Source organism: Corallococcus sp. AB018, assembly GCF_003986945.1.
Taxonomy (GTDB): domain Bacteria; phylum Myxococcota; class Myxococcia; order Myxococcales; family Myxococcaceae; genus Corallococcus; species Corallococcus exiguus.
On the sequence record NZ_RAWR01000067.1, the window covers coordinates 1 to 43,526 of the forward strand.

The following is a 43,526-nucleotide window of genomic DNA, read 5'->3' on the forward strand; positions in this document are numbered from 1 at the left end:
TGCGGGGACGGCGGGTGGCGGCGCGGCGGCCTCGGTCACCGTGGGTGCCTTGGGCTCGTCCTGCGTGGGCTCGAGCTCGACTTCGACGGAGAGGACCACCTCGGTGTCATCCGCGACGGGCGCGTTCGACAGGGCCAGCTCGGGCGGGAGCGCATCCGACAGGTCCACCGGGGCCCCGCCGGCCTCCAGCGGCTCCGGGGGCACGGGCCTGGGGCTGGTGGTTTCGGGCGAAACCTCTCGAGGGGTGATGAGGCTCGCCGGGGTGGATGGGGGCGCGGCGTCCTTCGGCTTCGCCCTGGAGGTGGCCGGCGTGCCCCTTCGCGCGTACAGGTCCGCGAGCATCTGCTGCACGCCCTGGTGGGACGGATCCAGTTCGAGGATCAGCTTGCTCGCGGCGATGGCGCGCGGGAGGAAGCCCTCCTTCGCGAAGCCCTCCGCCGCGGACTGGTACGCGGAGACGGCGCGGTCACGCTGACCGGCCTTGGACCACGCATCCCCCATGCGCAAGCGGCTCTGGTGATCCTTCGGCTCCGCCTGGCAGTAGTCCTCGTACAGCTCAGCGGCCTTGGCGAAGCGGCCCTTGCCGAAGGCCTCCGTCGCCTTGTCCTTGAGCGCGCGCGACTCCATTCACCGCGCCCCGCCAGCCGCCGTGCCTTCCTTCGTCATCGAGGCCCCCGCCGCGACGCGGACCTCGCGGAAGTAGTCGCCCTTCAGCGCGTCCAGCGGCTCGGCCTGCGCGCCGGTGTTCATCTTGCGCAGCGCAGTGGCCGCCGCGGCCCGGATCTCCGGCAGGTCGTGGTACAGGTCCCGCCCCACCACCTCCGCGGACTTCGCGTCGCCCATGACTCCCAGCGCCAGCAGCACGTCGCGCCGGGCCACGCTGTTGGAGTCGTCCAGCGCCTTGAGCAGCGTGGGCACCGCGTCCTTCGCGCCCATCCGCCCCAGGAGCTGCGCCGCGAGCGCCGCCTCCGCCCCACCCTCCTTCACCACGCCCTGCAACGCCTCAGACGCGGACGCCGGCGGCGGTCCCACGCGCGTCAGCGCATCCAGGACCACCAGCTTCTCGCTGCCCATCTTCGGCAGCGACGCCACCAGGGCGAGCTGCCCGGCCTCACCCTGCTCCGCCAGCGCCAGCGCCAGCGTCTTCTGCAGCTCGCGGTCGGGCTCCAGCAGCGCCGTGCGGGTCACCTCGATGCCTTCCGGCCCCACGGACGCGAGTCCTACCAGCGCCGCCGCGCGCAGCACCGGGCTCGCGTCGTCCGTGTAGCCCTTGAGGATCTCCAGCGCTCCGGGCGCCTTGAGCGCACCCAGCGCGGTGAGCAGCGTGGCCAGCGGCTGCAGCTTCGCGGGCTCCACGTCGTCGCTCAGCTCCGAGGGGACTCGCGGAGGCACCACCACGCGCCCGGCCTCCTTGGCGCGGGCCGCGTTGAGCGCCTGGAGCCGCTCGAAGAGCTGCGCGTGCTTGGACGACCGGTTGTCTTCCTTCGCCTTCGCCACCTCCGCACGCGGGGCCGACGGATCCAGGTCCGCGGCGTACTTCCGTGGCAGCGCCTGCGGGATCCAGTCCGCGCGCAGCGCCGCGAGCCCGGCGACCTCCTGCTCGTAGAGTTTCTGGATGACGGGCACCACGGAGGCATCGCCCACGTGCGTCACCGCCTCCACCGCGAGCGTGCGCAGCCCGACGTCCGGCTGGTTGAGCCACGGCGTCACCTTGGGCAGCAGCGCCTGCGCCGCCGGGCCCAGGCCCGTCACCGCCTGGAGCCCTGAAGCCGCGGAGGCGGGGCGCGACAGCCGGTCCGCGATGGGGTCCGCCGGGCAGCCGCCTCGCGAACGCATGGCGCGGGCGGCGTCGAGGGCTTCGTCCCGGGCGCCGTCGAGCGCGATGGCGCACAGCGCGGCGTCCGTCGCGGGCGTGCGCGGGAAGGTCAGGATGGCGTCGGTGGCCAGCGGGCTCACCGCGCTCTTCTCCACCGCCACCGCCTGGAGCTTCGTCGCGGCCGTGGGATCCTGAAGCTTCATCAGCGCGCTGATGGCGGACTCACGAAGCTCCGGGAAGCTCTCGTCGAGGAGCAGCGCGATGGGGGCCACCGCGCGGGTGTCGCCCGCGTCACCCAGCCCGCGCACGGCGGCGGCGGCGAGGATGACCTGGCTGTCACGCACCATGGGGAGCAGCCGGTTCACCGCCTCCGGGCGGCCGCTCTTGCCCAGCTCCTCCGCGGCGCCCACGCGTTCCGGGAGCACGCCTTCGGTCAGGGCCAGGAGGTTGCGGTCCCAGAGGCCCTTGGATTCGGCGGCGACGACGGAGGCCATGGCGCCAGGGACGTTGGTGCTCTTGAGGGCCTGGACGATGACCTGGCGCGTGGCGCGACCCCGCCGTCCGTACTGGAGCGTGAGGTACGCCTTGGCCTTGTCGTTCTTCACCTTGGCGAGCGCCAGGGCGGCCTGGCCCTGCACGGCCTCGTCCGGATCCTCCAGGAGCTCTCCGAGCAGATCCACGACGCGCGGGTCCTGGCTCTCCCCGAGCGCGCTGGCGGCTTCACCGCGGACGAAGGCGGAGAGGTCCTTGGCGGCCCGGGTGAAGAGGACCAGGTCGTCCGCGTTGTTCTGCTCGGCCAGCTTCCTTACGGCGGCAGCGCGGGTTTCGGGACGGGGGTCCTGGATCTCCGCGAGGAGCTGATCCCGGTTGCCGTTGCACCCGACGAGGAGGGTCAGGGCGAGGAAGAGGGGTCGCACGCGGATTCGCATCGTTCTCCCGGAGCGGCGGACGCTGGAGGTAGGCGGCGGTTATATCAACGCCCTCCCGGGCCGCCCACCGACGGAGCGACCCAGGAGGAGGGGTGTTCTAGCGGGAGCGGCCACCACGAGGGGGCGGACGGCCTGCCCCTCCACGCTCGCCCGGGGGGGCCTTCCTCACGCCCGCGCGGACGATGCGCTCGCCAGTGCCGCTGGACGAGGACTCACCGCCGCCGCGAGACCGGCTGCCGGAGTCTTCACCCCGGGGCTTCCACTCGCGACGCTCGGGACGGTCTCCGCGAGCAGCACCGCCTGCACCGGCGGGCTTGCCGAAGCGGGCACCACCGCGAGGAGCACCGCCCTCCGCGCCGAAGCGGCCGGCGGGCTTGCCGAAGCTGCGGCCACGAGGAGCACCGCCCTCGGAACGACCCGCACCGGCGGGCTTGCCGAAGCTGCGGCCACGAGGAGCGCCGCCCTCTTCACGACCGAAACGACCCGCACCGGCGGGCTTGCCGAAGCTGCGGCCACGAGGAGCGCCGCCCTCTTCACGACCGAAACGGCCACCACCGGCCGGCTTGCCGAAGCTGCGGCCACGAGGAGCGCCGCCCTCGTCTCCGAAGGAGCGACCCCGCGGGGCGCGCTCGTCACCGCCACGGCCCGCACCGGCAGGCTTGCCGAAGCTGCGGCCGCGAGGAGCACCGCCCTCTGCACCGAAGCGGCCGGCGGGCTTGCCGAAGCTGCGGCCACGAGGAGCGCCGCCCTCGTCACCGAAGCTACGACCGCGAGGGGCACCGCCCTCGGAACGACCCGCACCGGCAGGCTTGCCGAAGCTGCGACCACGAGGAGCGCCGCCCTCTGCACCGAAGCGGCCGGCGGGCTTGCCGAAGCTGCGACCACGAGGAGCTTCGTCACCACCCCGACCCGCACCGGCCGGCTTGCCGAAGCTGCGGCCGCGAGGCGCGCCGCCCTCGTCACCGAAACGGCCAGCAGGCTTGCCGAAGCTGCGGCCACGAGGAGCACCACCCTCGTCACCGAAGCGGCCCGCGGGCTTGCCGAAGCTGCGACCGCGAGGAGCTCCACCCTCGTCACCGAAACGGCCAGCAGGCTTGCCGAAGCTGCGGCCACGAGGAGCACCACCCTCGTCACCGAAGCGGCCCGCGGGCTTGCCGAAGCTGCGACCGCGAGGAGCTTCGTCACCGCCACGACCCGCACCGGCGGGCTTGCCGAAGCTGCGACCGCGAGGCGCGCCGCCCTCGTCACCGAAGCGACCCGCGGGCTTGCCGAAGCTGCGACCGCGAGGAGCTCCACCCTCGTCACCGAAGCTGCGACCGCGAGGGGCACCGCCCTCGGAACGGCCCGCACCGGCGGGCTTGCCGAAGCTGCGACCGCGCGGAGCACCGCCCTCATCACTGCCACGGCCCGCACCGGCCGGCTTGCCGAAGCTGCGACCGCGCGGAGCACCGCCCTCGTCACCACCGCGCGCCGGCTTGCCGAACCGGCTACCACCGCGCGGCGCATCACCCTCGGAACGACCCGCACCGGCCGGCTTGCCGAACCGCGCGGCGCCACGGGGGGCACGCTCACCCTCGGGCTTGCCGGTACGGCCCGCGCCTCGCGCGGCCTTGCCGTAGGTGGCTCCCTCGGCGACGTCCGACTCCGCCTCGTCACCGTCGTCGTCGAACGTCGGCACGTCATCCAGATCCGCGTCGTTGTCCGTCTCCAGCGTCGCCCCGCGCTTCGCGAACTTCGGCGGACGCGTGCCTCCGTCCTGCACGCCCTTCCACTCCTTGCGCTCCGGACGCGCCTCGCGAGTCTTGGGCCCCGTCGGAGCCTTCTTCGCCGCACGCTCCGTCTTGCGCGGCGCGGCCGGTGCGTCGTCGTCCATCGACAGCTCGATGTCGTCGTCCTCCGCCCCGCCGAAGCCCGGCGCCGAACGCCCGTGACGGCGCGGCGGCAGCTTCAGGTCCGAGGACGCCGGCTGCGCACGGCCTTCCGCCACCTCCGTGAGCTGCAGCACTTCCGCGACCTTCAGCGGCCGCAGCTCGCCAGGGCGCAGCCCTTCCACGCCCACGCCCGCGTAGTTCGGACGGAACAGGCGCACCACCGGGTGCCCCACCGCCGCGCACAGGCGCTTGATGAGGTGCGGACGACCTTCCGCCACGACGATCTTCAGCCAGGTGTTGCGCTCGGCCTTCTCGAAGATGTCCACGGACACCGGCGTGGCCATGCCGTCTTCCAGCCGCACGCCACCGCGCAGCTTCTCCAGCGTGGGGAAGTCCGGCACGCCCTTCACCTTCGCCAGGTACGTGCGCGGCACCTGGAAGCTCGGGTGCGTGAGCTTGTGCGCCAGCGCGCCGTCATCCGTGAAGAGCAGCGCCCCTTCGGCGTCGTAGTCCAGACGTCCCACGGGGAACAGGCGGCGGCCCGTCTCCTCCACATAGCTGGCCACCGTGGGCCGGCCCTGCGGATCCGACAGCGTCGTCACGACGCCCACGGGCTTGTACAGCAGGTAGTAGGACGACTCTTCCGGCGGCGTGACGAGCTTCCCATCCACGGTCACCAGGTCCACTCCGGGCTCCACCCGGCTGCCCAGCTCCGTCACCGTCTCGTTGTTCACTCCGACGCGACCGGAGGTGATGAGTTCTTCCGCGTGCCGGCGCGAAGCAACTCCCGCGCGAGCCAGGTACTTCTGCAAACGTTCCGCCGCCATTCCGTGCCTTCTTCCAGTTGCCGCCCATCACTCGGGCTTGGGGCCCTCGCTATCACCCTTCTCGGGCGAAGGGGGGCTTTCCAGGATGCTGGCGCTGACCTTCTGGCTCCGCTCCGCGGCCGCCATGGCCTCCTCCAGCTCCTCCAAGGCTGCCTCGCTGGCCGCCTCGTTCTTCTCCATCCGCTTCGTGAACCCCGGGTCCGACAGCGCCGCCACCGTCCCCGACGCCACCGGTACCGGCGGAGCCGCCTCCTTCTCCACGATTTCCCGGTGCTCCTGGGTCAACTCATGGAATTCCCGGAGCGTGGGCAGCGCGGAGAGGTCCTTCAGCGCGAAGAACTCCAGGAACTCGCGCGTGGTTCCATAAAGAATGGGGCGGCCGACTTCTTCCCGCTTGCCCAGGATTTTCACCAGCTTGCGGTCCATCAGCGCCTTGAGCACCGCGCCGCAGTCCACGCCGCGGATGTCCTCCAGCTCCGGCCGGGTGACGGGCTGGCGGTACGCGATGATGGCCAGCGTCTCCACCGCCGCGCGGGTGAGCCGCTGCGGTTTCACCCGGAGGTAGCGCCGGACGTACTCCGCGGAGTGGGGGTCCGTGCGGAACTGCCACCCGCCCGCCACCTCGTAGAGGACGACGCCGCTGATGCCCTCGCGGTGGATGCCGGAGAGCTGATCCAGCGCCTGGAGGATGGGATCCCTCGGGATGCCGGTGGCCTGGTAGAGCTCGTCCACGGACAGGGGGCGCTCGGCGACGAAGAGCACGCTCTCCAGCACCGTGCGGATGCGGTCCGGTGAGAGGTTGCGGCTCTTGGCGAGCAGCTTCTCGAAGGAGGACTGGAGGTCCGGGACGTTCTCGGTGTCGTCCGAGTCCTCCTCGATGGCGGCCGCCTCCACCCCGTCCAGCTCCGCGTCGTCCGGGCCAGGGCCGGTGACCGCGGCGATCTCCTCCTCGGAGAACTGTCCGGGGCCGCCGGGCGTGCCGGGGGCGGGCGTCTCGTCACCGTCGTCGGGACCGTTACCGGTAGTCACTCTCGTCGACCTCCGTGGGGATGAGCTTTTCCAGCGCGTCCCCGTTGGGCGTCACCTGGATGGGGCCCAGGGGCTCCTCCTGGAAGACCTTGATGAGGCGGCGCTTCACCATCTCCAGCATGGCGATGAAGGTGATGACCACCTCCTGGCGCGTGGCCGCCTCCGTGAACAGCGCCTCGAACACCACCTGCCCGTCCTTCTTCACGCGCTCCGCCAACCGGAGGATGGCCTCGGACAGGCTGACGCGCTCCAGCACCACCTCGTGCTGCACCTTGGGCGTCAGCCGCTCGAGCACCCGGTCGAGCGCCTCCACCAGCTTCAGGACGGAGATCTCCTGGAGCCCCACCTCGTCCTCGGGGATGGGGACCGCCTCCACGGGCACCTTCCGGGCGAACACGTCCCGGTCCAGGATGTCCTGCTTGGCCAGGTGCTCCGCGGCGTCCTTGTACTTCTGGTACTCCAACAGCCGGCGCACCAGCTCCGCGCGAGGGTCCTGCGCCTCCTCCACCGCCGCGAGCGCGTCCGCCCCTTCCGGCACCTGGGCCGCGTCCTGCCGGGGCAGGAGCATGCGGCTCTTGAGGTGGGCGAGCGTGGAGGCCATCACCAGGAACTCCCCGGCGATGTCCAGGTTCAGCTCCCGCATCCGCTCCAGGTACTCGAGGTACTTGCCGGTGATCAGCGCCAGCGGGATGTCGAAGATGTCAACCCGGTGCTCCTTGATGAGATGGAGCAGCAGGTCCAGGGGACCTTCGAAGTTGGGCAGAGCCACCCGGAAGGCGTCTCCGGGCGTGCGCGGCAATCCCTCCCCGTCGGGGTCCGGCGGGAGGTCGTCCGGCGGTGGGGGCTTGCGACCTTCGCTCACCGGCCGGCGTCCTTCTGGGGGGATGGGAACTTCGTCATGCGTAAGGGTCCGAATTTCCGGCCTTTACGCGCGCCGGGGGGACAGACCTCCTTAGCAATGCCTCCCAGGGGGGTCAAACATTTGAACAGGAACGGGCGTTCAGGGGATTCCCACTGCCCGCCTCACCTGGTCCATCAGGCGGGTGGCTTCCGCCCGGGCGCGGTTGGCGCCGTCCGCGAGGATGCGCTCCAGTTCCCCGGGGTCGTTGAGCAGCTCCTGCCGGCGCTGGCGGGCGGGGCCGAAGGTGACGTGGAAGGCCTCCAGGAGCTTCTTCTTGAAGTCGCCGTAGCCCTTGCCGCCGGCCTTCCAGGACGCGTCCACGTCGGAGAACTCGCCGGGCGGGAGCATCAGCTTGAGGAGGTCATACAGCGGCGCGTCCACGGTGGGCTTGGGCGCGTCCACGGGCGTGGAGTCCGTCTTGATGGACATGATGCGCTTCTTGATGTCCTTCTCCTCGCCGAACAGCTCCAGCGTGTTGCCGTAGGACTTGGACATCTTCTGTCCATCGATGCCGGGCACGGTGGCGGCGTTCTCCTGCACGAAGGCGGCAGGAAGCTTGAGGATGCCGGGCGCGTGGCCCCGCTCCTTCCCTTCCGGATCCGCCGGGTCGTAGCCGGGGACGTACTGGGTGTTGAACTTCACGGCCCAGTCGCGTGCGAACTCGATGTGTTGGATCTGATCCTTGCCCACCGGCACCTGATCCGCGCTGTAGAGCAGGATGTCCGCGGACATGAGGACGGGGTACGCGTAGAGGCCGAAGTCCGCGCTGATGCCGCGGGCGACCTTGTCCTTGTAGCTGTGGGCGCGCTCCAGGTGGGCCTGGGGCACCACGGTGCCGAGGATCCAGTTGAGCTCCAGGACCTCCTTCACGTCGCTCTGGCGGAAGAGGATGGCCTTCTTCGGATCCAGGCCCAGCGACAGGTACGTGAGCGCCGCGTCGCGCGTCAGCTCCAGCGCGAGCTTCGGGTCCCGGACGGTGGTGAGCGCGTGGTAGTTGGCGATGAAGTAGTAGGCCTCGCCCTGGTCCTGGAGCTGCACGAACTGCCGCATCGCCCCGTAATAGTTGCCGATGTGCAGCTTTCCGGACGACTGGACGCCTGAGAGAATCCGCATCGCGATTCGTGCTCCCAATGACGGGTGGAGGACACGGCTCGTTCGCACACCCGCCGTCATGCTGCAACCTTCCGTTGGGACAGGTGAGCCCTTCCAATGCCTGACACTCGCGCGCCCGGCATTTCTGGAACATTTCGTCCAGGCAGGAAAAGACCAGCAGTTTCAGGGGGTTGAGAGGGCTCAAGTCTCCCAGGTACCCTGGCGGCCGGCGCAGCATGCGACGTGCCTTGGAGGGCGCCCACGGATGGAAGCGTTCACAGGAAACCTGGCCAGCTACCGGCTCCAGTTGGTGTTGCCCCCGCTGTTCGCGACGCCTGGAGTGGAGGGAACGCTGCGGGTGGAGCGGGGCGCGGTGCGCCGGGAGTTCTACCTGCGGGACGGTCACCTGGTGGGGGTGGCCTCCACGGATCCGAGGGAGCACCTGGCGCAGGTGCTGGTGAACCTGCGCATCCTGGACGCGCCCCGGGCGGCGGCGGCGTTCGAGGCAGCGGAAGGCGCGAACCTGCCCTACGGCACGTTCCTGGTGCAGCGCTGCTTCGTGGAGCTGTCGCAGCTGACGGAGGCCATGGAGCACAAGGCGCGCGAGGCGCTGTTCGACTGCTACGCCTGGGAGTCGGGCGAGGTGGAGTTCACGCCGGGGCTGCCCCTGTCCGGGCGGGCGGTGGGCCTGCGGCTGCCATTGAGCACGCTGCACCGGGACGCGGTGGCGAGGGTGCAGGAGTGGGCGCAGTTCCGGGACATCTTCCCGCGCCTGGACACCACGTTCCGGGTGTTCCGCGAGTTCGCGGTGGAGACGTTCTCCGAGGAGGAGGACGTGCTCCTGGATCTGGCGGCCGGAGGCGCGACGTTGGGCGAACTGCTGGCGAGCGCGAGGGAGGCCCCGTTGTTCGCGGCGCGCTGGGTGCTGCACCTGTACCGGCGGGGAGCGCTGGCGCCGCACCGAGCGACGGGCCTCACGGTGGGCGAGTCCACGGAGTTCACGGAGCTGCTGGCGCTGGTGCGCGCGTTCCTGTCGTCGCGCAAGTACGACCTGGCGGTGGCGTTGGCGGCACAGGTGCTGGAGCGGGGGCCGGTGCCGGAGGCGCACGCGCTGTACCGCGAGGCGGAGGTGGGGCTGACGCTGGCGTTGAGTGACGCGCTGTTCGCGTTGGACGGGAGGCTGGTGTTCGAGCCCATTCCCCGCCCTGCCCCGGCGGATCTGACGGCGGACGACCTGTATCTCTATTCCAAGCTGAGGGGCAGCCGGAGCATCCGTCAGGCGCTGCGCACGGCGGCGATGGGCGAGCTGGCCGCGTCACGGTCCGTGGAGCGGCTGAGGGCCGCGGGATTGATCCGCGTGGCCCCGGTGGCGCCTGGTACGCCGGAGCCGGCACCGAGGCGGACGACGACGGATCCCTACGGTTTGAATCTGGGGGACCTGGGCGGAAACTGAGGCCATGCGCTTCCGACCGTTCCTGAAGATGTCCTCCGCGGGTGATGCACGGGGGCAGGCCAGTCCTTCCGGGAGCTGGGTGGCACTGGAGAAGCTCCATGGCGCGCAGCTCGTCCTGGGCGTGCAGGACGGGGCGGTGCACTTTGGCAAGCGCAAGGCCTGGCTCGAGGAGGGGGATTCCTTCTTTGGATGGCAGCTGTTGCGCCTGTCCTTGAGCAACGCGGCGCTGGAGGCGGTCCGGACGCTGGGGCTCACTGACGCGCGCGTCTACCTGTACGGAGAGCTGCTGGGAGGCCGCTATCCCCACCCGGAGGTCCCGGCCGTGCCTGGAATGATGCCGGTCCAGACGGGCATCTGGTACGCGCCGGGCCTTCACTGGGTGCTGTTCGATATCCTCGTGGCCCGGTCGGACGAGGACGAAGGCGTGATGCTCTCGCATCGCGACGTGGAGAGGGCCGCGAGGGCCGCCGGGGTGCTCGTCCCTCCCCTCGTGGCGCGAGGAACCCGGGCGCAGATGGAAGCCGCGCCCACGCGAGCGCTGACGCGGCTCCCGTCGATGCTGGGCCTGCCGCCGTTGGCCGACAACCATGCGGAGGGGCTCGTCATCAAGAGTGAGCAGCCCGTGGCACCAGGGCAGCGCGTCGCCTTCAAGCGGAAGATCGAGGAGTTCAACGAGGCCCGCTTCGACGAGAGCACGGCCTGGGATGCCCACCAGCGGTTGTCCATCACCGAGCTTCTGGATTGGTCCTCACGGCTGGTGAATCCCGCGCGGATCTCCAGTGCCCTATCGAAGTGCGGGCGTGACGATGCCGAGGCCGTGTTGAGCGAGGTGGAGCTGGATGTCCGGGTGGACCTGGAGCTGGCCTTCCCGACCGCGTGTCAGGCCCTGGATCCGGCGAGCGAGGAGCGGCTGTCCGCCCATGTTCGTGAACTTGCCCGGCCGCTCATCCGGGAGGCCGTGGATGTCGCGTTGAAGTCCGAATGACGCTCCGCCAACGAACGTCCCCGCTCGCATCGGGCCTCAAGCCGCACGACCAGGTACGCGCCCTGCTCGCGCGTGGCTGTCGTCGGCAGGCCCGGGCATGTGCCGAGCAGCTCGTGGAGCGAGGTAATGATCCGCTCGCCACGGCGCTGCTCGCGGACGCGCACTTCGCGCTGCGAAGTTTCGACACGGCGTCGCGACTCTATGCGCAGTGGTTTGACGGAAACAGCCGGTTGGACGCGGCCCGCGTGTTGCGCCACTACATCACGCCCCTGCTCCAGCAGGACTTTGGCGAGGGACACCGTCAAGTGCGGCGGGCCTCCATGCGCGCCGCCGAGGCCTCACGGCTCTCCGAGCCCGAGGCACGAAAGGCGGGCCTTCGCGAAGCCCTCCAGTTGGATCCACTCTGTGGAGACGCGTGGACGCACTACGCGCCGCTCGTCGCGGAAGAAAATCCGGAGCAGTGCGCGAACGAGTGGGTGGCTGCGGTCTCCCTCGCGGGACACCTGGACGTGCGCCACCACATCCAGGCGCTGGCTTTGCTTTCGCGGGACTCCAGTGAGACGGCCGCGGTGCTCCGGCTCGCGGTCCTCCGGCTCACACTGGACCGGTATGGAGAGCGCTTCTTCGAGGAACTCCAGCGCCAGGATCCGGGTGCCAGCATCGGGGGCTCGGCCAGCTACCTTCAGTATCTGCGCAACACGGTGGACGCCGCACGGCAGGTCTTCCTGGATGCGGACCAGGAGCCCGTTCCCCACGCGGCCGGAACCTGATCAGGGGAACTCGAGCGTGCCTTCGCGCCAGGCCTTGAGCGCGTACTTTGCAGGGGTCCTGTTGGGCCCCGGCCGAGCCGCGAGCCAAAGAAGGACGGGCTCGCCATACTCGGGTGCGAACTCCAGGGCATGTGTCGCGACGAAGGACCGGATGATCTCGTCCTTGCTTTGCAACAAGGGAAGGAGCAACGAGGTGGCTGCCCGGTTTCGAAGCTCGCGATACGCCCCCGTTACCTTGTCCTGGGCGCGATTGGCGGACCGCGAGTCCGCAGCCTCCAGCGCTTGTTCGTAGGCGATGGAGCCCTCCGCGTACCAATGGACGAGTTCCTCGATGCTGGCCTTCTGGAACTTGCGGGCACTCATGGGCTGACGATCAGGGGAAGTTGAGCGTGCCCTCGCGCCAGGCTTTGAGTGCGTATTCCGCAGCGAGCCCATTGCGCCCCGGACGCTTAGAGACCCAGAGCAGTACGGGTTCGCCGAACTCAGGAGCGAACTCCAGGGCATGGGCCGCAACGTTGGTTCGGACAGTTTCGTTCTCGTTCTGGAGAAGGGGAAGGAGCTGGGACGTCGCATCACGGCTCCGAAGCTCTCTGTATGCTCCAGAGATCTTGTCGGCGGCGCGATTGGCTGACCGCGAGTCCGCAGCCTCCAGGGCCTTCCCGTATGCGACCGACCCCTCCGCGTACCACTGGACGAGCTCTTCGTTGCTGGCCTTCTGGAACTTGCGGGTACTCAAGGGACAGCTCCAAAGCGAATGAGGGTCTTCATGCCGAAGTCTCGTTGAGCCTGGAAGGACTGGCCGCTCAACCATTGCCGAATCGTCTGCACTCCCGTAAGAGCGACTTCCTTCGATGAATAGTACGCGCTGATCCGCTGGTGGACGGCTTCGTCGATCGCGATCACGTTATCGGTGTTGTGCAGGGACTGGGGGCCGAACCGCCGCACGTTGCCGTCCGTCTGCTCGACGATGTGGTGCCACTGCTTTCCTGGCCCTGCGGGTCCTCGGGCCCGCTTGAGGCTGCTGAATGAGTTCCAGGAACGCGCCCCGCTTGGCGTGGTGCTGACCGGAGGCTTCGCCGCCATGGCAACCACCGTGGACGGAAGCGAGAGCGTGATGACGCCGCCCGAGACGGACACGGCCCTCACCTGCTCAAGGCCCGCGACGTTGACGCCAACGCGTGAGGCCACCGCCGCGCCTCCCGGGAAGTTCGGCAGCGTCGCAAGCCGGGCCGCCAGCAACGACGCGCCGCCGGTCAGGCCATGGCTCACCGCGACCGTGACCGCGAGGACCAGGACTCGCGCGATAGATGGACCGACCCGGGTGGCGAAGCGCTGGCCGGATGCATCCAGTTCCTTCCAGGTGGTGGCCCCGTCCGTCGCGAGCTTCAGGTCCTGGCTCGCCTCAATCAGCTCCAGGAACGTCTCCGCGCCCAGGTAGACCAGGAGCAGGGCCGAGATGACCGCGGCCGCCTTTGTGAAGGCAGGCTCAGGATTGGCGGCCAGCGCCGCCCAGGTCACGAGTCCGGTGGCAATCATCGAGTAGAAGAGCTGGGGCGCCAGGGTGTCCTCCACGGCCCTGGAGATGCTCTCCTTGAGTGGGTCGAGTGACAGCGCCAGCGCCACGCCGAACTTGTCCCAGTCACTCAGCCCCATCACGTCTTCGAGCAACGAGATGCAGTCGCCCCTACGAAGCCCCGGCTCGCAGAAGCCCCCGAAGGCACGGTCCGACACCTGCGACCCTCGGGAGTAGGACGCGCGGACCCATTCCCCCGGCCGTGAAGCCCGGAGGCGCAGGGGTGTCACCAGAACCAGCTCGGTCAGCGCCTCTTCAAAGGCCTCCTCCCCCACTGTCACGGCCCGGACGGGAGAAGGCGGGCTGTACTCGATGGGGGCGCCCTCGCCGGTATCCAGCCTCACCCTGCCCCTTGAGGCAGCACACGCACTGAGCAAGGCGAGGATCAGGACAGCGAGCTGGACTCGAAAGGCCATGGACCCCTCCGGGTCCACTCCCTAGCGTGTGGCTCGACCCGAGGGGAAGAGCCTGGGCGGGATCCGAGCGCCAGGTCCGAAGGCGGAGCCTGCGGTTTCCTAAACCGCAGGCCATGGGTACGCGTCATGAGATCCCACAGCGAAGGCGCGGTTGGAGCAATCAGCCCGTGAGCGGATCACCCTCGTGGAGGTGCTCGAACGGACGGCACCCTTCCCTGTCTTTGTCGCCACCCTGCTCACGGCACGCAGAAGCATGCTCGCGATGCGGGTCGCCGCGTCCACCCGGCCGCTCCACCTCCGCACCTCCCAGGGCGGAAGCTGAAAATCCGGGACGCACTCAGGGGAACTTGAGCGTGCCCTCGCGCCAGGCCTTGAGGACGTACTCTGCACGGAACCCGAGGAGCCCGGGACGCTTGGCGAGCCAGAGCAAAGTCGGCTCGCCAAGCTCGGGGGCGAATTCCAGGACATGGGCCGCGACGTGCATCCGGAGGGTTTCGTCCTCGCTCTTGAGCAGCGGGATGAGCTGGGACGTCGCACCACGGCTCCGGAGCTCCTGGTAGGCTCCCACGAGCTTGTCGTTGGCGCGGTTTGCTGCCCGCGAGTCGGCGGCCTCCAGGGCCTTCCCGTATGCGACCGACCCCTCCGCGTACCACTGGACGAGTTCTTCGATGCTGGCCTTCTGAAATTTGCGGGCACTCATGGGGCGACGCCATAGCGCATGAGGATCATCATCCCGAAGTCCCGTTGGGCCTGGAAGGATTGACCGCTCAACCATTGCCGCACAGTCGTTTGTACTCCCGTGGTGAAGGGATCCTTCGATGAATAGTACCTGCTGATTTGTTGGTGGACGGATTCGTCGAGGGCGATCACGTTATCGGTGTTGTGCAGGGACTGGGGGCCGAACCGCCGCACGTTGCCGTCCGTCTGCTCGACGATGTGGTGCCACTGCTTTCCTGGCCCTGCGGGTCCTCGGGCCCGCTTGAGGCCGCTGAAGGAGTTCCAGGAACGCGCCCCGCCTGGCGTGGTGCTGGCCGGAGGCTTCGCCGCCATGGCGACGGCCGTGGACGGCAGAGCGAGCGTGATGACGCCGCCCGAGACGGACACCGCCCTCACCTGATCAAGGCTCGCGACGTTGACGCCAACACGTGAGGCCCCTGCCGCGCCTCCCGGGAAGTTCGGCAGCGGCGCAACCCGGGCCGCCAGCAACGACGCGCCACCGGTCATGCCATGGCTCACAGCGACCGTGACCGCGAGGACCAGGACTCGCGCGATGGATGGCCCTACCCGGGCCGCGAAGCGCTGGCCGGATGCATCCAGTTCCTTCCAGGTGGTGGCCCCGTCCGTCGCGAGCTTCAGGTCCTGGCTTGCTTCAATCAGTTCCAGGAACGTCTCCGCGCCCAGGTAGATCAGCAGCAGCGCCGAGATGACCGCGGCGGCCTTGGTGAAGGCCGGTTCGGGATTCGCGGCCAGCGCCGCCCAGGTCACGAGTCCGGTGGCAATCATCGAGTAGAAGAGCTGGGGCGCCAGGGTCTCCTCAACGGCCCTGGAGATGCTCTCCTTGAGTGGGTCCAGGGACAGCGCGAGCGCCACGCCGAACTTGTCCCAGTCGCTCAGCCCCATCACGTCTTCGAGCAGCGAGATGCAGTCGCCCCTACGAAGTCCCGGCTCGCAGTAGCCCCCGAAGGCACGGTCCGACGCCTGCGGCCCTCGGGAGAAGGACGCGCGGACCCATTCCACTGACCGCGAAGCCCGGAGGTGCAGGGGTGTCACCAGAACCAGCTCGGTCAGCGCCTTCTCGAAGGCACCCTGCCCCACGGTCACGGCCTGGATGGGAGAAGGCGGGCTGTACTCGATGGGTGCACCTTCGCCGGTATCCAGCCGCACCCTGCCCCTTGGGGTGGCACACGCACTGAGCAAGGCGAGGATCAGGACAGCGATCTGGACTCGAAAGGCCATGGACCCCTCCGGGTCCACTCCCTAGCGTGTGGCTCGACCCGAGGGGAAGCCCGGTGGGTATTTGAAGAAGGGAGCGCGCGGATGGACCCAGCAGCCCGTGAGCGGATCACCCTCGTTGAGGTGCTTGAACGGACGGCGCCCTTCCCTGTCTTCAACGCCACCCTTCAGGCCGCGGTGCAGCGTCTGGAGACCGAAGGCGTGAGCAGCCTGCTCAGCATCCAATTTCACGCCCGGCCCGACGACACGGAGGTCGGCGCGGTCATCGCGTTCGCGGACTCGCGCCAGGTCATGGAACACATCCGGAGGATCTCCGGGTGGCCGGAGTTCAAAGCGCTCCTCGGCGTCGCGAAGCCTGTGGACGTGCGCGTCTACGGGCGGCTCGGCGAGGAGGCGCAGGCCTGGCTCCGGACCATGAACGTCGTGAGCAAGGTCTTCGAAAGTCCCGTGGCGGGCTTCGTCCGGTGAGCCGGCCACCGGTCGCCATCAGCTCGCGGCGCGCAGGGGCACGTTCGCGGTCCGGGTCGCCACATCCACCCGTCCGAGCCATGCGCTCAAACGCTCGCGCCGCTCGACCTCCGCGCCCTGCCAGGGCGTGAGCGGCGTCCGCAGACTGTGCAGCTGCGCGAACAGGGCCAGGTCCGCCACGCTCAGCGCCCCTGACAACCAGAAGCCCTGCTCCGGCGCCCGCGCATCCAGCTGATCCAACAGCGCCCCGAACCGGCGCCAGCAGGCCTCCGGGCCCGCGCGCCAGACATCCCTCGCCACCAACCGCTCCACCTGCTTGCGCCGGATCAGCGTCGGAACCACCGCGCGCACCGGCGCCGGCATGAAGTGGAAGAACGTGGCGCGCGTCCGGGGCCAGTTGCGGTCATCCGCCCAGCGTGCCGCGACCAGGAAGCCATTGAGGGACGTGTCCGCCAGCTCCTCCCAGAGCAGCGCCTCTGGCGACGCGTCGATGCGGCCCGGCGCCAGCTGCTGGATGCGCGCGAGGATGGCCGTGGAGTCCGGCACCGCCTCCGCTCCCACCAGCAACACCGGCACCTGTCCCGTGGGATTGTGCGCGCGGTGCGAGGCCGGGTTGTCCGCGCAGCCTCGCGCGTAGGGCAGCCCCGCGTACTTCAGGGCCCGGTGGGCCTTCAGGCAGAACGGCGAGTAGCTCTCGACGCCAGGCAGGCCGGTGTCGGCCAGCTCCAGCAGGGTCAGGGGTGGCAAGGCGTTCGGGGTCATGAAGCCACGCTATGCCTCCGCTGTGACAGCCGTCTGTCAGGATAGTGAGAAGGCGGCCCGGCTCAGTCCTCCCGGAGGATGTCTGCCCACTTCAGGGTGGAGATCTCCTCCTGGAACGGAGCGAGCATGAGCTTCCGGTAGTCCATCACCACCTGGGTCATCTTCGTTTCGAGGAACGTCCGGACCTCTTCACGGATCCTGAAGTAGTCGTCGATCCCCTTCAGTGCTTCCCGGATGTCCGCCATCTCGTCCCCGGTGTAGCCGTTGGTGAACTCCTCGCGGGTCCGCACGCGCATGAGGAAGTGCGTGAGCTCGTCCGCGACGACCGGGGGGATGAACTCGTGGTGCATGGCGATGAAGGCGGCGATCTCGTTCTTCGTGCCGCCCAGGAAGTTGACGTTCTTCGGATCCAGCGAGGCGCCGCTCAGGGTGTTGCAGTACGCCCGCATCACGTCCTTGAGCGCCGCCAACTGGCGCACGTCCGCGACGGATTGAATCTGATAGTTCGTCAGGGGCTTCAGCTTGCTCCCGAGATTTCCCTGGGGCGAGACCAGCATGAAGGAAGCCGCGCCCAGGACGTCGATGCGGCATCGCTCCGAGAACCTCTTCCGCAGCCCGATGGCGGCCTCCTTCACGGCGTTCTCGCGGTGCGACAGGCTCCGGAAGAGCCAGCCTTCGTCGCAGATGAGCTCCAGCTCTGACTCGTCGACCCCCCGGCCCTTCTGCTTGAGGAGGTCGCTGCTGACCAGCAGCTTCGCCACCCCCGAAGGGCTGTCATTCACCTCCTGGCCGATGCAGTAGACGTAGATGTCGACGTCCTGGATGTCCGTGACGAGCGTCTTCTTCTTCGTGATGACCTCGTTCTCGCCCTTGCCCGCCTTCTCATCCTCCAGCGAGTAGGCCTGCACGCGGAGCTGCGTGCTGCTAGAGCTTGCGACCTCCGCCAGGCTCACCCCCTTCTTGAACTCCGACGTGACGGACTGGTTCACGTAGGTCCCACTCTTGGCGAGCCTGGGCGCGTGCACGAGCAGGGAGTTGGCTAGGATGTTCACGCCGGACCGCACCAGCCAGTGCACCTCATGGCCATAGCGGATGGCCTGTTCGACCGCGTCGATCGCCGCGTTCCCGCCCTGGACGACGATCCGCTTGCGCTTCTTCCCGTTCACCACGAGGAAGCGCATGAGCTGATCCATGTCCATGATCCGCCGGTCCCGCTCCCACCCCTTGGGGACCTTGATGCCGTTGGCCTCCGTGGGCTTGAGGTAGCTCCCGTTGCCCGTCATCAGGAGCAGCTCGCGGGCCTTGATGGGGTCACGCACCTTCTCGGACTTCATCGGCGTGAAGGTGATCTCGAAGTGCGCCTTGTCCTCGTCGATGTTCGGCTTCCACTCGATCTTCGTCACGTTGCCCCAGACACGGGTCAGGCCCCGGTTCATGGCGCGGCCGATGACGTTCAACCACTCGTCCTTGAAGCTCTCGCGGGTCGTGTAGCCCTGGGACTGCTCGAACAGGACATCCTCTCCGTCGACGGGGTCACTCGTGTTGAAGACCCGCTCCCACTCTTCCTTCACCTTGCTCCGGGACTGGGTGTTCTTGAAGGAAGAGAGCGGCCGGGTGCTGATGACCTGGCGGGTGTGATTGACGACGTAGTTGCCGCCTCGCCCCGTGTACCGGTCGTTCTTGCCGATGTGCCACGGATTGCTCATGCCGATGAGCACCGTGTTCTTGAGCACGGCGCGCTCGGACGTGAGGTCCAGGAGCGACTTGTCCTCCGGGGCCTTCTGCATGTCGATGTCCTTGTCACCGACGAACAGCAGGTGCTTCAGCGCCTTCCTGCGAGCCTCCTCGTTCTTGATCTTCCCGAACTGCTTCTTGAACTGCTCCCGGACGTCCGACGTGAGGTCGGACCCCATGCGCGCATCGAGGTAATACATGGCACCGCCACCGGCGCCGATGATGGCCTTGTCGAAGATGGACATGGGGTCCTCCCGGAGGTCACGGGCCTACTGGCCGTTGTACTTGAGGTCGCGCGGGTTCACGGGCTGCGTGCCACGGAGCAGGTCGACGGCCTCGAAGGCCTTCATGCCGCTGTTGCCCTGCGTCGCCGCCTGCCACGCGGGCAGCGACTTGAAGGCGAACACCATGTCGAAGTCCATGGGCACCGTCCCGGGATCCAGCGGCACGTTGCCCGGGTTGTCCTGGAACCACTTCATCCAGGCCGCGGAACCGGGCTGCTCGAGGACCAGCGCGTCGCCCACGACCGTCGGCGGCATCGTGGTGGTGGGCAGCAGGAACGTCTTCATGGGCCACTCCGCCACGCTGTGGCAGCTCATGCACGACGAGGCCTGCACGGCCGGCACGATCTGCCCGTTGATGGAGGCTGGTGCCACCACCGCGCCGTCGTTCGGGCCGGACAGACGGCCACCCCACCCCAGCGTCGCCGTGGAGTACGCGGGCGCCGCGGGGTTGATGACCGTCTCCTGCAGCGGCGTGCCCGGGTTCAGCGTGGAGTTGACGTTGGGATCATCCCCCCACATCGCGCCCAGGGGGATCATCTTGTCCCAGGGGCTGCCGGGCACTCGCATGTCGTAGACGAGCGTGGAGAACACCCAGCCCGTCTTGGGCGCCGTCTTGGTGTCCTTGACGATGATGTCGAACTGCATGATCGACGCGTTCATCGTCACCGGCTTCGCGCCCGTGGGCCCGTTGGGCGGCGGCACGTAGACGGGCCACAGCGACGCGCCCTGCATCACCGGCCAGTCCTTCGCCAGCGCGCTGGTCAACGCCACCTTGATGACAATGGACCCTTCCGGGAACTGCGCGGACGTGTTGGTGAGCGTGGGGCTCATGGCCGTCTTGCCCCACACCTGCCCCAGCGCGGACGCCGCCACCTTGTCGTAGTAGGTGAGCACGTACGTCGTCATGTCGACCTTGAGGCCGGACGCGGCGAAGGTGGCCGCGGGGAACTCGGAGCCCACGTACGTGCCGTGGATGCTCTCGCGGATGGAGGCGAGCCACGGCTCGTTGTACCAACCCTCCTTCGCCGCATCCCACCGGGGATAGTTGTAGAGCAGCGTCTGCATGGACGGCGCGATGTAGGCCTTCAGCGCGTTGACGTACGCGAGCGCGTTCGCCTTGGAGATGGGCTGCCCCCTGAGCGCGGCGATCCACGGCGGATTGGCGGGCGGCGCCACGGGCGTTTGCGGATAGTCGTGGCTCAGGCTGAACATCGGGCCCGAGTACTGCCAGGACGGCGGAATGCTGCCGTTGCTGTCCGCGAAGGGGTTGGCGTTCACGGAGTTGCGCTCGAACGCCTCGCGAGCCGCGGCGAACGGCGTGCGGGCCTTCGCGGGCTCCGCGGGCGCGGTGGCGGAGACCGGCACCACGTTGGCGGTGGGCGCCTTCTTGGGCGGAGACTTTGATTCCGCCGCGTCGGCCTCCGGCACCTTGCAGCCGGAGAGGGACAGCGCCACGCAGCCGGTAAGGCTCAGGACGCCTGACATCAGGGATTGGCGAGAACGCTTCATGGACGAGCAGACCTTCGTGGGCCACACCGCGCCCGAGTGGGGTGGTACGCGAGACCGTGCGACAGGGCGGCGGACCCGCTGTCCGCCGCGTCCGCCCTGCACTGCACACGGCGATCCACTGCCCAGGAATGCGTCGTTTCCTCTGCGAGCCGGCTTCGGCGGCACGCCCACCCGCTCGAAGCGCGTCTTCACCGCAAGCGATTGCGTTCGCGCGCGACGCACGCCCCGCCCCCCTCCCCGCGGTCCAGGGTCCCCCTCACCCCGTGAAGGATGACGGCTCGACTCCCGGCGTCACGGTGCGGATGGACGCTTGCGCGCGGAGGGCTTGGGCTTGAACGCGTCGCTGCGCGGGTGGAACTCGTCGTACACCTTGCGCAGCCGGGCGCCGTTGACGTGCGTGTAGATCTGCGTCGTCGCCAGGTCCGCGTGGCCCAGCATCTGCTGCACCGCGCGCAGGTCCGCGCCGCGCTCCACCAGGTGCGTGGCGAACGAGTGGCGCAGCTTGTGTGGCGACAGCGGCTTCAGGATGCCGGCCTTCAGCGCGTAGCGCTTGAGCAGCTTCCAGAAGCCCTGCCGCGTGAAGCCTTGCCCGCGCGGCGTGACGAACAGCGCGTCCGCCTGGCGCTTGCCCAGGAACTCCGGCCGCGAATGGGCCAGGTACTCCTGGACCTTCTCAATCGCCACGCGCCCCAGCGGGACGATGCGCTCCTTGGAGCCCTTGCCCCGGGTGACGAGGTAGCCGGACGTGAGCTGCACGTTGTTGAGCTCCAGCGTGCACAGCTCCGTCACGCGCAGGCCGGTGGCGTAGAGCACCTCCAGCATGGCCTTGTCGCGCAGGCCGGTGACGGTGCGCTCGTCGGGCGCGGCGAGCAGCTGCTCCACCTCCTCCAGCGTGAGGAACACGGGCAGCTTCCGGGGCGACTTCGGCGTGTCCACGTCCTCCGTGGGGTCCTTGTCCGCCAGCCGCTCCGCCACGAGGAAGCGGTGGAAGACGCGCAGCGCGGCCAGATGGCGCGCCTGGCTGCGGCGCCCCAGGCCCCGCTTGCCCAGCGTCACCAGGTGCGCGAGCACGTCCTCCTGTTTGACGCGCGCCACGTCGTCCTTGCCGCGCGAGCGCAGGTCCTCGAAGTACACGGTGAGGTCCGCCGCGTAGGCGTCCACCGTCTTGCCGGACAGGCCCCGCTCCGCGCGGATGAAGGCGATGAACGCGTCGAGCAGTCCTTCCATGGTCCCCGGAGGCTACCGGACGCGCCCCCGAGGGCAACTCCCTGACGGCCCCACCCGTCACGACGTTGCCTTCACCCCGGGAAGCGGTCCACCCTGCCGCTTCCCACACTCGAGGAGTGACGAAGATGCGTGCACAGGCATGGATGTGGATGGCGGTCCTCACGCTGGGCAGCGTGGGCACGACGGCCCTGGCGCAGACGCCCGCGCCCGTGGCGAAGGAGCAGAAGACCCGGACGGGCAAGGTGAAGAGCGTCAGCCCGTCCAGCATCCAGCTGGAGGGCACCACCGCGGATGCCCCACCGCTCACCTACGTGGTGGACACGACGAAGCCCCAGCTCACGCAGACCCTCCAGGGCATCCGGGCCGGGGACTCCGTGAAGCTGACCTACGCCCCCAACGACGTGGGCGCGAAGGTCGTCACGGACGTGCAGAAGCAGTAGCGCCCGGCGGCGCCCCCAGGCGCCTTCAGGCCTGGGGTTCCGCCGAGGCCTCCTGGGCGTGCGCGCGCTCCAGCGCCTCCACCACCCAGGGCCAGCCCACCAGGATGTTGCCCGGCGAGCGCAGGCACGCGTCCGCCACCGCCAGCACCTCCGCCGGCCGCGAGCGCACCGCCAGCGCCAGGTGACGGCTCAGGAACGGGTGCGGCAGGTAGCTCAGGTTGTGATGCCGCACCGGCACCCAGCGCAGCGTGGGCTTCCCCGTGAAGCGCTCCACCGCGTACGCCACCGCCTGCGCCAGCACCTCCAGCGCGTAGAACGGCAGCCGGAACGCGCACATCAGGAAGGCCACCAGCGCGCTCGCCGCCACCGCGCCCGCGAAGGACACCGTCGAGGCGCTGCTCCACACCAGCATGGGCACCAGGCTGGTGGCGATGGCCGCCACCTGCACGTTGCGCACGGAGGGACCGCGCCCGCTGGACAGGCCGCCAATGCTCCCCGCGGACAGGCCGGACACGATGCCCAGGCACAGGCCCACGGTCATCGCCGCCGCGCCTCCGTGCTCCGGACCGAAGGCACCGCCCGCCGTGGCGTGCAGCCCCGCCAGCATGGACACGCTCGCCAGCGAGCCCAGCAGCACGCCCGACGCGAGCCCCGACACCAGCGCCACCACCAGCCCCACCGCGCTGCACAGCCCGGCGGAGACCAGGTACACGCCCCGCATCGGCACGCCCATCAGCCGCAGCCCCAGCCCCGCGAGCACCGTGAGGAGGGGCGACAGCACGACGAGCAGCAGCAGCATCCGCGCCACGAAGGCCCCGGCGGCGCGGCCTCCTTCGGCCTGTTCGCGCCACAGCTGCCCGATGCGGCCCGCGGGCGAGCGGATGCCCGCTTCGCGCAGCCGGTAATGCAAATCAATGGGACGGAGCACCAACAGGCCCAGCAGCGCGAGCGCGCCCGGCACCCGCTCCGGTGAGTCGACGACAGGCGTTGCTGGTAGGTCCCCCTCAGCCAAGGCTTCCCCCTCTGGAATGGATTTCAGGACTCCAGACTACCCTTGCCTTGCCTCAGGATTTCAAGCGTATCGCCTATCAGTGAAACCACCGTGGACGGCTCGTTCAAAGTGACGCCTCCGTCAAGAATCAAATCCAGCCCGTGCCCCAGCGCCGTCTTGATATCCCGAGCGTCCGAAAGAACCGTACCGTCGGTATGGGTTGCCGACGTGGTGATGAGCGGGCGGCCGAGCGCTTTCGCCAGCTCGCGGGGCAAGGCAGCGTCCGGCACTCGCAGGCCCACCTGCTTCTGCTTCGTCATCATCACCTCTGGCACCAGGCGTGTGGCCTCCAGGATGAAGGTGAAGGCACCCGGGGTGAGCCCCTTCATGGCGCGGTAGGCGAAGTTGCTCACGTGCGCGTAGCGGGCCACGTCCGACAGGTCCGGACACAGCAGTGACAAGGGCTTCTTCTTGTCGCGGCCCTTGAGCTGGTACAGCCGCTCAATGGCTTTCTTTGCGTTCAAATCACAACCGATGCCGTAGTACGTGTCCGTGGGATAGGCGATGAGGCCGCCCTTCTCCAGCACCTCCACCGCGCGTGCGATGTGGCGGGGCGAGGGGTGTTCCACGTCCACCTCGAGGATGGGAGCGACGGCGGCGGGCATGACGGGAGGCTCCTGGAAGAGGCCACCCCCGGGGTGAGGGGGTGTGCCCCCACTATGCGCCGCCGCCCGCCTCCTCCGCACGGATTTCGCCACTGCCCATCAGCGCGCGCCGGGTGAGGACGGGCCCCACCAGTTCGTGCGCGGTGATCATCGCGATGATGAGCACCTCCACCTGCGGCCCGAAGGTCGGGAAGGTGCGCGACACCAGCGCCGCCAGGCCGAACGTCACGCCCGCCTGGGAGATGAGCCCCATCCACAGGTAGCGCTTGAGGCGCGGGTCCTCCGCGGGCGCGAACCTGCGGCACGCGCCCCAGATGGCCAGGCCGCGCAGCGCCACGAGCAGCAGCGCCGCCGGTCCCACCGTCACCAGCGTGTCCAGCCGCAGCCCCGCCCCCGCCGCGGCGAAGAAGAGCGCGAACACCGGCAGGCCCGCCTGGTTGATGGCGTGGTGGATGCGCCGGCCCTCGCGCTCGTCCAGGTTCGCGATGAGCGCTCCGGCCGCCAGCGACACCAAGAGCGGCGACAGGTGCAGCCGCGCCCCGCCTTCCGCCGCCGCGAACGACAGCCCCACGAGGAACAGCGGCAGCTCCCGGTTGACGCCTCGCATGTACAGGAGCATCGCCACGGCCAGCAGGCACCCGACCGCCACGGAGCCGAACAGCTCCCACCCCACCCCGCCCACCAGCGCGGGCAGATCCAGGCCGCTGCCGAACGTCGCGCGGGTGACGCCCGCCGCCAGGCCGAAGGCCACCATCACGAACAGGTCCCCGATGATGACCAGCGCCATCAGGAACTCCGTGAAGGAGCCGCGCGCGGACGTCTCCTGCACGATGGCGATGGTCACCGTGGGGGAGAACGACACCACCACCGTGGACATGAGCGCGCTCACCGCCAGCGCCTGCGGCACGCTCATGGGGGTCAGGAACGGCAGCACGGGCTTGAGCGCGAACGTCGCCGCGAAGCACACCGCGAACGTCAGCCCGCACACCGTCGCGCAGAGCAGCGCCACGCGCGCGCCCACCCGGCGGATGAGCCCCAGGTGCAGCTCCGTGCCCGCGACGAGCGCGATGAGGCTCACCGCCAGGCCCTTCACCAGCTCCAGGCCCTTCACGCCCGCGTTGGGGATGAAGCCCAGCGCGTACGGCCCCACCGCCACGCCCACCAGCAGGTAACCGGTGAGGCGCGGCAGGCCCATGCCCTTGGCCACCTTGCCCGCGAACAGGCCGCACAACAGCAGCGCGCCCGCCGCCAGCAGCACCGGCGTGCCCGCGTCCGCGCGCACCACCTGCGCCTGGGTGATGGCCGCCAAGAGCCCCATGAGCAGCAGCAACCGGAAGATGGACCCCTTCACGCCACCACCCCCGCGTCACCCTCGGGAGGTGTGTTGCGCGAAGTCGTGGCCCTGGGCTCCGCTGCCAGCACGTGCCGGAAGGCTCCGTGCGCGAGCATCTCGTTGACGACCGCGCCCACCGCCACCACGTCCAGCACGCGCTGAGACAGCGAGCCCGGCACCAGCATCACGTATTCGGCCACCAGGCACAGCGCCAGGCCGCCCTGGGAGATGAGCGCGTAGCCGAAGCGCGGCGGCAGGTCCAACACGCCCGCCGTGAGCCGCTGCGCGAAGCGTCCCCCCAGCACCTTGCCCAGGAAGCGCAGCCCCACGAACGCGGGCAACAGCGCCCAGGCGGACATGTCACGCGCGTGGATGTGGCTGCCCACCAGGAACACCAGCACCAGGTACGTGGGCCGCTCCACGCGCGAGAGCGCCCGCGCCACCCGCTCCGCCGTGCGCCCGCCCATCAGCGCCAGCGTCGCGCCGCACGCCACGCCCGCCAGCAGCGACGACAGCCGCAGGTACGCCGCCGCGCCGCCCACCAGCGCCACCATGCCCAGCGTCACCGTGGTCTGCTCCGCCAGGTCCTTCAGCGAATACGTGAGGAACGCCAGCAGCGCCCCGCACGCCACGCCCAGCAGCAGCGTCAGGCTCAGCAGGCCCAGCCCTTCCGCCGCGTTGCCGGTGACGCCCAGCACCAGGCCCAGCGCGAGCACGCCCAGGCCCACCGCGTCGTCCATCATCGTGAGCAGCGCCACGCCCAGACCGCGCGCGCGCTCCATCCGCCCGTTGCGGTAGCCCAGCACCGCGAAGTGGCCGGAGGACAGGCTCGCCGCCGCGCCCAGGAGCGCCGCCGCGCCCACCGCCATCAGGGGCCTGAGGCCCATGGACAACAGCAGCGGCACGGACAGCGGCAGCGCGACGAAGAGGAACGCCGTGCCCGCGTGCGCGACCGCCGCCGCGTACACGGGCCGAGGCAACAGCCGCAGCAGGCGAGGCTCCAGGTTGAGCCCCAGAAGCACGCCCCCCGTCCCCAGCCCCAGCGCCACCAGCGGGCGCAGGGACTCCAGGTTGCCCACGGTGAGCACGCCCAGGAGGGACGGGCCCAGGAGGGCCCCGAAGATGAGGAACATCAGGCCGCTGGCCGCCAGCTGTGCCAGCGCCGGGAAGCGGCCCGGAGCCAGGAGCGACCGGCTGGACGCGAGCAGCGACAACGCCGCGACGATGAGAAAGACGAGCAGCGCTTGCACGCAACGTGCTTACACCCGTGCGCCCCCGCGCGTCATCCACGCCGATGCGTGGGCGCCGCCAGGACAGGAAGGGCCACCAGGCGACCCATGGGTGGGTCGTCCGCGTCCATCTCCAACTGCACGCGCTGGAGCATGCGATCCAACTCCTCCTGCGGGAGCGCGGGCAGCACGCTCACCAGGACGATGCGGTCCTCATCCGCGCCCAGCGCGAGGCTGCGCAGCCCGGCGAACACCGGGACCTCCGCGGACAAAGCCGCGGCGGCGCTGCGCGCTCGGATGACCATCGGTTCCGGGATGCCAAACTCCCGGAGCCGGCGGATCGCCCGCTCAGTCGTCTCCACCTGTTCGAGGAACGTGATGACCAGGTACACGCGGCCGTCATACCGGAAGACCGCGCTTCCTGTCCCCCGTTACTCGTTGCCACCCGGCTGCGCGGGCTCTTCCGGCGGCTTCACCGGAGCGGAGGTGCCCTCGGCCGCGGGGGCATTCCCGCCGGCGGCCTGGCTCTCCATGGCGGCGCGGGCGGCGCGCTTGCCCTCTTCAATCAGCTTCTTGACCTTCTGCCCGCCCTTGCGGCCGATCTCCTCATAGAAGTTCGGCCCGCGGGTGGCCTTGACGCGGTCGCCACCCTTCTTGCCGATCTCCTCGTAGAACTTCGCGCCGCGCTCGGCCTTCACGGTCTCGCCGCCCTTGCGGCCGATCTCCTCGTAGAAGGAGCGTCCGCGCTCGGCCTTCACCGTCGCTCCACCCTTGCGGCCGATGGTCTCGTAGAACTCGCGACCGCGCTCGTTGCGGACAGTCTCGCCGCCCTTACGCCCGGCCTCAGCCACCGTCATGCTGCCCTTGTTGTCCTTGTCCGACATGTCCGTGTCTCCTCTCGTGACTGACCAACCCCGTCCGCGCCTTGGTGTCCCTTGCCTGAAACCTTGGGACGGAAGCGCCCCGATGCAAGCAAGCTCCGTACACCGCCAGCCGTTCTCTCCTGACATTGCATGCATAATCCCCAAGGATTTCGCGCGCTTGTCAGGCCTGCTGGGCATCCGGTCGGGACGGGTGATTGCCCGGCAGGACGCTCTCGTTGTTCACAACAATTCAGTCCACGTTGCCGATTCCCTGCTCGGATCCCACCTTGTGCGCAACGCCTGACACATGTGTCCGCGGGCGGTGGGGGAGGTTCTTTTGGCGAGTGTCAGGAACGGACTGAAGACCTGGTTGCGAATCCTCGCGCCCATGGTCGTCTCCATTGGCGGTCTGGTGATGCTCCGGCTGTTGGGGCCGGACTTCATCGATCAGCGCACCATCCGGGAGCTGCTGCTTCCCCTGGGCGACTACGCCCCCCTGGCGTACGTGGCCTTCCTGGCCGTGCGGCCCCTGACGCTCTTGCCAGGTCAGGTCCTCACCGCGGTGGGCGGCATGATGTTCGGGACTCTCGCCGCCACCCTCTATTCACTAACGGGCAGCTTCCTGTCCGCCACCCTGCTCTACTTCGTTGCTCGCAAGCTGGGCACGCGGCCCATGCAGCGGCTGTGCGGCAGCAAGTACCCGGCTATCGCCAAGGCGGCGCGGCGGCACGACTTCCAGTTCACGTTCCTGGCGTGCCTCAATCCGTTGTGCCCCACGGACATCATGCTGATCGCCGGCGCGGCGAGCGGCGCGCGCTTCTGGCCGTCCGTGCTGGGTGTCGTGCTGGGCACCATCCCGGGCACCTTCCTCACCGCGCAGTTCGGCAGCGGCCTCGCGCAGGGCCGCACGGTGATGACCGCCGTATCCGCTGTGGGCATGGTGGTGTCGCTGGTGCTGGGCGTCATCTTCGGCCGCCGGTTCTACAAGGAGGTCAACGAGGCGTCGGTGGAAGTTCCCACGCCCGAAGCGGAAGCCCCCCGCGGCCTGCCCGCCGCGAAGGAAGCGCTCACCACGCCGTGACGGCGCGCAGCTCCTCCACCAGGTGCTGGAGGAGCGCGCGGACGCGGGGCACGGACTGGCGCCCTGGCAGGCACAGCGCGTGGACCGGAGGCCCTTCCGCGGCGTACTCCGCCAGGACCTCCACCAGCGCGCCCTCGCGCAGCCGTGCATCGCTCATGAAGTCCAGCACCTGGCAGAGCCCGGCACCCGCGGCGGCCAGGTCCAGCAGCGCCGGGCCGTGATCCACGTCGATGGCCGCGCGCGTGCGCACCACTCCGGCCTTGTCGCCACCGGGTGATTCACGGAAGTGCCACTCGCGGGTGATGCCGCGCGGATCCACGAACTTCAGGCACGCGTGGCGCTCCAGCAGTGACGGGTGCTCCGGTGTCCCGTGCCGCGCCAGATAGGACGGCGACGCCAGGGTCATCCATCGCGTGGAGAACAGCCGCCGCGCCACCAGGCTGGAGTCCTCCATCCCTCCCACGCGGATGGCCACGTCGACCTGCTCCTCCACCAGTTTGCTGAGCCGGTCGCTCATGCGCACGTGCAGCGTGAGCTGCGGGTGGCGGGCCTGGAGCCGCGCCAGCCGGGGCAGCAGCACGGGGCCCAGGATGAACGGCAGCGACACCGTGACCGGTCCCCGGGGCGCGCGGTGCGCCTGGGCCACCGTCTCGCGGGCGGCGCGGATCTGCGCCACGGCCTCGCGCGCCCGCTCCAGGAAGGCGACGCCTTCGGACGTGAGGGCCACCTGCCGGCTGGTGCGCTCCAGGAGCCTGGCGCCCAGCTCCTCCTCCAGCTTCCGCACCGCCTTGCTCACCGCCGCGACGGTGACGCCCAGCCGCTCCGCCGCCTTCCGGAAGCTCCGCTCCTCCGCCACGTGGAGGAAGGGCAACACGCCCGTGAACAGGTCCATGGGTCGCATTGTCAACCCAGGGTTGATGATGGTTCAACCTGGACGTGCTCACGGTCGTCCGGGTTGACGATTAGGGTTCACCCCACACGAAAGGGAGTCCTCATGAAGATCGCGATCCTGGGTACGGGCATGGTGGGCGAGACGCTGGGCAGCAAGCTGGTGGCGCTGGGCCACGAGGTGCGCATGGGCTCGCGCACGCCGGACAACGCGAAGGCCGCCGCATGGGTGAAGAAGTCCGGGGGCAAGGCTTCGCAGGGAACGTTCCGGGACGCCGCCGCGTTCGCGGAGTTGATCTTCAACTGCACGCTGGGCAATGCCTCGCTGGACGTCCTGAAGTCCGCGGGTGAGGAGGCCCTGCGCGGCAAGGCGCTGGTGGACGTGTCCAACCCGCTCGACTTCACCAAGGGCATGCCGCCGGTGCTCTCCACGCCTCCGGATGACTCACTGGGCGAGCAGATCCAGCGCGCCTTCCCGTCGTTGAAGGTGGTGAAGACGCTCAACACGATGAACTGCGAGGTGATGGTGGATCCCTCGCGCGTGCCGGGAGATCACGACGTCTTCGTGTCCGGCAACGACGTGGACGCCAAGGCCCGCGTGAAGCAGCTCCTCACGGAGGGCTTCGGCTGGAAGCACGTCATCGACCTGGGCGACATCACCACCGCCCGCGGCACCGAGGCCTTCCTCCCGCTGTGGCTGCGCCTGTGGGGCACGTTGCGCACCGGCGACTTCAACATCCACGTCGTGAAGCGCTGAAACCATGACGCGGGGGGACGCAACTTCTTCGGCCAGATGCGGATAACCTACCCAAACCCACTTCCCCCGGTGGTTGGAGGTTCTCATGAGCACGATCGACCGCACCCGTTCCCTCGCCGTGCCGTCCTCCACTTCGAAGACGGCCGCGGAGCCGCTCGCGAAGAAGCCGGTGGCGCATCAGCCCGCGTTCCAGAAGTCCTCCTTCGAGCAGTCGCCGTCGCGCGCCGCCACGGCGAACCTGGCGGGCGCCGCGCCTGCGCAGAAGAACGGGCTGCTGGGCGGCCTCATCGACGCGGCGGTGGGCGGCATCAAGGACATCCCCCGCTTCCTGCAGATGGGCGCGGACGTCTTCAACGCCACCACGGTGAAGGAGATCACCAGCCTCTTTGGCGGCGCGAAGCCGGACCGCGCGCAGGACGGCATGTTCGTGGGCGCGGGCGGCAAGGTGCTCCCGTCGACGACGAAGCTGGGCGACGTGCCGGGCATCACGCCGAAGAACAACCCGAACCCGGACAAGACGATCCTCTACGTCAACGGCATCATGACGCCGACGGCGGGTCAGGTGAACGAGATGCAGGCGCTGGCGGACAGCTCCGGCGCGAAGGTGGTGGGCATCCACAACGCGACCGAAGGCCTGGTGAAGGACCTGGGCCAGTGCGTGACGGACAAGCTGGACAAGGGCAAGAACCCCGCCGTGGACACGCTGGCGGACACGCTCTACTCGGAGCTGAAGGCCGGCCGCGACGTGCACCTGGTGGGATACAGCCAGGGCGGCCTCATCACCGCGCGAGCGCTGAACGACGTGGCGAAGCGGCTGCGCGTGGAAGACGGGCTGTCCCCCGCGCAGGTGGAGGCGAAGATGAGCCACCTGCAGGTGGAGACCTTCGGCGCCGCGTCCACGAAGTACCCGGACGGCCCGCGGTACGTGCACTACGTCAACAACGCGGACCCCGTGCCCACGCTCACCGGCCTGGGCGGCGACGTGGATCCGCTGGCCTTCCTGAAGGACGCGGGCAAGGGCGCGGTGGTGCACCGCTTCACCGACGGCAACCTGAACCCCATCAGCAACCACATGCTGGACACGCTGTACCTGAAGCACCGCGTGGACTTCGACCAGGCCCGGCAGAACCAGTTCTAGTTCCAGGGCCCCAGGACTACCGGACCGGGTGCGCCGTCCAGGTGCGCCCGTCGGTGGTCCGCGACAGGACGTGGCTCCCCGCGAGCCACAGAGCGCCACCGCCCACGGTGAGCCGCCCCGTATCGGGCCAGTCGCCCATCGACATCTCCGTGGGTGCGGCGCAGCGTTCGAAGCCGTCGTCGCCCAGGCGGTAGACGCGTTCGGCGTCCGCGACGTGGAGGATGCCGTTCCATCGCTCGGCGGAGTGGATGCGCCCCACCCTTCCAACGACCCGGCAGCTCCCGCCCGTGCCGACGATGACGTCCCCCCGGGCCGTGCCGGCGACGACCTCCCCCGAGGGGAAGCACCGGACGAACACCACCTCGCTCCCCAGGTACGCGTGGATGTGGGTCCAGGCGCCCTCCGCGTGCATCCAGAGTCCCTGGCCTCCCGCGTAGAGCACCCGCGTCCCGTCCTCACCGGGACAGCTGTCGAGCGCGAGCACGCGCCCCGGCACCTGGCCCAGTGATTGGGTCCAGCTCATGCGCCCTTCACCGCGCACGAGCAGGCCCACCTCGGAGGGGCTGTCGAGGTCGAACGCGCGGCTTCCGGCGAGGACGACGTCCGCACCGCTGAAGCACGCGACCGGACCGACGAGCCCCGACGGCAGGTTCCCGAATTCGAGTGCCTCCCATCCGCTGGATCCGCCCGCGCGAAAGGCCACGAAGGAAGCAGCGCCACCGTAGGAAACCAGGGCGCCAAGGCCGGTGGCTCCAAAGTCTCGGAGCGCGTCGATGGTCCCGTAGCCCGGCAGCTCCTCCAGGGACCACACGCCGTCGGTGCACACCGCGACGTGGCGGAACTCCCGGACCTCGTAGCTCGCGTCCTCCGGGTCGAAGTCGCTGTCGACGAGGCTCGAATACGCATCGGAATCGCAGGGCTTGCGCCAGTCATCCACGGGCCCCGGCCCTCCACCGTGGTTGTTGTCTGGATGCGGGTGACTGACGACCAGTGCCAGGTTGCGCTCGTCGCGAACGCACCCGCTGTGAACGACCCCTCGAAACGCCTCGGCGCTGCCGTTCGTGCTCATGTGCTTTGCCGGTAGCACGCCGGAGTTCATGGCTCCAGGGCTAGGATGCCGCGCCCATGAAGCCCTTCCCTGTCGCAACCGCCCTCACCATCGCCGGCTCTGATAGCGGCGGTGGCGCGGGCATCCAGGCCGACCTCCGCACCTTCTCCTTCCACCGCGTGCACGGCACCAGCGCCGTGACGGCCATCACCGCGCAGAACACGCGAGGCGTCACGCGCGTGGACCTGCTCCCGCCCGAGTCCGTCACCGCGCAGGTGGACGCCGTCGCATCGGACATGCGCGTGGACGCGGTCAAGGTGGGCATGCTGGCCCAGCGCCCGCTCATCGAAGCCGTGGCGGATCAGCTGGCCCGCGTGTCGCTGGGCCCCATCGTGGTGGATCCAGTGATGGTGTCCCGAGCGGGCTCGCAGCTCATCGACAATGAGGCGGTGGAGGCGTTGCGCGCGCGCATGCTACCCCTGGCGGCCATCCTCACGCCCAACCGACATGAAGCGAAGCTGCTCGCGGGCATGGACATCCAGACGCTGGAGGACATGCGCGAGGCGGCCCGACGCATCCACGCCCTGGGCTCCCGCGTGGTGCTGGTGAAGGGCGGCGGCATGCCGGGCGCGCTGCGCGGCACGGACGTGTGGTTCGACGGGACGCGCATGGAGACGCTGTCCGTGGCGCCCGTGGACACGCCGAACACGCACGGCACTGGCTGCACGCTGTCCGCCGCGATCGCCGCGAGGCTCGCGCTGGGGACTCCGCCGCTGGAGGCCGTGCGGCTCGCGAAGGAGTACGTCACCTCCGCCCTGCGCTACCCGCTCGCCGTGGGCCATGGGAACGGCCCGATCGGGCACTTCTTCCCGCTGACTCACGACTAAAACATAGACATGAAATGCAATTGATTGCAATCAATTGCAGATATTCAGCAAATGAAACATGTATTTAACTGATGCATGTTTCATTGGGTGGGTCGAGACTCACTGAAGTTGTGTTCATGTGGGCATGGCAGTCCTGATCGGGCAGGTGGGTGTAGGCGCTGGCGATGATTGTCCGCCGACAAACGGCGCACTTCACCCACCTGATCACTGTTTCATGTAGGCACGGCCGATCAGAACCCCAGGACTGCTCAGCCGTTCAGATCTGGGTGCACTGAAAATGACTAAAAATCTGTTCAGTGCCTGTTCAGGCGCACGACTGGGTCCGAGAAAAACCACGGAAAGACCGTTCAGTGCTTCGTCGCGTCGGAGTCGAGCCCGTCGATGCCCGGCATCCGCTGCGCGAGCAACCCGAGCAGCTCCTGGGTGGACAGGCGGGCGGCGGCGTCCTTGCCCTCCAGCACACCGGCCACCAGGGCCCGCTTCTGTTCATGGAGCGAGAGCATCTGCTCCTCGATCGTCCCACGAGACACCAGCCGGTAGACCGTGACGGGTCGCTGCTGGCCGATGCGGTGCGCGCGATCGGAGGCCTGATCCTCCACGGCGGGGTTCCACCAGGGGTCCAGGTGGATGACGCTGGTGGCGGCCGTCAGGTTAAGACCGAAGCCGCCCGCCTTGAGTGAAATCAGGAACAGGGGGGCGTCGCCCTCCTGGAAGGCACGCACGCGGTCCGCCCGGGCGCTGGCGGGGGTGGAGCCGTCCAGGTACTCGTAGGCGATGCCCTGGGCGTCCAGCACCTCGCGGACCAGCGCCAGGTGGGACGTGAACTGGCTGAACACCAGTGCACGGTGGCCCTCCTCGCGCAGCTCCTGGATGAGCTCCAGGAAGCGCTCCAGCTTGGAGGACTCCAGCTTGGACGCCTTGTCGTACAGGCGCGGGTGCGACGCGAGCAGCCGCAGCCGCGTCAGCGCCGCCAGCACCTCGATGCGCCGCTCCTGGTCCTTCATCTTCGCCTTGCGCGTCTCCAGGTCGGACAGGGCCGCCAGGCGCGCGTCCTCGTAGAGCGTCCACTCCGGCGGGGACAGGACGACGGGCACGTGCACGTCCGTGCGCGGCGGCAGCTGTGCCTCCACCTGGGCCTTGGTGCGGCGCAGCAGGAAGGGCTGGAGCACGCGGGCCAGCGCGGGCGCGGCAGTCGGATCCACCTGCTTCTCGATGGGCGCGGCGAAGCGGTTGCGGAACGCCTCCAGGCTGCCCAGCAGCCCCGGGAAGACGACCGCGAAGAGCGACCACAGCTCGCCCAGGTGGTTCTCCAGCGGCGTGCCGGACAGCGCGAACTTGAAGTCGCTCTGGAGCGCTCGTGCCGCGCGGAAGCGCTGCGTGGCCGCGTTCTTCAGCTGCTGGGCCTCGTCGAAGACGATGGTGGAGAAGCGCAGCGCGGCCAGCCGCTCGATGTCGCGCACGAGCAGGCCGTAGCTGAGCACCAGCACGTCGCGAGGCCCCAGCCGCTCCAGCGTGCCGCCCCGGTCCTCCGCGTCGGAGAAGATCGTCACCTTCAGCGACGGCGCGAAACGCTTCGCTTCGTCCCGCCAGTTGAAGGCGACCGACGTGGGGGCCAGCACCAGCGCGGGCCCCTGCTTCGCGCGATCCAGCAGCACGGCCAGGGCCTGCACCGTCTTGCCCAGACCCATGTCGTCCGCGAGCACCCCACCCGCGTTCCACGACGCCAGCCGCGTGAGCCAGCGGAAGCCTTCGAGCTGGTAGTCGCGCAGCTCCGTCTTGAGCGCCGCGGGCACCCGAGGCTTCAGCTCCTTCGCCGCGAAGATGCGCTCGACCAGCGTCTTCCACGATGCATCCGCGTCGATGAGCGCGCCCGCGGTGCCCAGCCCCGCCAGGGCCTCCGCGGCGGACGGACCCACCTCCAGCCCGTGCTTCGACAGGTACGCGTGATCCGCCAGCTTCTCCAACTGCTCGCGCAGCGCCGCTTCGATCTCCACCCACGTGCGCGCGTCCACCTGGACGAAGCGCTCCTTGCGCCGGGCCGCGTCCAGGAGCCGCGCCAGCTCCACCCGCTCGCCCTCCACGGACAGGCTGCCCAGCACGCCGAACCACTCGCGCTTGCGCTCCAGGACGACCTTCAGGTCGCCCGCGCCCCGCTTGGGCACGAGCCGCATGGACGCGCCCACCCACTCCAGCTCCGGCCGGGGCTCCATCTCCGCGCACGCGGCCAGCACCGCCAACCCGCCCTGCGCGCTGTGGAAGAGGAAGCAGAACGGAAGCTCCTGCGGCTCCGCCGTCTGCAAGGGCAACCGGGCCTGGAGCGCCGCGCCCGCCGTCAGCTCGCGCCCGAAGTCGCGCACCGCGTGGAAGGACCGCGTGTCGCGCCGCACGTGCACGTCGCGAGGTCCCTCACCGGGCAGATACGCCGGGCCATCCGGCAGCGCGCGCAGCCGCAGCTCCAGCCGCACCGCGCCCCCAGGCTGTCCTTCCAGCCGGAGCACCGGGAGCTGCTGCGGCGCGATGGATTCCCCCATCACGCTGCGGGGCATGGCCACGGGCAGGCGTACGGAGAGCTTCGACAGGTGCTCCAGCAGCGGCCCGTGACTCTCTGGAGGAAACGCGTTGCCGTGCCGCTGGAGCACCGTGGCCATGGCGCGCACCTCCGGGCTCACGTCCAGCACCGTGAGCACGTGCGCGCCTTCGTCCCAGAGGAACACCGCGTCCTCCGGCTTCGCCTTGCGCACGCGCTCCAGCAACGGCGCGGGCAGCACGGTGCCGTCCACGCCCGCGTTCACCAGCACGGTGCCGCCCCGGTCCTCGGCGACCAGGCCCACCTTCTCGCGCTCGATGCGCACGGGGATGTCCTGCGTGCCCTCCAGCGACAGGCGCGGATGATCAATCAACTCGAACAGCAGCGCGCGCGACGCGGGGGCCGTGCTGTCGGAGAGCAGCGCGGCGATGCGCGAATCCGAGGGGCTGAGCTGCGAGCCGTACTCCTGCAACAGCTTGCGCCGGCCGACCTTCGCCCCTGTCGTGCGCTGGCCCTTCTTCGTGCGCCGGTGCACGTAGGGCGCGACCTCCACGCCGTACCCTTCGATGACGTCCAGTCGCCAGGAAATCTCCACGCCTCCGCCGCCGCCCGGGCTCTCCTCCACCGCCCGCTCCAGCGCGCGCAGCGTCCGGGCCCACGCGGGCCGGACCAGCTCCTCCAGCGTCTCGCCGAAGTCCTCCGTCCAGCGCTGCCGCAGCCACAGGAGCGCCGTGTCCACCGCCGCCAGCTGGTGCACGCAGAACGTGGCGCCGCACGAACAGTCCACCGTCACGCCGGATGGACTGAACGTCAGCCGCGCGTCCGCGAGGATGAAGCCCGAGCCCGGCGGGGACACCGGCAGCTCGGAGATGCGCGTCTCCTTGAGGCGGAAGCCCGGCAGGTCCGGCTCCTCCACCAGCGCTTCCAGCGACAGCGCGCGCTCCGGACGCGGCGCGATGCTCGAAGGCACGCGAGCACGCCAGGCAAGCAACATCCCGTGGACCGTGTGCGTGCGCTTGTCTGCCGGGGGCGCGAGCCGCTCCGCGACGGAAGCCCGGGCATCGAGGGTGGCCTGCCGCTCGTCCTCCACGTAGCGCCAGGCGAGCTTCGGCAGCAGGTCCCGCATGCGCGGCGTGGGCAGCATCTCCGCCGTCCAGCGGTCGAGCGTGTCCTGGGCCAGCACCTCCACCAGCCTGCGGCGGGAGATGACCGCGCGCACCTGCGGCAGGTATGCGGCCTCCACGCGAGGCGTGAGCAGGGCCAGGCTCAGGCGCGACAGGTGCTCCAGTCCCTCCGCGCGCAGCCACGCGCGCAGGTCCGCCTCCGTCTGGAACGGGGGCGCGTGGGGATCCTGCGCGGGCTTGGGGCTGGACGGGGGGGACTGCTCGGCCATGGGGACTGACGACAACGAACGCGTCAGTCTACCTTGGCCATGCGGCGGCGATCACCGAGGAACTCTTCCACTCCCAGCACGATGTTCTTCGCCACCTCGTCCTGGAAGCGCTCGGACGCCAGGCGCTTCTCGTCCTCCGCGTGCGACAGGAAGGACGTCTCCACCAGGATGGCGGGCATCTTCGCGCCCAGGAGCACGTAGAACAGCGCCTCCTTGTGGCCCAGGTCCTTGATGCCGTCGTACTGGCCGGACAGGCCCGTCACCAGGTTGTGCTGCACGGCGTTCGCCAGCCGCGACGACTCCTCCGTGTTCGCCTTGGTGGCCAGGTCCGCCAGGATGAACTGGAGGTCGCTGATGCCCTTCTCGGAGGAAGCGTTCTCGCGAGCGGCCAGGCGGATGGAGTAGCGGTCCGCGGACGTGTTGAGCGTGTATGTCTCGATGCCGCGCAGCTTGTGCGTCGCCGCCGAGTTGCAGTGCACCGAGATGAACAGGTCGCCGTGCGCCTCGTTGGCCAGCTTCGCGCGGTCCTCCAGGCGGATGAAGGTGTCGTCGTCGCGGGTGAGCACGACCTCCAGGCCCTTCTCCCGCAGGCCGTCCGCGACCTTCTTGGAGATGGCCAGGGCCACCTCCTTCTCCTTCGTCCCCGCCTTGCCCACCGCGCCGGAGTCATGGCCGCCGTGGCCCGGGTCGATGACCACGCGCCGGACCTTCAGCCCCAGCTGCTCCGCTAGCGTCAGCTCCGCGTGGCGCGACTGCTTCGCCACGGCCTTGAGCCGCGCCTGCGCCACCTGCGCGTCCACCGGCGCCGTCACCGGGCGCGGAGCCTCCGGCTTCGTCTCCTGCTTCGACGCCAGCACCACGGGGGCTGCCGGCTTCGGAGCGACCGGGGCGCTGTCCACCACCGGAGCCGGAGCCTTCGACGCCACGGCCGGAACCTCCACGCGGGCCTCCGGCTTCGACGTCCCGTGCGAGGACGCCATCGCCTCCGGAGCCTTCGCGTCCACGGCCCGGTCAGCGACGGTGGGCGCGTCCACGATGTTCGCCGAGGAGTCCTTCGTCGAGGTCTCGGAGCCCGAGGCCGGGACGTTCGGATCCAGGCGCGGCAGCACCGGCGACGGCTCGCGAGCGAGCTTGGAGATCGCATCCACCAGCGGCGAACTGGAGGGCGCGGCGGCGACGGCGGTGTCCGGCGTGGACTTCACCACCGGGGGCAGCGGCTTCACGGTGGGCTTCGGGGGCGGCGTCTTGCTGGGCGGGGGCAGCGAGGCCAGCAGCGACTTCAGCTCCTTGGCCTGGTCGCCCTTGGGGTTGGTGGCCAGCGATTCGTTGAGGACCTTCCGGGCCGCTTCCGGCTTGTCCAGGCGGTTGACGTGGATGCGCGCCAGCGCCAGCGCCGCGTCATCCGCGAGCCGGTGCTTCGGGTGCGCCTCCACCAGCTTGGAGTAGTCCGAGATGGCCGACTGCAGGTCCTCGTCCACGAAGGAGATGCGGCTCAGCTCCTGGAGCAGGTCGCCCGCGGTGAAGAGGGCATCGGGGGCGCGGTCGCTCTTGGGGAAGCGCGTGGCCACGGCCTCGAAGCGGTGCACCACGTTGAGCCAGTGGTGGCGCAGCTTGCGGCGGGACGCGTCGTCCTTCAGCGCGTAGTAGGCGCGGCGGGCCTGCTGGTACGCCTCCTCCGCTTCGTTGCGCTTGCCGGCTCCGACGGCGCTCGGGGCCGTGAGGAGCAGCACGGGCAGCACGAAGTGGGAGAAGCGAACGCGCATGGAAGCCTCCGGACGTTGCAGCTACAGGCGTGTGTCACACGGCCTCTGGGGGCCAGCAACTTTTCAACCCCACCTGTCCGTCCGTCAGCGCACCCAGCCCAGCGTCCGCGCCAGCTCCTCGTCGATGACGCGGCACCACCCCGGCTCGGAGGGAACCACGGCGGCCAGCACCTTGCCGCCATTGCGCACCGGGGCCCGCTGGGGGCGGCAGCGCGCCCGCACGGCGTGCTTCACGTCGTGGCGGAAGAAGTGCGCGGGGAATACGGCCTCGCCCTTCCCTTCCGGCAGGTAGCCATCGTCCGGAGTGAGCCACACCAGCGCGCCCAGGCGCAGGGGCACCACCTCCCGGCGCCACAGCCGCCGCACCTCCCACGCGAAGCCGCCCAGGGCCACCAGCGCCCCCAGGCCCAGGCCCCAAGGCAGCAGGCCCACCCGGGCCGCCTGGGCCCGAGCATGGGTCGCCTCGCGAGGCCGCCCCGGCTGGGACGGATCCACCAGCAGCTGCACCCGGGCACCGTGGCCCAGGCCCGCGGCATGTTCCGCGGCCGTGCGCACGCCCGACACGGAGTGATCCTCGCCCGCGAACGTGTAGAGGACGTCCAGCGTGCCTTCCGCGTCCTCGTGCTGGCTCGGAGGGGGCGCATGACTCGCGCCCACCACCGCGTCCACCAGCTCCGCGCTGGAGGTGAAGCGCTGCTCCTCGATGAAGTAGCGGCCGGCGTAGCTGGCACCCAGGCCCAGCACGGTGATGATCACCAGGCCCAGCACCACCCCGCGCACCAACCGCGCCACGGCCCCAGGCACCTGGGCGAGTTTGACGCTGCGGGGGGCATGGGGGATGGCGAGCTGCATGGCGGGCGCGAAGCCTACTTCACGATCGCGATCAGCGCCCGATTCCAGGTCAGCCCCGGTGCCGCTCCGCTTCCCGGAAGAATTGGGTGAGAGAGTAGTCCAGCAGCGCCTCGCAAGACTGCATGTACCGGCGGGCGCGAAGGAAGGGGAGCCAGACGCGCTTGCCGACACGCACTTGCGACTCCTCCAGCTTTTGCCGTGGCACCCATGTCCCGCCCAGCCGCCGGACCAGCGTACGCCCCAAGTAGGCTCCCAGGGCCGGTGCGGTGTGACTGTCGATGAGGTCTCGCAGGTACCGCTTCGGGAAGCTCTCCTTCCAGAAATAGAAGTCGAGGTCCGTCAGGGACTCAGGGGTCTCATCGAAGATGGTGGGCACCTTGGTGTGCAGCGCCGCCACGAGGCCTTCTGACAGGTCGTCGTAGTCGCTGAGAACACGCTCCGGATTCTCGACGTCCGCCGGGAGTGCGACCGGGAGCCACTCCTCCGGCTCGGGTGGCCGGAAGGCGTTGAATTCAGCAATCTTCTTCTGCCGCTCGCTGATGGCGAATTCGTATGGCAGACGGGAGAGGAGCGGCGCCAGATCGGGGTCGTAGCGGGGCTCCACCGGAGCGAGCGCGGCACTGCGCTCTCTCAGAGCCCGCAGCACCGTGCCGAAATCAAGCTCCGGCCTGAGGTGCACATGGGCACGCGCCTGCGCCACGCGCGCTTCCTCACTGGCGAAGTCGGCGGCCGTGGGCCGCAGCACTAGCAGGACGGAACCGTTGGGGAGTTCCTCTACGAGGTGCGCAGGAGTCGAGAGCACCCGCTCACGGCCTACCGTCTCCACCAACTTGGGACCGAAGACATTGAGCCAGGAGAGCTCATACACTTTATCGAAGCCATCCCTCCAAGCGGTCTCGTTATCCCGGCCAAAGTAGGGAGCGCCTGCCAATTGTTCATCGGCGGAACTATGGGCCGATGCGTACGAAGGCGGATAGCGCAATGCCCACGCACGAACCAGCTCCACAAGTCGAGCGCACGGCGCCTTCTCGGAAAACAGCGGGAGCGAATCAATGTGGATCAAGACGGAAAAATCAGAGGGGAGCGGAGGAAACCGAAGGCTCAATGACATATCCAACGCAGGCTCTTGCGTTCGATACAATCCAATGAACGTGATCCTCTCCATGCGCCTTTCCTTGAGAGCCTTCCAGGTGGCATCCCTGGAATACTTGCGGTCACGCTTCCCCCCAACAACATCTGGCATCCAATCGCCCGCATGCTCCTCAAGAGCTTGGAAGAACGGTCCCAGTTCCTCCTCAATTGAGGTCGCACTGTCAAACGTCGCTTCCAATGACAGCGCGAGATAGTCCGCTGACCTTGACTCCGGCAGGTTCAGATACTTCATTGAAACCCGACCTCCACTTCCTGAACTGCCTTACGCGTATCTCTTAAAGCGCCTGCCAGGTCTTTTACGCTCCTGGGTTTGAAGCCTCCACCTTCATAGATCAAGCGAACTCTCTGAACCCGCGCATCTATCTGCATGCCAGGGCGTCGGATGTTCAGCATCTCGCCGTAGTACCTCAAGGCCGCGCTCGCGTCCTCGATCATTTGCGCCTTGAGCGCGTCGGCCCCTGACTGCGAAAGGTTTCGGCTCTTGAAGCTGAAGGTCTCCACACGAGGAGAAGTGCCGGGAGCTGGCCGTTCCTCGATGACGAGCACGTCCGCGAAGCGCAGGTCCGACTTCTTTACTCCCACGTGCGTCTCGATGCGAGGCTGGTCGAAGTCTCCGAGCCATCGGCGCTGCGCCCGAGGGAGGGCCGCATCCGCCTCCAGGAGGGCAACCATGGCTTTCTCGAAGGCCAGTCCGCGGGCGTAGTTGGCAAACATCTCCTGGTAGCCCGCCCACTTCAGGGGCCCCTTGACGTCAGCACCGCTCTGAATCTCCTGGAGCCGCCGCTCTCTGTAGGCGACGTAGTCGTGCCAGAGGCCCGCGCTCTTCTCGACTCCCGCTGGAGGTGCATCCAGCTTGGGCGCCATTTGATTCAACAGCTCCACATCCTTCGGGAGGCGTGGACCCGAGGCCTCCAGTTCCGCCTGGAGCAGCTTTGCCTTCGCCGCCTCCACGGCGGACGCGCCGGCGTCCTGTGACAGGACAGCTGCGCTGCCAGCCCGCTTCCCGGCCACGCCCTCCGTCGCCGCGGCTCGGGCGGACTCGCGACGGGCCTCCGCCAGCATCGCCTGCGCCTTCGCCGGATTTCCGCGGGCCTCGTACAGTGCCAGCAACCCCGCCTCGCCCCACTCGGCGGCGACCCACGCGCCCTCCCGGCTGGCCTGGAGGTAGCGCAGCAGGTCGCGGCCGGCGTTGACGCCCAGCTGCTCTTCCAGGCGGCCCATCAGCGCGTTCAGCCCGTCCAGGTCCAATGCCGGCATCTGGATCCGCCGCAGTCCTCCGCGCGCCTCGAGAAGCGCCCGTGCACCCTTGCCCCCGGCATACAGCGCCACCGCCAGTGCTGCCGGCGCCAGCTCACGCGTGGCCTGCTCGTACTGACCCTGCGTCAGCGAGTACGCCCCGTGCCCCGTCCCAGCCACCAGGTGGAAGAAGCCCAGTGGCACGCCGAAGGTCAGATGATCAAAAGCTCCGGCCGAAACACTTCCCGGTGCGTAGTGGCGCTCCATCAACGCCTTCCGCACTTCGTCGAGAGCGGCCTGATACGGCGGCGGCAACTGCTCTCGCATCGCCATGAGCTCCGTGTACCGGACCTCACCACTCACGGAAGTGCTGGAGAGCATGTCCCGGCCCGCGCGTCCCAACCCGCGAAGCACATCCCGGCCCTGCTCTCCTCGCTCCGGGAACCCTTCAAGCGCCAGGCCCCGCCGCGTCAGCTCCTCGCGGACGGTGGCCATGCTCCCCAGCGTCTCCCCCAACTGCTTGTCGCGCGCCAGCAGTCGCACCACCTCGCGCAGCTCATCGTCGAAGGACGTATGGAGGACGAAGAGAGCAAGGACCTCGGCATACGGCACGCCGTACTTCTCGGTGGTGGCGACAAGGAACGCCGCGCGCTTGCGGCCAAGGGCCTCAGAGGCCCGCGCGTCGAGTGGCCCCAGGGCCCCGAGGCGGACGGCGTCCCAGTCCCTCAGCGATTCCACCAGCGCGGCCATGTCCACCCCGCGCTGCATGGCCACGAACGCCGCGGGCGAGTCACATGCCAGGAAGGGCGTGAGCACCTCCCGGCTCGTATCCAGGCGAGGCCAACCGGAAGGCAGTGCCTTGTCACCGCAGGTGACACCGTCCGCCTCACCCGTGCCTCGCGCCCTCGCGACCGCTTCGGACAACGGGCCACGCCGAAAACCCAGGGGAGCCACCGCGTGTTCCCCAGCCGCAGGACCCGGCTCCTCGTCCTGGTACACACCTGCCGCCGCGGTCCTCGCTGCCTGGGGTGGCATGGACAAGGCGCTGAACGCCAGGGTGGCACCGTGGCGCGTCTTCGCGGGAAACGAAGCGCAGCCCGAGGCGAGGAGGGCCACCATCACAATGAGGCCGCCTCCGCTGCGCCGCAGTTGATCAGCGCACATTGTCCACCCCCAGGCCCACTGCCGCGAAGGCCCCCGGCCGCAGCGTCCCCTCGAGTGTGGGAAACAGCAGCGTGCCGCCCTGCCCTACCGCGTACAGCTTTCCGCCCAGGAAGCGCCACCGGGCCTCGCTTGAAACGAGGACGCGCGCCCCTGGCTGGCCCGCGCCCGCCGCCAATCCGCCCACAGCCAGGGTGAGGTCGCGGTGGAACACCTGCGCTTCCAGCCGCCCATCCACGTCCACGCGGCCCCAATTGAAGGCCTCCGCCCCCATCGTCAGACGGAAATGGCGCTTCCCCAGCACGCCCAGCCCCTCGGAATCCCAACTGAGAATCACCTCCCCATAGACCGAGGCCCCGTCCGGGAACGGCGCATCCGCCTGTGGCACTGAGGACGGCCCCGCCACCTGGAAGCGCGCCAACTCGTAGTCCGGACCGAAGGCCCCCTGGCGGAAGCCGCCCCGCTGCAGGCGTCCCTCCAGGCGCGCCCGCAGGTCCATCGCCGAGGACACGGACTCCACGCC

General features: G+C 69.3%; 37 protein-coding genes and 1 pseudogene. 9 read left to right on the forward strand and 29 right to left on the reverse strand.

The features are described from left to right. The 6 genes from D7Y11_RS16065 to trpS form a co-directional block, all read right to left on the reverse strand. A partial coding sequence (locus D7Y11_RS16065) for a tetratricopeptide repeat protein (protein ID WP_368773798.1) occupies window positions 1-627 on the reverse strand: 627 nt, incomplete at its 3' end. Continuing rightward, window positions 628-2,745 carry a HEAT repeat domain-containing protein gene (locus D7Y11_RS45340; RefSeq protein WP_121753186.1) on the reverse strand — a complete coding sequence of 706 codons (2,118 nt, stop codon included), beginning with the start codon at window positions 2,743-2,745 and terminating at the stop codon, window positions 628-630. It lies immediately after the preceding gene. A 97-nt stretch (window positions 2,746-2,842) separates the two neighbouring features. Further along, entirely contained in the window at window positions 2,843-5,443 is a 2,601-nt protein-coding gene (locus D7Y11_RS16075; protein ID WP_126934131.1) for a pseudouridine synthase, read from the reverse strand. A gap of 27 nt (window positions 5,444-5,470) precedes the next feature. Then, the gene (scpB, locus tag D7Y11_RS16080) at window positions 5,471-6,472 is read right to left on the reverse strand and encodes an SMC-Scp complex subunit ScpB (protein WP_120580751.1); all 1,002 of its coding nucleotides are present in this window, start codon (window positions 6,470-6,472) and stop codon (window positions 5,471-5,473) included. Beyond that, window positions 6,459-7,334, reverse strand: coding sequence for a ScpA family protein (locus D7Y11_RS16085; protein WP_120580752.1), 876 nt, complete (start codon window positions 7,332-7,334; stop codon window positions 6,459-6,461). Before D7Y11_RS16085 ends, scpB begins: the two co-directional genes overlap by 14 nt. 138 nt (window positions 7,335-7,472) lie before the next feature. Beyond that, window positions 7,473-8,486 carry a tryptophan--tRNA ligase gene (gene trpS, locus D7Y11_RS16090; protein ID WP_126934132.1) on the reverse strand — a complete coding sequence of 338 codons (1,014 nt, stop codon included), beginning with the start codon at window positions 8,484-8,486 and terminating at the stop codon, window positions 7,473-7,475. A gap of 244 nt (window positions 8,487-8,730) precedes the next feature. Here trpS and D7Y11_RS16095 point away from each other — a divergent pair, with 244 nt between their 5' ends. Genes D7Y11_RS16095 through D7Y11_RS16105 form a run of 3 tightly spaced genes read left to right on the forward strand, consistent with a single transcriptional unit; the run spans window position 8,731 to window position 11,673 of the window. Further along, a complete protein-coding gene (locus D7Y11_RS16095; protein WP_126934133.1) occupies window positions 8,731-9,918 on the forward strand; it encodes a DUF4388 domain-containing protein in 1,188 nt (395 codons plus the stop codon). A 4-nt stretch (window positions 9,919-9,922) separates the two neighbouring features. Next, window positions 9,923-10,903: an RNA ligase family protein gene (locus tag D7Y11_RS16100; protein ID WP_126934134.1), complete on the forward strand. Its 981-nt coding sequence runs from the start codon at window positions 9,923-9,925 to the stop codon at window positions 10,901-10,903. Continuing rightward, window positions 10,900-11,673, forward strand: coding sequence for a hypothetical protein (locus D7Y11_RS16105; protein ID WP_120580756.1), 774 nt, complete (start codon window positions 10,900-10,902; stop codon window positions 11,671-11,673). Before D7Y11_RS16100 ends, D7Y11_RS16105 begins: the two co-directional genes overlap by 4 nt. On the opposite strand, the gene D7Y11_RS16110 is transcribed toward D7Y11_RS16105, so the two are convergent. The 5 genes from D7Y11_RS16110 to D7Y11_RS16130 all read right to left on the reverse strand — a co-directional run bounded on the left by D7Y11_RS16110 (window position 11,674) and on the right by D7Y11_RS16130 (window position 15,546). Then, window positions 11,674-12,036 (reverse strand): hypothetical protein, encoded by a 363-nt coding sequence (locus tag D7Y11_RS16110; RefSeq protein WP_121753188.1) that lies wholly within the window; start codon window positions 12,034-12,036, stop codon window positions 11,674-11,676. Window positions 12,037-12,046: 10 nt separating this feature from the next. Next, on the reverse strand, window positions 12,047-12,409 hold the full coding sequence (locus tag D7Y11_RS16115) for a DUF2019 domain-containing protein (protein WP_120581761.1): 363 nt from the start codon (window positions 12,407-12,409) through the stop codon (window positions 12,047-12,049). After that, window positions 12,406-13,590 (reverse strand): TIGR02269 family lipoprotein, encoded by a 1,185-nt coding sequence (locus D7Y11_RS16120; protein WP_233607301.1) that lies wholly within the window; start codon window positions 13,588-13,590, stop codon window positions 12,406-12,408. The genes D7Y11_RS16115 and D7Y11_RS16120 overlap by 4 nt, the downstream gene beginning before the upstream one ends. Before the next feature lie 409 nt (window positions 13,591-13,999). Beyond that, window positions 14,000-14,362, reverse strand: a complete 363-nt coding sequence (locus tag D7Y11_RS16125) for a hypothetical protein (protein WP_121753190.1) — start codon at window positions 14,360-14,362, stop codon at window positions 14,000-14,002. Further along, window positions 14,359-15,546, reverse strand: a complete 1,188-nt coding sequence (locus tag D7Y11_RS16130; protein WP_233607302.1) for a TIGR02269 family lipoprotein — start codon at window positions 15,544-15,546, stop codon at window positions 14,359-14,361. The genes D7Y11_RS16125 and D7Y11_RS16130 overlap by 4 nt, the downstream gene beginning before the upstream one ends. A gap of 153 nt (window positions 15,547-15,699) precedes the next feature. On the opposite strand from D7Y11_RS16130, the gene D7Y11_RS16135 reads away from it, so the two are divergent. Continuing rightward, the gene (locus D7Y11_RS16135; protein ID WP_126934137.1) at window positions 15,700-16,083 is read left to right on the forward strand and encodes a hypothetical protein; all 384 of its coding nucleotides are present in this window, start codon (window positions 15,700-15,702) and stop codon (window positions 16,081-16,083) included. Window positions 16,084-16,101: 18 nt separating this feature from the next. Here the strand turns inward: D7Y11_RS16135 and D7Y11_RS16140 are convergent, their stop codons facing one another. From D7Y11_RS16140 to xerD, 4 genes are all read right to left on the reverse strand, one after another. After that, window positions 16,102-16,845 (reverse strand): glutathione S-transferase family protein, encoded by a 744-nt coding sequence (locus D7Y11_RS16140; RefSeq protein ID WP_120581415.1) that lies wholly within the window; start codon window positions 16,843-16,845, stop codon window positions 16,102-16,104. A gap of 62 nt (window positions 16,846-16,907) precedes the next feature. Next, the gene (locus tag D7Y11_RS16145) at window positions 16,908-18,824 is read right to left on the reverse strand and encodes a hypothetical protein (protein WP_121753194.1); all 1,917 of its coding nucleotides are present in this window, start codon (window positions 18,822-18,824) and stop codon (window positions 16,908-16,910) included. Window positions 18,825-18,848: 24 nt separating this feature from the next. Further along, on the reverse strand, window positions 18,849-20,372 hold the full coding sequence (locus tag D7Y11_RS16150) for a hypothetical protein (protein ID WP_126934138.1): 1,524 nt from the start codon (window positions 20,370-20,372) through the stop codon (window positions 18,849-18,851). A gap of 291 nt (window positions 20,373-20,663) precedes the next feature. Continuing rightward, complete coding sequence (gene xerD, locus D7Y11_RS16155) at window positions 20,664-21,599, reverse strand: site-specific tyrosine recombinase XerD (RefSeq protein ID WP_120581580.1); 936 nt, start codon at window positions 21,597-21,599, stop codon at window positions 20,664-20,666. A gap of 125 nt (window positions 21,600-21,724) precedes the next feature. Here xerD and D7Y11_RS16160 point away from each other — a divergent pair, with 125 nt between their 5' ends. Beyond that, complete coding sequence (locus D7Y11_RS16160) at window positions 21,725-22,039, forward strand: hypothetical protein (protein ID WP_126934139.1); 315 nt, start codon at window positions 21,725-21,727, stop codon at window positions 22,037-22,039. A gap of 25 nt (window positions 22,040-22,064) precedes the next feature. Here D7Y11_RS16160 and D7Y11_RS16165 read toward each other — a convergent pair whose 3' ends face one another. Genes D7Y11_RS16165 through D7Y11_RS16190 form a run of 6 tightly spaced genes read right to left on the reverse strand, consistent with a single transcriptional unit; the run spans window position 22,065 to window position 27,141 of the window. Continuing rightward, a complete protein-coding gene (locus D7Y11_RS16165) occupies window positions 22,065-23,051 on the reverse strand; it encodes a hypothetical protein (protein ID WP_120581578.1) in 987 nt (328 codons plus the stop codon). A gap of 23 nt (window positions 23,052-23,074) precedes the next feature. Continuing rightward, the gene (locus D7Y11_RS16170; protein ID WP_121756135.1) at window positions 23,075-23,695 is read right to left on the reverse strand and encodes an L-threonylcarbamoyladenylate synthase; all 621 of its coding nucleotides are present in this window, start codon (window positions 23,693-23,695) and stop codon (window positions 23,075-23,077) included. A 52-nt stretch (window positions 23,696-23,747) separates the two neighbouring features. Continuing rightward, window positions 23,748-25,046 (reverse strand): cation:proton antiporter, encoded by a 1,299-nt coding sequence (locus D7Y11_RS16175; protein WP_126934140.1) that lies wholly within the window; start codon window positions 25,044-25,046, stop codon window positions 23,748-23,750. Next, window positions 25,043-26,278: a sodium:proton exchanger gene (locus D7Y11_RS16180; RefSeq protein WP_126934141.1), complete on the reverse strand. Its 1,236-nt coding sequence runs from the start codon at window positions 26,276-26,278 to the stop codon at window positions 25,043-25,045. Before D7Y11_RS16180 ends, D7Y11_RS16175 begins: the two co-directional genes overlap by 4 nt. 32 nt (window positions 26,279-26,310) lie before the next feature. Then, on the reverse strand, window positions 26,311-26,649 hold the full coding sequence (locus D7Y11_RS16185) for a hypothetical protein (RefSeq protein ID WP_120579666.1): 339 nt from the start codon (window positions 26,647-26,649) through the stop codon (window positions 26,311-26,313). A gap of 39 nt (window positions 26,650-26,688) precedes the next feature. Further along, on the reverse strand, window positions 26,689-27,141 hold the full coding sequence (locus tag D7Y11_RS16190; RefSeq protein WP_120579665.1) for a general stress protein: 453 nt from the start codon (window positions 27,139-27,141) through the stop codon (window positions 26,689-26,691). A gap of 349 nt (window positions 27,142-27,490) precedes the next feature. On the opposite strand from D7Y11_RS16190, the gene D7Y11_RS16195 reads away from it, so the two are divergent. After that, entirely contained in the window at window positions 27,491-28,201 is a 711-nt protein-coding gene (locus D7Y11_RS16195) for a TVP38/TMEM64 family protein (protein WP_233597327.1), read from the forward strand. Here D7Y11_RS16195 and D7Y11_RS16200 read toward each other — a convergent pair. Beyond that, a complete protein-coding gene (locus tag D7Y11_RS16200) occupies window positions 28,188-29,093 on the reverse strand; it encodes a LysR family transcriptional regulator (RefSeq protein ID WP_126934142.1) in 906 nt (301 codons plus the stop codon). The genes D7Y11_RS16195 and D7Y11_RS16200 overlap by 14 nt on opposite strands. Before the next feature lie 102 nt (window positions 29,094-29,195). Here D7Y11_RS16200 and D7Y11_RS16205 point away from each other — a divergent pair, with 102 nt between their 5' ends. Together D7Y11_RS16205 and D7Y11_RS16210 are read left to right on the forward strand one after the other, a co-directional pair. Next, the gene (locus D7Y11_RS16205) at window positions 29,196-29,846 is read left to right on the forward strand and encodes an NADPH-dependent F420 reductase (RefSeq protein WP_126934143.1); all 651 of its coding nucleotides are present in this window, start codon (window positions 29,196-29,198) and stop codon (window positions 29,844-29,846) included. A gap of 85 nt (window positions 29,847-29,931) precedes the next feature. Next, entirely contained in the window at window positions 29,932-30,984 is a 1,053-nt protein-coding gene (locus D7Y11_RS16210) for a hypothetical protein (protein ID WP_121755339.1), read from the forward strand. A gap of 16 nt (window positions 30,985-31,000) precedes the next feature. Here the strand turns inward: D7Y11_RS16210 and D7Y11_RS16215 are convergent, their stop codons facing one another. Further along, entirely contained in the window at window positions 31,001-32,053 is a 1,053-nt protein-coding gene (locus tag D7Y11_RS16215; protein WP_126934144.1) for a hypothetical protein, read from the reverse strand. A gap of 56 nt (window positions 32,054-32,109) precedes the next feature. Between D7Y11_RS16215 and thiD the strand changes: the two genes are divergently transcribed. Then, window positions 32,110-32,919, forward strand: coding sequence for a bifunctional hydroxymethylpyrimidine kinase/phosphomethylpyrimidine kinase (gene thiD / locus D7Y11_RS16220; RefSeq protein WP_120579660.1), 810 nt, complete (start codon window positions 32,110-32,112; stop codon window positions 32,917-32,919). A gap of 347 nt (window positions 32,920-33,266) precedes the next feature. Here the strand turns inward: thiD and D7Y11_RS16225 are convergent, their stop codons facing one another. The 6 genes and pseudogenes from D7Y11_RS16225 to D7Y11_RS16255 all read right to left on the reverse strand — a co-directional run. Continuing rightward, complete coding sequence (locus tag D7Y11_RS16225; protein ID WP_126934145.1) at window positions 33,267-36,839, reverse strand: DEAD/DEAH box helicase; 3,573 nt, start codon at window positions 36,837-36,839, stop codon at window positions 33,267-33,269. 23 nt (window positions 36,840-36,862) lie between these two features. Next, on the reverse strand, window positions 36,863-38,602 hold the full coding sequence (locus D7Y11_RS16230; RefSeq protein ID WP_126934146.1) for an N-acetylmuramoyl-L-alanine amidase: 1,740 nt from the start codon (window positions 38,600-38,602) through the stop codon (window positions 36,863-36,865). An 84-nt stretch (window positions 38,603-38,686) separates the two neighbouring features. Further along, window positions 38,687-39,454: a DUF3592 domain-containing protein gene (locus D7Y11_RS16235; protein ID WP_126934147.1), complete on the reverse strand. Its 768-nt coding sequence runs from the start codon at window positions 39,452-39,454 to the stop codon at window positions 38,687-38,689. Between the two features lie 49 nt (window positions 39,455-39,503). Beyond that, a complete protein-coding gene (locus D7Y11_RS16240) occupies window positions 39,504-40,838 on the reverse strand; it encodes a hypothetical protein (protein ID WP_126934148.1) in 1,335 nt (444 codons plus the stop codon). Beyond that, on the reverse strand, window positions 40,835-43,006 hold the full coding sequence (locus tag D7Y11_RS43825; protein ID WP_172811219.1) for a hypothetical protein: 2,172 nt from the start codon (window positions 43,004-43,006) through the stop codon (window positions 40,835-40,837). The genes D7Y11_RS16240 and D7Y11_RS43825 overlap by 4 nt, the downstream gene beginning before the upstream one ends. Beyond that, window positions 42,996-43,526: pseudogene (locus D7Y11_RS16255) on the reverse strand (hypothetical protein); the annotation flags it as partial. The gene D7Y11_RS43825 and the pseudogene D7Y11_RS16255, both read right to left, overlap by 11 nt.

Coding starts and splice junctions, on each gene's coding strand:
- D7Y11_RS16145 (WP_121753194.1), bottom strand. CDS start 18,824: ATGTCCATCTTCGACAAGGCCATCATCGGCGCCGGTGGCGGTGCCATG.
- D7Y11_RS16200 (WP_126934142.1), bottom strand. CDS start 29,093: ATGGACCTGTTCACGGGCGTGTTGCCCTTCCTCCACGTGGCGGAGGAG.
- D7Y11_RS16095 (WP_126934133.1), top strand. CDS start 8,731: ATGGAAGCGTTCACAGGAAACCTGGCCAGCTACCGGCTCCAGTTGGTG.
- thiD (WP_120579660.1), top strand. CDS start 32,110: ATGAAGCCCTTCCCTGTCGCAACCGCCCTCACCATCGCCGGCTCTGAT.
- D7Y11_RS16230 (WP_126934146.1), bottom strand. CDS start 38,602: ATGCGCGTTCGCTTCTCCCACTTCGTGCTGCCCGTGCTGCTCCTCACG.
- D7Y11_RS16160 (WP_126934139.1), top strand. CDS start 21,725: ATGCGTGCACAGGCATGGATGTGGATGGCGGTCCTCACGCTGGGCAGC.
- D7Y11_RS16170 (WP_121756135.1), bottom strand. CDS start 23,695: ATGCCCGCCGCCGTCGCTCCCATCCTCGAGGTGGACGTGGAACACCCC.
- D7Y11_RS16210 (WP_121755339.1), top strand. CDS start 29,932: ATGAGCACGATCGACCGCACCCGTTCCCTCGCCGTGCCGTCCTCCACT.
- D7Y11_RS16100 (WP_126934134.1), top strand. CDS start 9,923: ATGCGCTTCCGACCGTTCCTGAAGATGTCCTCCGCGGGTGATGCACGG.
- D7Y11_RS16205 (WP_126934143.1), top strand. CDS start 29,196: ATGAAGATCGCGATCCTGGGTACGGGCATGGTGGGCGAGACGCTGGGC.
- D7Y11_RS45340 (WP_121753186.1), bottom strand. CDS start 2,745: ATGCGAATCCGCGTGCGACCCCTCTTCCTCGCCCTGACCCTCCTCGTC.
- D7Y11_RS16190 (WP_120579665.1), bottom strand. CDS start 27,141: ATGTCGGACAAGGACAACAAGGGCAGCATGACGGTGGCTGAGGCCGGG.
- D7Y11_RS16225 (WP_126934145.1), bottom strand. CDS start 36,839: ATGGCCGAGCAGTCCCCCCCGTCCAGCCCCAAGCCCGCGCAGGATCCC.
- xerD (WP_120581580.1), bottom strand. CDS start 21,599: ATGGAAGGACTGCTCGACGCGTTCATCGCCTTCATCCGCGCGGAGCGG.
- D7Y11_RS16075 (WP_126934131.1), bottom strand. CDS start 5,443: ATGGCGGCGGAACGTTTGCAGAAGTACCTGGCTCGCGCGGGAGTTGCT.
- D7Y11_RS16150 (WP_126934138.1), bottom strand. CDS start 20,372: ATGAAGCGTTCTCGCCAATCCCTGATGTCAGGCGTCCTGAGCCTTACC.
- D7Y11_RS16140 (WP_120581415.1), bottom strand. CDS start 16,845: ATGACCCCGAACGCCTTGCCACCCCTGACCCTGCTGGAGCTGGCCGAC.
- trpS (WP_126934132.1), bottom strand. CDS start 8,486: ATGCGGATTCTCTCAGGCGTCCAGTCGTCCGGAAAGCTGCACATCGGC.
- D7Y11_RS16125 (WP_121753190.1), bottom strand. CDS start 14,362: ATGAGTGCCCGCAAATTTCAGAAGGCCAGCATCGAAGAACTCGTCCAG.
- D7Y11_RS16215 (WP_126934144.1), bottom strand. CDS start 32,053: ATGAGCACGAACGGCAGCGCCGAGGCGTTTCGAGGGGTCGTTCACAGC.
- D7Y11_RS16105 (WP_120580756.1), top strand. CDS start 10,900: ATGACGCTCCGCCAACGAACGTCCCCGCTCGCATCGGGCCTCAAGCCG.
- D7Y11_RS16235 (WP_126934147.1), bottom strand. CDS start 39,454: ATGCAGCTCGCCATCCCCCATGCCCCCCGCAGCGTCAAACTCGCCCAG.
- D7Y11_RS16240 (WP_126934148.1), bottom strand. CDS start 40,838: ATGAAGTATCTGAACCTGCCGGAGTCAAGGTCAGCGGACTATCTCGCG.
- D7Y11_RS16110 (WP_121753188.1), bottom strand. CDS start 12,036: ATGAGTGCCCGCAAGTTCCAGAAGGCCAGCATCGAGGAACTCGTCCAT.
- D7Y11_RS43825 (WP_172811219.1), bottom strand. CDS start 43,006: ATGTGCGCTGATCAACTGCGGCGCAGCGGAGGCGGCCTCATTGTGATG.
- D7Y11_RS16135 (WP_126934137.1), top strand. CDS start 15,700: ATGGACCCAGCAGCCCGTGAGCGGATCACCCTCGTTGAGGTGCTTGAA.